Origin of the sequence: Gilliamella sp. wkB195 (assembly GCF_001690445.1) — a bacterium.
GTDB lineage: Bacteria > Pseudomonadota > Gammaproteobacteria > Enterobacterales > Orbaceae > Gilliamella > Gilliamella apicola_E.
Genome location: NZ_LZGP01000023.1, coordinates 1 through 43,693, shown reverse-complemented (window position 1 = coordinate 43,693; position 43,693 = coordinate 1). Strand labels below are relative to the sequence as shown.

At 33.2% G+C, this 43,693-nt stretch carries 32 protein-coding genes and 1 tRNA gene; 18 read left to right on the top strand and 15 right to left on the bottom strand.

The genetic code is table 11. From position 1 onward, the window contains the following. Positions 1-229: 229 nt before the first annotated feature. Complete coding sequence (locus A9G08_RS06150; RefSeq protein ID WP_081299517.1) at positions 230-1,129, top strand: endonuclease/exonuclease/phosphatase family protein; 900 nt, start codon at positions 230-232, stop codon at positions 1,127-1,129. 75 nt (positions 1,130-1,204) lie between these two features. Here A9G08_RS06150 and cmoB read toward each other — a convergent pair whose 3' ends face one another. Together cmoB and cmoA are read right to left on the bottom strand one after the other, a co-directional pair. After that, positions 1,205-2,173, bottom strand: a complete 969-nt coding sequence (cmoB, locus tag A9G08_RS06145) for a tRNA 5-methoxyuridine(34)/uridine 5-oxyacetic acid(34) synthase CmoB (RefSeq protein ID WP_065562852.1) — start codon at positions 2,171-2,173, stop codon at positions 1,205-1,207. A 34-nt stretch (positions 2,174-2,207) separates the two neighbouring features. Next, the gene (cmoA, locus tag A9G08_RS06140; protein ID WP_065562851.1) at positions 2,208-2,978 is read right to left on the bottom strand and encodes a carboxy-S-adenosyl-L-methionine synthase CmoA; all 771 of its coding nucleotides are present in this window, start codon (positions 2,976-2,978) and stop codon (positions 2,208-2,210) included. Positions 2,979-3,010: 32 nt separating this feature from the next. On the opposite strand from cmoA, the gene A9G08_RS06135 reads away from it, so the two are divergent. Both A9G08_RS06135 and rnd read left to right on the top strand, forming a co-directional pair. Further along, entirely contained in the window at positions 3,011-4,162 is a 1,152-nt protein-coding gene (locus A9G08_RS06135; RefSeq protein ID WP_065562850.1) for a metallophosphoesterase, read from the top strand. Between the two features lie 14 nt (positions 4,163-4,176). After that, a complete protein-coding gene (gene rnd / locus A9G08_RS06130) occupies positions 4,177-5,265 on the top strand; it encodes a ribonuclease D (RefSeq protein WP_065562849.1) in 1,089 nt (362 codons plus the stop codon). A 40-nt stretch (positions 5,266-5,305) separates the two neighbouring features. Here rnd and A9G08_RS06125 read toward each other — a convergent pair whose 3' ends face one another. Next, entirely contained in the window at positions 5,306-5,998 is a 693-nt protein-coding gene (locus tag A9G08_RS06125) for a 5'-methylthioadenosine/adenosylhomocysteine nucleosidase (protein WP_065562848.1), read from the bottom strand. A gap of 102 nt (positions 5,999-6,100) precedes the next feature. Here A9G08_RS06125 and A9G08_RS06120 point away from each other — a divergent pair, with 102 nt between their 5' ends. Both A9G08_RS06120 and A9G08_RS06115 read left to right on the top strand, forming a co-directional pair. Continuing rightward, positions 6,101-6,871, top strand: a complete 771-nt coding sequence (locus A9G08_RS06120) for an SDR family oxidoreductase (RefSeq protein ID WP_065562847.1) — start codon at positions 6,101-6,103, stop codon at positions 6,869-6,871. Positions 6,872-6,898: 27 nt separating this feature from the next. Beyond that, positions 6,899-7,768 (top strand): co-chaperone YbbN, encoded by an 870-nt coding sequence (locus A9G08_RS06115; RefSeq protein WP_065562846.1) that lies wholly within the window; start codon positions 6,899-6,901, stop codon positions 7,766-7,768. A 169-nt stretch (positions 7,769-7,937) separates the two neighbouring features. Here the strand turns inward: A9G08_RS06115 and map are convergent, their stop codons facing one another. Further along, a complete protein-coding gene (map, locus tag A9G08_RS06110; RefSeq protein ID WP_065562845.1) occupies positions 7,938-8,726 on the bottom strand; it encodes a type I methionyl aminopeptidase in 789 nt (262 codons plus the stop codon). A 208-nt stretch (positions 8,727-8,934) separates the two neighbouring features. Between map and rlmC the strand changes: the two genes are divergently transcribed. The 6 genes from rlmC (at position 8,935) to A9G08_RS06080 (ending at position 17,419) form a co-directional block, all read left to right on the top strand. Beyond that, positions 8,935-10,077 carry a 23S rRNA (uracil(747)-C(5))-methyltransferase RlmC gene (gene rlmC, locus A9G08_RS06105; RefSeq protein WP_081299515.1) on the top strand — a complete coding sequence of 381 codons (1,143 nt, stop codon included), beginning with the start codon at positions 8,935-8,937 and terminating at the stop codon, positions 10,075-10,077. A 281-nt stretch (positions 10,078-10,358) separates the two neighbouring features. Then, a complete protein-coding gene (locus A9G08_RS06100) occupies positions 10,359-12,554 on the top strand; it encodes a TonB-dependent hemoglobin/transferrin/lactoferrin family receptor (RefSeq protein ID WP_065562844.1) in 2,196 nt (731 codons plus the stop codon). Positions 12,555-12,643: 89 nt separating this feature from the next. Continuing rightward, the gene (locus A9G08_RS06095; RefSeq protein ID WP_141673938.1) at positions 12,644-14,302 is read left to right on the top strand and encodes an ABC transporter ATP-binding protein/permease; all 1,659 of its coding nucleotides are present in this window, start codon (positions 12,644-12,646) and stop codon (positions 14,300-14,302) included. Positions 14,303-14,347: 45 nt separating this feature from the next. Next, positions 14,348-14,875, top strand: coding sequence for a HugZ family pyridoxamine 5'-phosphate oxidase (locus tag A9G08_RS06090; protein WP_065562842.1), 528 nt, complete (start codon positions 14,348-14,350; stop codon positions 14,873-14,875). A 200-nt stretch (positions 14,876-15,075) separates the two neighbouring features. Next, positions 15,076-16,638, top strand: a complete 1,563-nt coding sequence (gene gshA / locus A9G08_RS06085; protein WP_065562841.1) for a glutamate--cysteine ligase — start codon at positions 15,076-15,078, stop codon at positions 16,636-16,638. A gap of 1 nt (position 16,639) precedes the next feature. Then, positions 16,640-17,419, top strand: a complete 780-nt coding sequence (locus tag A9G08_RS06080) for an endonuclease/exonuclease/phosphatase family protein (protein ID WP_065562840.1) — start codon at positions 16,640-16,642, stop codon at positions 17,417-17,419. On the opposite strand, the gene A9G08_RS06075 is transcribed toward A9G08_RS06080, so the two are convergent. Genes A9G08_RS06075 through rnhA form a run of 3 tightly spaced genes read right to left on the bottom strand, consistent with a single transcriptional unit; the run spans position 17,400 to position 19,935 of the window. Further along, a complete protein-coding gene (locus A9G08_RS06075) occupies positions 17,400-18,650 on the bottom strand; it encodes a transglycosylase SLT domain-containing protein (protein WP_081299514.1) in 1,251 nt (416 codons plus the stop codon). The two genes, A9G08_RS06080 and A9G08_RS06075, sit on opposite strands and share 20 nt — an antisense overlap. Before the next feature lie 42 nt (positions 18,651-18,692). Further along, on the bottom strand, positions 18,693-19,421 hold the full coding sequence (gene gloB / locus A9G08_RS06070) for a hydroxyacylglutathione hydrolase (protein ID WP_065562838.1): 729 nt from the start codon (positions 19,419-19,421) through the stop codon (positions 18,693-18,695). 40 nt (positions 19,422-19,461) lie between these two features. After that, positions 19,462-19,935: a ribonuclease HI gene (gene rnhA / locus A9G08_RS06065; protein WP_065562837.1), complete on the bottom strand. Its 474-nt coding sequence runs from the start codon at positions 19,933-19,935 to the stop codon at positions 19,462-19,464. A 158-nt stretch (positions 19,936-20,093) separates the two neighbouring features. On the opposite strand from rnhA, the gene dnaQ reads away from it, so the two are divergent. The 3 genes from dnaQ to A9G08_RS06050 all read left to right on the top strand — a co-directional run bounded on the left by dnaQ (position 20,094) and on the right by A9G08_RS06050 (position 21,484). Continuing rightward, positions 20,094-20,825, top strand: a complete 732-nt coding sequence (gene dnaQ, locus A9G08_RS06060) for a DNA polymerase III subunit epsilon (protein ID WP_065562836.1) — start codon at positions 20,094-20,096, stop codon at positions 20,823-20,825. 133 nt (positions 20,826-20,958) lie between these two features. Then, a tRNA-Asp gene (locus A9G08_RS06055) sits at positions 20,959-21,035 on the top strand. Positions 21,036-21,121: 86 nt separating this feature from the next. Next, positions 21,122-21,484: a YbaN family protein gene (locus A9G08_RS06050; RefSeq protein WP_065562835.1), complete on the top strand. Its 363-nt coding sequence runs from the start codon at positions 21,122-21,124 to the stop codon at positions 21,482-21,484. Positions 21,485-21,579: 95 nt separating this feature from the next. Here A9G08_RS06050 and A9G08_RS06045 read toward each other — a convergent pair whose 3' ends face one another. Beyond that, positions 21,580-22,632 carry a dihydroorotate oxidase gene (locus A9G08_RS06045; RefSeq protein ID WP_065562834.1) on the bottom strand — a complete coding sequence of 351 codons (1,053 nt, stop codon included), beginning with the start codon at positions 22,630-22,632 and terminating at the stop codon, positions 21,580-21,582. Positions 22,633-23,146: 514 nt separating this feature from the next. On the opposite strand from A9G08_RS06045, the gene A9G08_RS06040 reads away from it, so the two are divergent. The 3 genes from A9G08_RS06040 (at position 23,147) to A9G08_RS06030 (ending at position 28,458) form a co-directional block, all read left to right on the top strand. Beyond that, positions 23,147-25,918, top strand: coding sequence for a flavocytochrome c (locus A9G08_RS06040; RefSeq protein ID WP_065562833.1), 2,772 nt, complete (start codon positions 23,147-23,149; stop codon positions 25,916-25,918). 29 nt (positions 25,919-25,947) lie between these two features. After that, positions 25,948-26,907: an FAD:protein FMN transferase gene (locus A9G08_RS06035; RefSeq protein WP_065562832.1), complete on the top strand. Its 960-nt coding sequence runs from the start codon at positions 25,948-25,950 to the stop codon at positions 26,905-26,907. A gap of 90 nt (positions 26,908-26,997) precedes the next feature. Then, complete coding sequence (locus A9G08_RS06030; RefSeq protein ID WP_065562831.1) at positions 26,998-28,458, top strand: DASS family sodium-coupled anion symporter; 1,461 nt, start codon at positions 26,998-27,000, stop codon at positions 28,456-28,458. A 47-nt stretch (positions 28,459-28,505) separates the two neighbouring features. Here the strand turns inward: A9G08_RS06030 and A9G08_RS06025 are convergent, their stop codons facing one another. From A9G08_RS06025 to A9G08_RS06010, 4 genes are all read right to left on the bottom strand, one after another. Further along, positions 28,506-30,029 (bottom strand): Ppx/GppA phosphatase family protein, encoded by a 1,524-nt coding sequence (locus A9G08_RS06025; RefSeq protein ID WP_218058426.1) that lies wholly within the window; start codon positions 30,027-30,029, stop codon positions 28,506-28,508. 10 nt (positions 30,030-30,039) lie between these two features. Continuing rightward, positions 30,040-32,097 (bottom strand): polyphosphate kinase 1, encoded by a 2,058-nt coding sequence (gene ppk1, locus A9G08_RS06020; protein ID WP_065562829.1) that lies wholly within the window; start codon positions 32,095-32,097, stop codon positions 30,040-30,042. Positions 32,098-32,209: 112 nt separating this feature from the next. Continuing rightward, on the bottom strand, positions 32,210-33,622 hold the full coding sequence (pykF, locus tag A9G08_RS06015; protein ID WP_065562828.1) for a pyruvate kinase PykF: 1,413 nt from the start codon (positions 33,620-33,622) through the stop codon (positions 32,210-32,212). Between the two features lie 331 nt (positions 33,623-33,953). After that, complete coding sequence (locus A9G08_RS06010) at positions 33,954-34,373, bottom strand: META domain-containing protein (RefSeq protein WP_065562827.1); 420 nt, start codon at positions 34,371-34,373, stop codon at positions 33,954-33,956. A 73-nt stretch (positions 34,374-34,446) separates the two neighbouring features. Here A9G08_RS06010 and hrpA point away from each other — a divergent pair, with 73 nt between their 5' ends. Continuing rightward, complete coding sequence (gene hrpA, locus A9G08_RS06005; RefSeq protein WP_081299513.1) at positions 34,447-38,316, top strand: ATP-dependent RNA helicase HrpA; 3,870 nt, start codon at positions 34,447-34,449, stop codon at positions 38,314-38,316. Positions 38,317-38,365: 49 nt separating this feature from the next. On the opposite strand, the gene A9G08_RS06000 is transcribed toward hrpA, so the two are convergent. The 3 genes from A9G08_RS06000 to A9G08_RS05985 form a co-directional block, all read right to left on the bottom strand. Then, positions 38,366-39,409: a YdgH/BhsA/McbA-like domain containing protein gene (locus A9G08_RS06000; protein ID WP_065562826.1), complete on the bottom strand. Its 1,044-nt coding sequence runs from the start codon at positions 39,407-39,409 to the stop codon at positions 38,366-38,368. 47 nt (positions 39,410-39,456) lie between these two features. Then, on the bottom strand, positions 39,457-40,170 hold the full coding sequence (locus A9G08_RS05995) for a helix-turn-helix domain-containing protein (RefSeq protein ID WP_065562825.1): 714 nt from the start codon (positions 40,168-40,170) through the stop codon (positions 39,457-39,459). A 1,449-nt stretch (positions 40,171-41,619) separates the two neighbouring features. Further along, a complete protein-coding gene (locus tag A9G08_RS05985) occupies positions 41,620-43,560 on the bottom strand; it encodes a peptidase U32 family protein (RefSeq protein ID WP_065562823.1) in 1,941 nt (646 codons plus the stop codon). Positions 43,561-43,693 lie beyond the last annotated feature (133 nt).

Genomic DNA, 43,693 nt, shown 5'->3' with positions numbered 1-43,693 from the left:
TTGTATTTATATTATAAAAAAAGTTGAGGAGCGGGGTTTTTGAAGTTTCAAAATCGCAATTATCCAATCTTTATATTCACAGATCATGATCCTTTCTTGAATAAAATTAGAATCGCACGAATTGTTGATAATAATATTGACCTAAATCACATAAATCATAAAAAGAATTTTGATTAAAATCGAATCAATATAATATTTATAGTGAGTTAATAAAATAAAGGAATATCTTATGAGTAAAACTAGATTGAAAATTGCAGCATTAATTGGTGGTATTATTTTTAGTGCTTCAAGTGCTTACGCATCAATTGATGATGTTAAGCAACTTAAAATCATCAGTTATAATGTTTATAACGGGATGAAGTTAGATGAGAGCGAAGGCAAGCAGAAATATATTGATTGGGCAAAAGCGCAAGATGCCGATATCATTGCCTGGCAAGAGATGAATTTCTTTACTCGAGAAAAACTTGAAAAATTTGCAGCCAGTTATGGTCACAAATACGCTGTTCTGTTAAAAGAGTCACCAGATGATCCTGCTTTTTTCCCAGTTGCCATTACCTCAAAATATCCTATCGTAAATGTGAATAAAGTGGTCGATAATTTATGGCATGGAGCGCTGTTTGCAGATGTTGGTAATTATCATTTTGTGATAACCCATATGAACCCGTTTTGGACGGCTAAGCGTATCGATGAAATTAATTTGATTATAGATTCAATTAAATACAGTCGTGATCCTAATGGTAAATGGATAATCGCGGGGGATTTGAATTCATTCTCTCCAGCAGATAAACCTGATTATGATAAAAGCACGCTTTTAGAAGATATAAAAGAAAAACAGAAGAAAAGACCAATTCTTGATAATCTGGTAAATGGCCAATTAAGCTATACCGTTCAACAAAATCTACTTGATGCGGGTTATATTGATGCATTAAAGATAAAACACAAAGAATTTATCTCAACCGCACCAACTAAAGTCTTTTATGATCAAGCATCAGTACCATTACGTTATGATTATATCTATGTCTCACCACCACTTAAAGAAAACGTGATTGATGTTAAGGTACTCAAAGATGATTTTACTGATAAGTATTCAGATCACTACCCAGTTCAAATGATTATAAAGAATAATTAATATCATCTATAGAATTAAGAACAAAACGGGCATAAGCCCGTTTTTTATGTTAATTGATTCGATAAGATCAACGCACTATTTTCGGGCAACAAATACCGCTCGTATTGGAGCAGGGTAACCTTCAATCGTTTTGCTCAAATCGTTCGGATCAAGAAACTCAGCTAATGAGTCAGATTCCATCCAGTCTGTTTTGCGCTGTTCATCTAAACTGGTTTTCGATATATCAACCATTTTTATCTCTTTAAAACCACATTTATGTAGCCAATTTATCATGGTGGGGACAGATGGGATGAAATAGACATTTCGCATTTGAGCATAACGTTCACCTGGCATTAATGCTTGGTGTTCGACTCCCTCAATAACCAGGGTTTCAAGCACTAATTGTCCACTATCAACTAATTGATCTTTCAATTGGTAAAGATGATCAAGTGGCGAACGGCGATGATATAATACGCCCATTGAAAAAACCGTATCAAATGCATTTAATTTTGGCAGTTCCTCAATTCCTAAGGGTAGTAAGTGAGCTCGTTGATCATTACCTAATAGTTTTCTTACTGCTTCAAATTGGCATAAATAAAGCGCCATTGGATCAATACCAACGGCAAGTTTAGCTCCTGCGCCAACCATTCGCCACAAGTGATAACCACTATTACAACCAACATCGAGAACTGTTTTGCCCTCTAAATTTTCAATGTGATTAATTAGTCGCTCCCATTTCCAATCAGAACGCCATTCTGTATCAATATCCACACCATAAAGATGAAAAGGGCCTTTACGCCACGGCATCATAGTTTTCAATAATTGGGTGATTCTTTGCTGTTCCCCTGAAGATAACGGTTGCTCAGTTTTAGCCGTTACGCTGTGTAAGAAGTCGATTTGAAAAGGGGTAATAGCTGGCAAGTGTTTAATGCTATTTAACCATTGGCTAAAACGGTTATCTAAATTTTGCCTTTGCCAATTAGCTAGTTGTGCTGGTAATACTTCAAGCCAATTTTTAAGCTTATTTTTTGCGATAATTTGGTAAAAATCACCAAAATCAATCATTCGTTATTCCTTTGTAATTGGGTTAAATCTGATGTTATTTTATAGCAATGATGGAACCGAAATTAAAACATTGAAACCAGGTATCGACATGTTTAAATCCTGCTTTAGCAAGACGCTGTTTATGGGTTTCAATAGTATCGGTAAGCATAACGTTTTCAAGCATATTCCGTTTTTGGCTAATCTCTAGTTCACTGTAACCATTCGCTCGTTTGAAGTCATGGTGCATGTTAAATAATAATTCATCAACACACTTATCATTAAAACTAAATTTTTCAGATAGCACTAATATGCCATTAGGGATTAATGCTTGGTAGATATTATTTAAAACACGTTGACGATTGTCTGGCGTTAGAAATTGCAAGGTAAAATTTAGGACAACCATTGAAGCATTTTGCATATTAATATTGCAAATATCTTCACATATAACATCAACAGGTGTAGTTGATTTATAGGCATCAAGGTGTTTTTTACATCGTTCTACCATTGGTAATGAATTATCAACGGCAATGATATGGCAATTTTCTTGTTTGATATTCCGACGAATTGCAAGTGATGCAGCGCCTAGCGAGCATCCCAAATCATATATCATTGAATTGGGTTGAACAAATCTTTCAGCCAACATGCCTATCATTGAGATTATATTCGAATAACCAGGAACAGAGCGTTGCACCATATCGGGAAAGACTTCGGCAACTTTTTCATCAAAAGTCCAATCGCCTAATTTATCAATTGGTGTTGAAAATAACTGATCTTTTTTGCTATTCATAAAAGTTATTGGTGCTATAGGATCTAATTCTGTTATCATACCATTTTTTGCTTTCGATTGTTCGGATAATTATGACATTTGTTGATTTTATAGCCATTTTTGCAACGATTGTTATTAGTGTGTTTGTTACATTCTATTTTGGCAAACGTTGGCAGTTTTGGTTTAATTTGAATTTAACAGGTTACTTTCGAATTATTTATTGGGGCACTGTCTGTTTTGCCGGATTATCATTAATTTTTGCCAGATTATTAGATGGTTTTATACCTTCATATATACATCTTTCTTTAATCTCCATTTCTGGATTAATGATTTGTAGCGTTTTTATAGCTACTATTTTTGATATCACCTATTGGTTTAGTAAAAAAAGATTAAAACCCAATCTATGGCTTAAGGTTAGCTTTATTATTGCTGTTGTAGCGCTGTTTTGTTTTGGGCATGAAATGGCGATAAATCCTCAAATTGTCCATTATAAAGTTGAAATTAATAAATCGGCTCATGTTGAGCATTTAAGAATTGTTCAACTTTCAGATATTCATATCAATGAACATACGTCTACCAAAATGATTCAAGAAATGGTCGAAAAGGTAAACGCTTTGGAACCTGATTTTATTGTGATAACGGGGGATACACTGGATAAGAGTTTAAAGCCTTTTTTAGAATATGGCTTTGATAAGCAGTTTCAACAATTAAAACCAAAATATGGTAGCTATATTATTTTTGGTAATCATGAATATTTAGGAATTAATGACGCTAATAATCGTGAAGATGATATTATTAATGCCTTCAAAAAAGCAAATTTGAAAGTCTTAAAAGATGACATAGTCTATCTTGATGAAGTTGGTATAACATTGATAGGGCGGGATGATTTTTCTTCATCTCGGTATGATATTAAGCGCGCTTCATTATCCGATTTAATCCTGTTTACTGATACCGAGAAACCTATAATATTGTTAGATCATCAACCAAGAAATCTTGATGAAGCCGCTGAACAAAATGTAGATTTGATGCTATCTGGACATACACATGGTGGGCAAATTTTCCCTGTTAATATTTTAGTCGCCATGATGTATAAAAATGCTAAGGGAATTTATCAAGATACTAATCATCATTTTACCAGTATCGTGAGTAGTGGTTATGGGTTTGGCGGGCCGCCAATACGATTAATGACCTGTTCTGAAATTGTTGTAATAGATGTATCATTTGCAAAAAAATCGACCTCTTAAATAGGATTCATATTTTGATTTATCAATATATTACTACGGATGAAGAATTATCTAGTTATTGTTTAAAAATTGCGAACAGCAATGCAATCGCATTAGATACGGAATTTGTTCGCACGCGAACATTTTATCCTCAATTAGGACTTATTCAGGTTTTTGATGGTAAACATGCAGCATTAATTGATCCGGTTAATATCAACAATTGGCAGGATTTTTTAGCTATTTTAGCCAATCCAACAATTGAAAAATATTTTCACTCTTGTAGTGAGGATATTGATGTGTTTCTTTCTACATTTAACTGTGTACCCACTCCAATTATAGATAGCCAAATTTTGGCATCATTCCTAGATAATCCTGTTAGCAGTGGCTATGCTAGTTTAGTTAACAAATACCTTGGCATTGAATTAGATAAAAGCGAAACTCGAACAGATTGGTTAAAACGTCCTTTGACTGAAAAACAATGTGAATATGCGATTAATGATGTGTTATATCTCTTCCAATTAATGGAAATTCTAAAAGTTAAGCTCACAACTAATCATTATTTAGATGCAGCTTATCAAGAATGTCAAAGTGCGATTGCCCGTAAATGCAAGCCGTTTGATCCTAAAGATGCTTACCTAAATATCGGAAATAGCTGGCAATTAAAAGGTGACAGCTTAGGACAATTGGCTAAGTTAGCATTATGGCGATACCAATTAGCCAAATCTGAAAATATTGCATTAAATTTTGTTATACATGAAGCTGTTTTATTTAAGATTGCCCGTTTCCAACCTTCGTCGTTAGCTGAACTTGATAAATTAGGAATGAAAGGGAAAGAAGTTCGGCTATATGGTCCAACCATTTTGGAAATATTGCAGGAACCTATACCGAATATTCCACCAATTAAACGAATGAATAGTTATCCAAATTACAAAGAAACTTCTGATTTATTAAAGCAAATCACTGAAAATATTTCATCACAGACTGGACTTAGCCGTGAATTAATTATATCAAAACGGTTAATCAATCAATATATAAAATGGAAAATAGATAAAAACGAAAGTATGCCTGAAATATTATCTGGGTGGAGAAAACCACTATTTGAACAATATGGCTTATTAAATTGATCAATATCTAGGGTGTCAAATGAAATTGACACCACGTTATTTAAGCAAGTTCACTTAGCATCGATTCAACAATTTTAGATGATTGAGCTGCGGCTAACTTTAAAAAGGATTGAAAATCAATTGCTGATTCATTATCTCCATTGTCTGAAATCGCTCTAACCACTACAAAAGGAACTTTAAATAACCAACAAACATGGCCGATCGCAGCAGCTTCCATTTCAACGGCAATTGCTTCAGGATAAGTTTGCTTAATTCGTTCTAGATTACTTTTTCCATTAATAAAAGCATCTCCACTACCGATTGAACCAGCCACGGCATTGACACCATGTTTTTTGATACAAGCTTCGGCTAATGATCGATAGTTTTCATCAGCAGGAAACGAAACAGGGCAACCAGACATTTGGCCCGGCTTATATCCAAAAGCAGTTAGATCCACATCATGATAAAAAACATCTTTTGATACAATAATATCACCGATACTGAGCTTAGTTGAAAGCCCACCAGCTGAGCCAGTGTTAATTACCGCATCAACTTGGTAATTATTTAAAAGCAGGGTAGTTCCGGATGCCGCAGCTACTTTACCGATACCTGATTGTAATAATACGATGTCGCAATTAGCAATTTTGCCAATGTGAAAATCACATCCTAAATGATGTTCTAATTGATAATCAGTAATTTGACTTTTTAGTATTGCAACTTCTTCTTCCATTGCTGCGATAATAGCAATTTTCATAAGGACCTCTAGGTGTTTATTAGCCGTATATTTGTTTTAAATGTGCTATCATAATTGCCATAAGTGAACTTGACAATAAATGAATCATAACGGAGATAAAATTTGCGTACAATTTTTATAACAGGTTGCTCAAGCGGTATTGGCTTGATTTCAGCAATAGCATTAAAAAAGCGAGGTTATCGTGTTATTGCTTCTTGCCGTAAAGTTGAAGACCAAAAAAAATTAGTCGAGCAAGGTTTTGAAACCGTTCTTTTAGATTTGGATGATCCAGACTCTGTTACTCAAGCTGCACAGGAAGTTTTAACTTTAAGTGAAGGTAAATTATATGCTTTATTTAATAATGCCGGATTTGGGGTATATGGTCGATTAAACACCATCAGTCGAGCGCAGTTAGAGTCACAGTTTTCAACAAATTTTTTTGGTGTACATCAATTAACTCAATTATTGTTACCGGCAATGCTAGAGCAAAATGAAGGAAGAATTATTCAAACAAGCTCTATTGTTGGAATTGTTGCAACCCCAGGGAGAGGAGCTTATTCAGCCAGTAAATACGCCTTAGAAGCATGGTCTGATGTATTAAGGTTAGAATTAGCTAAAACGAATATAAAGGTTTGTTTAATCGAACCTGGTCCATTAAAAACCTATTTTTCAAATAATGTGAATCAAACCGAAAAAGAGAATATTGTAAAAAATCCACCAATTGCTAGACGTTTTACCTTAGCTCCCGAAGCTGTTTTACCCTATCTTTATCATGCATTGGAGCACGATAAGCCAAAAATACGTTACAGGGTAACTAAAGTAACGAAGTTAGCAGCGATAGCTAAACGTTTGCTTCCCGACAGATTAATGGATAAAATTTTAGAAAATAAGTAATAAATTAAATTATTCATAGGATAAATTATGTCAAATCAATTTATTTTTGATGTTAACGAACAGAATATTCAAGAAATTGTCGAAAAATCGACAAATACTCCCGTGTTATTCTACTTTTGGTCACCAAGAAGTCCAAATCATCAAGAGATGACAAACACGCTAACAAAATTAGCGACAGAGCATCAAGGACAATTTATTTTAGCCAGCGTAAATTGTGATGAGCAACAAATGCTTGCAGCACAATTTGGTTTAAGAGCGATTCCAACAGTTTATATGTTCCAAAATGGGCAGCCAGTTGATGGTTTTCAAGGTCCACAAAGTGAAGATCAATTTAAAGCATTTTTAGCCAAAATCTTACCTAATGAAGATGAATTAAAACTTGTTGAAGCTCAAAAATTATTTAATGAAGGGTTATATGACCAAGCTTTACCTTTATTAAAACAAGCATGGACGACGCTAACTGATCACTTAGGCAAACCAAGATCAGATATCGCATTAATGTTAGCTAAAGCGCAAATTGAACAAAAGCAACTTAACGATGCTAAAGAAGTTTTAGCAACAATTCCGCTACAAGACCAAGATTCGGCTTTTCATGGATTACAAGCTGAGATTGAGTTACTTGAACAAGCGGCAAATTCACCAGAATTACAGCAGTTGCAAGCTGAATTGGCCAAACAACCTGACAATATTGAATTAATGATCCAACTTTCATCACAATTGATGCAAGTAGGGCGACACGAAGAGGCTTTAGAGCTACTATTCAAACCGTTAACAAAAGATCTAAATGCGGGAGATGGTCAAGTTAAGAAAACATTACTTGATCTGTTAGCTGCATTGGGTACTAATAACGCTTTAGCTAGTAGTTATCGTCGTAAGCTTTATACGCTATTATATTAAGAAATATTTAATTGATTTCTGGCGATGGTAATAGCTTGGCATTAATTCATAAAAAATTTTATGAGCCTCTATTGAAACTTTGGAAAGTTAAAAGATATCAAAAGAAAGTTGATAGATTGGAAGGATGAAATGAAGAGATTCAACAGTTTTGTTGAATCTCTTTTTTTATTTAATGTTCGATAATACGAGGAAAGTTTTCGTTACTACGAAGGGTTAAAACCTCAACCCCGTTATCGGTTACTAAAATAGTGTGCTCATATTGAGCTGAAAGTCCATGGTCTTTAGTTTTAACGGTCCAACCATCTTTCATTGTACGTGTACGCCAATCGCCAGTATTCACCATTGGTTCAATCGTAAAAGTCATACCTGGTTTTAAAATTACGCCACCATCATCAGCATCATAATGTAATACTTGAGGCTCATCATGATATACCTCACCAATACCATGACCACAATATTCACGAACTGAAGAAAATCCAAATTTATCAACATATTTTTGAATAGCTTTACCGATTTCTCTCAATCGAATTCCTGGTTTTATGATTTTAATCGCTTCGTATAAGCTCTCTTGTGTAACTTGGCAAAGTTTTTCGCCAGCGACAGTGGGTTTACCTGCAATGTACATTTTTGAAGTATCCCCATGATAACCATATTTGATCACAGTTACATCTATATTAAGAATATCACCATCTTTTAATTTTTTATCAAAACTTGGAATACCATGACACACCACGTCGTTAATGGATATACAACTTGTATGTTTAAATCCATGATAACCAATATTGGCAGGAATAGCTTTTTGTACATTTACAATATGTTCATAACAAATTTTATCGAGTTCACCAGTAGTAATTCCTGGTTTAACATACGGCTCGATCATCTCTAAAACTTCAGCAGCTAATTTGCCTGCAATACGCATTTTTTCAATTTCGGCGGGAGTTTTTAACTTAATAGACATTAACGTGTTCCTGTAATTTTAATGGTAATATCCTATCATATACCGTTGTTTCTTTAAAGCATAGCGGTGGATAATTCCTCTTGATTAAAAGTTTAAATTTTACGAAAAAAAAGTTGAGGAACGGGGTTTTTGTGTATAAAAAATGAAAACTAATACAGCTTGAAACCGTTTAATTATATAATAAAACATTATAAAAAAAGGTTTCAATATGATGCAATGTAGCTATTATCAAGAAAAAAAATGTTTGTCTTGTCATAAAATTAATCAACCATATCATTCTCAATTAACTGAGAAACAAAGTCATTTGTTGGAGATATTAGCTGATTTTAATCCTAAACAAGTTAACGATCCGTATGTGAGTCCTGAATCAGGGTTTCGTAATAAAGCTAAAATGGCAGTGCTGGGTACGGTTGAAAAACCAATTTTAGGCATCCAAAACGGTAATGATGCGATTGATTTGTGCGATTGCCCGCTTTATAGCTCGAACATGCAAAATATTCTAAAATTGGTTCGTACTTATATTCGTAAGCAGGGATTAGTTCCCTATAATATCAACAAGCGAAAAGGGGAGTTAAAATTCGTTATCATCACAGAAAGCATTATTGATAATAACAGCCATTTTATGCTGCGATTTGTATTGAAATCACATAAATTTGTAGAAAAAATTAAAAATAGTTACCACAACTTGCAAATAAATAACTTAGAAGTTGTTACTATCAACATCCAACCTAACCATGCAGCGATATTAGAGGGGGAAGAAGAACTGATTTTAACCGATAATCCTTTTTTAGCGTTCCAATTCAATCAGATACCTTTATATATTAAATCTAAAAGTTTCTTTCAAACAAATAGTTACATTGCAGAAAAACTTTATCAAACGGCTAGTGATTGGGTGGCAAACTTAAATGTTAACTCAATATGGGATCTATTTTGTGGAGTAGGTGGTTTTGGTTTGCATTGTATCGGTCATTCTAATAATGAAAAGATCCAATTGACTGGCATTGAAATTAGTTCTGATGCCATTGAGTGCGCAACAAAATCCGCTGAAAAACTTGGTTATGATAAACTCGATTTTAAATCGTTAGATGCCACTAAATATGTAAACAATGAACAAGGTATCCCTGATTTAGTCTTACTTAATCCTCCAAGGCGCGGGGCTGGTAAATCACTCATTCAATACTTAGATAATATAAAACCGAAATATATATTATATTCAAGTTGTAACTTAGCATCTATGGTAGAAGATTTGCAGCTTTTAAGCGATTATCAAATGATTAAAGCCCAATTGTTCGACATGTTTCCGCACACTTCACACATGGAAGTTTTGGTTTTGTTAGAAAAATACAAATAGTTATTTACTGATTTAGGCTATTAATGACTAATATTTATATTAGTTATTAATAACTATTGGTCTAGATTTGCTTTTCTATTCAACCTCATTGATATTAATCGCTCATTTTAATATTTTAGTCCCTTGCCTCAAAGCTAATGATAATCATTATCTAATATAAATGATAATTATTCTCATTGATCATATTTTTTATTTTTGCTAGATTAATTAGTAAAAAATGATAATTATCAAATATTGGGAATTAATTTGAGCAGTTTATTAATATAACTTTGTGGTGAAAAATGAAAATAAATAAAATCTTTTTAACCGTTTTGACTGCTTCAATCTCCTTTTCAGTATTTGCTGCTGATGATGAATTGGAAACTATGACGGTAACGGCTAGTAGACAAAAAAGAGCCAAATTAGCTATTCCAGAAACTGTTGATGTCATCTCTAGAAAGAATATAGATGATCATCAAATGTCAACAATGGAAGATTTAGTTAGATATTTACCGGGAATATCAGTTAATCGGCAAACTTCAGGGACCGACCCTTTTGGTAATTTAGGCAGTATTAGAATACGTGGTATGGCGGGTAACCGTATTCAAATGCAAGTTGACGGTTCAAGAGTGATTGAAAGTATCCAAGACGGCAATAGAAATTTTATTGATTTAGCAAATATAAAAGCTGTTGAAGTCATTCGTGGACCTGGCTCGGTATTATGGGGGGCAGATGCTGTTGGTGGGGTAGTTGCGTTTAAAACCATAGATCCTAGTGATTTACTTAAAGGTAAGTCTTATGCTGTTCGAGTAAGTGGCGGTTATGATAGTTTAAATAAACAAAATACCAAAACGAGTATGTTAGCGCTTGAATTGATGCCTAACTTAGAAGGATTGATCAGTTTTAGTCGAAGAGATTACCAAGAAACCAAGTTAACTAAAGCTAAAGCAAATGGCGGTATTTGGGGCTGTCCACGTGGCGCAGATGCTATTAAATGTAATAAATTAAATCCGTTGGATGCTAAAGCTGAAAATATGTTAACCAAATTGGTTTATCATAATGATACTCGAGAAACAAAGTTAGCATTTGAGAATTTCCGTTCTAATTCGTATGTAAAACAAATGTATGATTATGGATTACAAACCAATGGAACATTCAACGGGGATTATCGAAGAACACAAATTCAAACTCGTAAAAGGTTTGCGATTGATGATAGTTGGACTCCCGAAATAAGCTTTATCGATCAAATCAAGACGATGTTCTCTTACTCGCCGCAAGAACGTTATTTAAAATCGCATCGTCAACAAAAAGATCGAAGACAAACACCGATTTATACTTATACCACGAATGATTATAAAGAAAAGTTTTGGCAGTTGGATCTTCAGTTAAATTCAAACGTTGATTTTTTCAATACAACGCATGATTTAATTTATGGTTTTCAAGGGGATGTTACCCGTAGCAATTATCGTAATGAGAACACAAAAAATGGCGTAAAAACCATAGGTGGCGGATTTAATTTTGCTAACGCTAAAACGCAGCGTGCAGATATTTATCTTCAAGATGAATTTCACTTTATATCAGAAAATTTAAAAATTAAACCGGGTTTACGATATGCAACGTATAAAATTAAACCCAATACGGATAGCCATTATGCGGTGGTTAAAGGCAAAGAACCTCGTGATTTGAGTTCACATCGCCTCATTCCGCAGTTAGGCATATTATATAACATCACTGATCAATACTCTGCTTATGCCCGTTATGCTGAAGGATTCAAAATGCCAACGGCTCAACAGCTTTATACCTCATTGCCGTCGGTAACGATGAATCTGATTCCTAACCCTAAACTAAAACCAGAAAAAGTGAAATCTTATGAGACCGGAATCAGAGGCGATTTTTCAGAAGGTTGGTTTAGTGTAGGCTTATTCAAAGCTGATTATAGCAACTATATCAAGAATTTTATTCGGGTTGGACCGAAGGATTATACCTACAAAAATTTATCCAATGTTAATCTATGGGGCATTGAAACATCGGGCGAGTGGCATTTTGCGCCAAATTGGACTTTGAATGCTTCAAGCTCATATCAATATGGAAAAAAACAAGATTCCCCCGGTGATAAAAGAACTTATTTTAATGAAGCCATGCCTCTGCAAGGTAATATCGGTTTGAAATGGAATGTTCCCGATTTTAATTTTGATACTGAAGTCGTCGGCACTTTTTCCAAAGCGGTATCTCACGTTTCTAGGGATAAATCCTCATCAGATGAAATATTTAAGCCAAGTGGTTATGCAGTCTATGATGCCTATTTAAATTGGCACCCTAGCAAAAATATTACTATTCGGGGATCGGTGTTAAATATATTTGACCGCCGATATTTTAAATGGCCGATGTTTAGTAGTTATTATAAAAATCCACAAAATAATGTAAAAGTGACGAATCCTATCGAGCTTCAAACCGCACCGGGAAGAACTTTTGCCGTTAGTGCGGTTATTAATTTTTAATCATTAAAGTTAAATACTTCTGTCAAATTGATAATTGGCAGGAGTTGATTTAGAAAAAGGCAGTTTTGAGAGTATAAGTTGTGCAAACATTGAAAAATATAATCTTGCTTATGAAGCTTTGCTTCAAAACAAGACAAGGTAAATATGGTTACTGTTATGCTTTAATTATTATTTGTTTAAATATTGTTTTAATTAAAATTAGTCTTGAAATGATTAATTGGAATAAAAACTTTTTTAATGCATTAGAAAAATATGACATGCAAGGCGTTATTACCCAATTAATCGTTTTTGTGTTATTAACTATTTCGGGGGCAATAACTTACTTAATAATTGAATTTTTAAGAAAAACCTTAGTGATTACATGGCGCAAGGTTTTAAATGATTCGATACTTGATAAATGGCTGAATAACAAGGCATATTGGTATTTAAATCAAGACCAAATTGATAATCCTGATCAGCGTATTTCCGAAGACTGTCTGCTATTTATTGAGCGATTAACAAATGAAGGCTTTTCGCTGATTACTCAATGTATAGGCCTGTTTTCCTATTTTATGCTTCTATGGAAAATTACCGATAATTTTGTTTTAAATTTTAGTCTATTCAATATTGATATAAGTATTTCTCATTATTTAATTTGGCTAGCACCTATCTATGTATTATTCACTTCTTGTATTGCCCACATGCTGGGGCGCCCCTTAAAAAACGTGTTAATTGAACAACAACACTTAGAGGCAAATTATCGCTTTGTCTTAACTCGATTTCGTGAATCGAAAGAGCCTATCGCGTTAGCGAATGGTGAAAAAGTGGAGAAACAACAATTTGAACAGCATTTCAATCATATTATCAAAAATTGGTATTTATTAATCAAACGTCAACTTATTTTAGGCTGTTTTACACGGCCTTATTATTTAACGGTGTTAAGTGTGCCTATTTTCTTTTCTTTGCCTATCTATTTAATTGGTAAAGTTAGCTTAGGTTCTTTAATGCAAATTAGTAAATCATTTAGTAATGTTGTGACTAACTTGTCTTGGTTTATTTTCAATTATACTAAACTTGCCGAACTTATTGCATGTAGTTATCGTTTAACCCAGTTTTTTGAAAAAGCTAATCAAGCTGCTCATCAATATCAATCAGCTAGCCAATTAGAGATTAATCAAGATGCATTTTCGATTGAAGATTTAACTATAAAAAAACCGGATGGCACTGTTTTATTAACACTACCCAATCTTTATCTTAATAAAGGCGATTCGGTTGTTATATCCGGTGCATCGGGTATAGGTAAATCAACATTTTTCAAAGTAATTTCTGGCCTTTATCCCAATTTTGAGGGGATGATTAAAGTGCCAAAATTAAAGACATTATTTTTATCGCAAAATGCCTATTTTCCGGTTGGGGGATTAGCTCATGCAATAAGCTATCCGCAACCTTTGTTTGAAAAAGATTTAAGTTTGATTAAGCAACTTCTATTAAAAGTTGGTTTTTCTACAGAATTTATCGATAGAAATTTACTCAGTGATAATTTAAAAACACTTTCCGGTGGTGAAAAGCAACGACTAATGATTGCAAGAATTTTAATGCATAAACCTGATTGGATTTTTATGGATGAAACAACCAATGCGTTAGATAAGCAGTCAGAAAAACAATTGCTGAAATTGTTAAAGACAAACCTACCGACAAGTAGTTTTATTATAATTTCTCATACTGATATTTCGAACTATTTTGATAAATGCATCCAATTGAATTTATAACAATGAAGTTAATAAGTTAACTGAATAGACAAACAAGGAGTAATTATGGCTGAGTCCAAAAATGATGTTGTTGAAAGTACAATAGAAAATTTACATGAAACAATTCGCACAATTATATTATCAACAATGACTAAAAATGGTGAAGTAGATACGAGTTATTCACCTTATTTTTTTGATGGAAAAGATTATTACGTTTTAATATCAGATCTCGCCCCTCATAGTCAAAATATGAAAGATAATGCAAATCTCTCTTTTTTAATTATTGATGATGAATGCAATACCAAGAATATCTATGCTCGTAGACGACTATCGTTCCGTGCAACAACAAGCATTGTTGAAAGAGAATCTGAGCTTTTTGATAACATCATTGACCAACTTGCTAAAAGGGTAAGTAAAATGGTGTATATGTTAGCGGAAATGAAAGATTTCAATTTGTTTAAAATCACACCAACAGTCGGTAGATTAGTTTTAGGTTTTGGAAAAACCTATATTGTTGATCATCAGAATAATCTTATCACACCGGTCGATGAGGATTATGTCGCTAATCAAAAAATTGAACAAGCCAATAAATAAGCTGATTCATTAGCAAAGTTACTAACCATTATCTATCTAGTAGATAATGGTTTCTTATTTGTGACATTCTATTAGTTTATATTATTTTGTATATTGATAGATTTCTATTTTCTTTTTAATAGTCACAAAACAGCCTATATAAACCATTAAACTATGCTAAAATTAAGCCAATTTAAACTGAATTTAGGAAATATAAAATTATGATTCCTGATGTTTCTAAAGCACTCAATTGGTTGGAAAAACACTATACAATTTTACAAGGCATTCAACGGGGTGTTGAACGTGAAACGCTCAGAATTTTACCAGACGGCTCTTTAGCAAAAACACCTTTTCCTAATAAAATTGGTTCAGCATTAACTCATCCTTGGATAACAACCGATTTTGCTGAGTCGATGCTTGAATTTATCACGCCGGTTAATACGAATATTGATTATATGCTCACGTTTTTGCGTGATTTACATCGTTATGCTAGTGTCAGTATCGGCGATGAGATGATGTGGCCATTAAGTATGCCTTGTTTTGTGGCAAATGAAGACGATATTATTTTGGCGCAATATGGCTCCTCAAATGAAGGGCGTTTTAAAACGGTTTATCGAGAAGGATTGAAGAATCGTTATGGCGCAATGATGCAAACCATATCCGGCGTGCATTATAACTTCTCTTTGCCTATGGCATTTTGGCAAGCCCGATTTGGGGTGAAAAACGCCGAAGAAGGAAAAGCGGTTATTTCTGAAGGTTATTTTACTTTAATACGTAATTATTATCGATTTGGTTGGGTGATTCCTTACCTGTTTGGCGCATCACCTTCTATGTGCTCTTCATTTATTCAAGATAAGCAAAAAGCTAAAGCATTTATAGAACAAACCAATGGTAACTGCTTTTTGCCTTATGCAACTTCATTAAGATTAAGCGATATTGGTTACACCAACAATGCCCAGAAACAATTAGGTATTACCTTTAATCATCTAGATACTTATGTTGAAGGATTAAAACGTGCTACCCATGTCAAATCAGATGAGTTCAGTAAATTAGGCATTAAAGTTAATGGTCATTATCGACAACTAAATGATAATGTTTTACAAATTGAAAATGAATTTTATGCACCAATTCGTCCTAAACGAGTTCCTAGGGCAGGGGAGTTACCTTCAGATGCCTTATTACGTGGTGGAATAGAGTATATTGAAGTACGTGCGCTTGATGTTAATCCATTTTCACCAATAGGTATTACTGAGGAACAGATCCGCTTTATTGATCTATTTTTGATATGGTGTGCGTTAGCGCCAGCGCCTGAAATGAGTAGTGCCGAACTTGAGTGTACAAAATTAAATTGGAATCGGGTTATTATGGAAGGGCGTAAACCTGGTCTTGAAATTGGTATCGGCTGTGATAGTTATCGTGAGCCATTATCGAAAGTCGGCCACGAATTATTTAAAGATTTGCTCCGTGTTGCTGATGTATTGGATCATCAAGATGATAAACAACATTATCGTAAAGTTTGCGAACGGCTTGATCTGATGTTTGATCAGCCTGAATTAACACTTTCAGCAAGAACGCTTGAGGCTATCAGTGATTTAGGTACTGCTAAATTTGGCTTAGTTTTAGCAACTCAATATAAAAATCAGCTTAGTTCAGAACCTTTGCAATTATTGACTGATAGTGATTTTGTTCAGCAAAGAACTATGTCAATTGAAAAGCAACAAAAGAAAGAACAGAATGATACTTTGTCATTTGATGATTATTTAAAAGAAAAAATGAACGGTTAAAATGTTTAAGCATCGAGACTATACACTACGATATCAAGGAAATAGTAGTGTTGAACTGATATTACCAAACCATAAGATAGTCAATGATGAACCACTAATTGATCAATCATCATTCTCGGTTTTAGTTTGGAATATTTTTAAACAAAAACGGGCTGATTGTATTAAAATTCTTGAACAATATGCGAGCCAATCAAAGTTAATGCTATTACAAGAAGCCCAAACAACACCACAATTATTGAATTTTATATCTGCGAATAACAAAGTTGCCGATCACGTACCAGCTTACTGCTTTAATGATATTTTTGCTGGAGTTATGACTATAACTGATTCAGCACCGACTAAAATATTATCGTTTAGAGAAAAAGAGCCATTTATTCGGGTACCCAAATCAGCTCTAATTACTGTTTATCCAATTAAAAATTCTACTAAACAGCTGTTAGTTGCCAATATTCATGCCATCAATTTTAGTATTGGCGTAAAGATATATCGTCAACAGATGTATATGTTATTAAATTATATTAAGCAACATGATGGACCAGTGATTTTGGCAGGTGATTTTAATGCATGGAGTCGGCAACGACTGAATTTACTCTATCATTTGACTCGATCAATAAATCTTAAACCGGTTAATTTTGCTATTGATATTCGAAAAACGTTTTTAGGTAGGCCATTGGATTTTATTTTTTATCGAGGTTTGAAGCTTGATGCGGCTAAGATAATTAGTACAGCCGCATCGGATCATAATCCATTATTAGTCAATTTTAAAATGAATTCGAATTGACTAAATTAATTGTTAATACATCACCTTCTTTTACTCGTCCATTTTTTAATTTATTCCATTGTAAAAGATCGGTGATTTTCACTCGGTAATTCCTCGCAATGGAATAAAGATTATCACCAGCTTTAACTTGGTAAGTAATCTGTTTTTTGCCATTACTTAAAATAGATTTAGCATCTTTAGCATTTATTGTACTGTATTGAATTGTCGTTGATTTAATTTCAAACGGCATATTGTTATGTGGCACATCTTCTAAAAGCTCAGTTACTTGACTAGTAACTAAATTCTCATTTTTCAACTTTTTGAATAGTTTATTTGCATGAGAATAAGGAACTAATAGATGAAAAGGGCCATTTACAGTTTGTTGCACATAACCGGCATTGTATGTCATTAAGTCATTTAGTGATAATCCAGTATATTGCGCTATTTTAGACAATGAAATGTTTTTAGACATATCAATTCTAACTAAAGAGTTTTGATAATTACAATCCGGTAGTTTAATTCCATAACGTTTATTGTTTTTAACAATGTCGATGATAGCTAATATTTTTGGCACATAATGCATTGTTTCTTGTGGTAAATCTAAAGACCAATAGTCAATAGGTAGTCCTTTAGCTTTATTTTTATCAATCGCTCGTTGAATTCGACCTTCACCTGCATTATATGCAGCTAATGTTAATAACCAGTCGCCATTAAAGCGGTTATTAAGATTTTGTAAAAGAGATATAGCTGAGCTTGTTGAAGCAATTAGATCTCGACGTCCATCAAAACTACTGCTACGTTTTAAACCATATTCTTTAGCTGTAATTGGCACAAATTGCCATAAACCAGCCGCTTGAGCAGGCGAGGTAGCTAAAGGGTCATAAGCACTCTCAATTAATGGAATTAAAGCAAGTTCAACCGGTAGCTTATTTTTTCGTAACTGATTAATGATGTAATATACATAAGGTTCAGATCGTAATGCAATATTTTCAAATCCCTGTGGATTACGCAGCAAACGTTCTCTTTCCGCGACAACTCGGCTGTTGTTCGGAACATTTACGTTAATTTGAGTTAGCATGTAATGCCAAGGATTTTGCGTGACTGAAGCGTAATTAACACCACCACTTTTAACGCTAGAATTAACTATTGATTTAGAATTGTATGGTTTTGAGCCAGAAGTGTATCGCGACCCTTGGTTTTGACACCCGACTAAAAAAGCACATAACACTGTAAATATTAATAATTTTTTCATTAGATTATAAGTTAGGACATTAATTTAAACGACTTATTATACCTAAAAAATGTCCTTTTGGCTCCTAAAAAAAGCAAACAGTTCTAACTCATTGTTACAATTGAATTTGTTTTGCAAAGATTTTTCTTTACACCGTAAAAATAAGTTAATCTGTTTTTCTTTGGTTAAAATAGAAGGCAAAGTAATTTTCTTTTTGCAAATATAATTATAATATTCATGAATAACTTTATCATGTGGAACCATCATTTGTGCAAAGTTCAAATTAGCTTTAGTATATTCGTGTCCTGCACAAATAAGCGTATCATCAGGTAGTCGCTTTAAATTATTAAGCGAGCTTAGCATTTGCTTATAATCACCCTCAAAAATTCTACCACAACCAGCAGACATTAAGGTATCACCACAAAATAGATATGGTCGGCAATAATAAGCTAAATGTCCTAATGTGTGTCCCGGTACTGAAATAATATCAAATTGAAAATCAGCAATTGATATTTTATCTATATTATCTTGATAGTTAATCTGCAAATTAATTTCACTAGGCCCATAAACTTCAATATCGGGATAAAATGCTTTTAGCTCTGTTACCCCGCAAGTGTGATCGATATGGTGGTGAGTTAGTAAAATTGCAAGGGGTGACAAGTGATGTTTTTTTAGATAACTAATTACAGGGGCAGCTTCACCTGGGTCGATAATAACAATTTGTTTATCGTTGTTTTCCAACAACCAAATATAATTATCTTTTAGGGCCGGGATAACATGTAATCGATACATAGTTATTATACCTTCTTAGTTATCTAACTGTTTTTTGTATTCAGTCCTTTAACGATGCTTCAAAAATAGTATCGTGTAAAGTTGGGGATTCGGCTTGATTTTTAGCAATAATATCACAACGCTCATTTTCGATATGACCAGCATGACCTTTAACCCAAATCCATTCAATAGTATGTGATTTAGCTATTTCATCTAAACGTTGCCACAAATCAACATTTTTAACAGGTTGTTTATTTGATGTTTTCCAGCCATTTTTTTTCCAGCCATGAATCCAATTCATAATGCCATTACGTAGATATTGGCTGTCAGAATACAGTTGAATTTGACACGGTTCTTTAAGAAGCTCTAAAGCAACAATTGCAGCTAATAATTCCATTCGATTATTGGTAGTTTTAAAATAACCTTGAGCTAATACTTTTTCTGTTTGTTTATATTTTAAAATTGCGGCATATCCACCGGGACCAGGGTTACCCAAACAAGAACCATCTGTGAAAATTTGAATTTTTTTTAACATACTAAATAAACTTTGCCTATTGAATAAAATTTAGAATTAAATAATGTGATGTTGTGTAATTAGTGGCGAAAACACTGTAGGTATCAACATCAGCGCATTTTGGTGTTAGACTATACCATTAATTATTAAATTTCCCAATTTTAGAAGAAGAGTATAACGTGATAACACATTCAACACGTCAAATTGTATTAGATACTGAAACAACAGGTATGAACCAAGACGGTAATAATCACTATGAAGGGCATAAGATTATTGAAATTGGTGCTGTTGAGGTATTAAATCGGCGACTAACTGGCAATCATTTCCATGTTTATATCAATCCAGAACGTTTAATTGATGAAGAAGCCTTTAGAGTTCACGGTATAAGTGATGAATTTGTTAAAGATAAACCAATATTTAAAAATATAGCACATGATTTTATAAAATTTATTGATGGTGCTGAATTAGTCATTCATAACGCATCGTTCGATGTCGGATTTATGGATTATGAATTTCGTCTTTGTGGTTTAAATTTTAAAACAGCTGAACATTGTATTGTTACTGATACACTAGCTATGGCTCGGCGGCTTTTCCCTGGTAAAAGAAATAATCTAGATGCACTATGTGAGCGTTATCAGATTGATAATTCACATCGTACACTGCATGGCGCTTTACTTGATGCTGAGATTCTAGCTGAAGTTTATTTAGCAATGACAGGGGGGCAAACGACGTTAGCATTCAGCGCTGAAGATAATCCATTATCAATGTCAAATAATACCGTCAAGAAAATTGAACGTAATGGAACTCCTTTAAAGATAATTAAAGCAAATGAATCTGAACTCTCTGCTCACGAGTCTATTTTAGAAAAGATTGATAAAAAAAGTGGCGGGGCATTATGGAAAGCACATTAAAGTACATTAAAGTACATTAATGATTGTTTTCTATTCAATTGAACTTTATTTTTAAAAATTTTATTGACGAAAATAAAAATAATCTTTAACATCACGCCTACTTTGATGTTCCACATTAAAGTATCTAAAAAGCGGAGCGGTAGTTCAGTTGGTTAGAATACCTGCCTGTCACGCAGGGGGTCGCGGGTTCGAGCCCCGTCCGTTCCGCCAATTCTTATTTTTCTTTATACTTTCCTTGTTTATTATAATTGTGCTATCTTCGATATCCTATGAATATTAATTAAATTGATTTAGACATGCTAAAAAAATCGATATTTGTTGTTCTAGGTGGAGTTTCTTTTGCTTTAGGAACTATTGGTATTTTTATTCCTTTGTTACCTACAGTACCTTTTTATTTACTTACTGCATATCTATGGTTAAATAGTTCAGAGCGCCTCTATAACTATTTTACACAAACTACTTACTATCAAACTTATATCCAAAAATTGCTAATTGAAAAGAAGGCAACCAGGTCAAGTTTATTTAAGATGTTGGCAATGGTGTTTGTTGTGCTACTTATTCCTTTTATTATTTTTAATTCTTTACATGTTAGAATAATCTTAGCCACTGTGTTTTTTGCTCATGTCATTTTTGTCTACTATTATTTTAATAAAAAATGATCAATATAAAGGTTGAAATTAAGAGAAAACAGGGTAAATAAGTTACCCTGTAACAAAAGTATTGGCTCTTTATTGCGATGTATTATTTTTTACTATTATTTCAAACTCTTTTTAATTTCAATAGCAAGTAACGGATTCCACATCGCACCTGTTGCACTCATTACAGCATCAGCACCATTTTTTATAAATTGATGATAATGTTCACTGTTACTAACTCCACCAACACCTATAATTGCAAATTTTAAATCCATTTGTTTACGATATTTATCGAGTCGACTAACCATATCTAACCCAGCCCAACGAATTGCATCGCCACAGATACCGCCTTCTTTTCGATTTTCACCTAAAGCTGGATGACCATTTGCGTCAACTGGTTTTGCTGACAACGTATTAATCGCGCTTAACCCATCAACTATATTTCCAATACGAGTTAATAATGAAACGATTCTTTCATCATCTGGGAAGTAAGCTAATTTCAGGATAAGAGGGCGGTCAGGTACAGCATTTTTAATTTCTTTAACAATTCTTTCAACTCTATCTACATCAAAGCAAAGTAATTTACTTGCACCTTCATTCGGGCAACTTAAATTAGCTTCTAAAATTGGTGCATTGGTTTCTCTTACTAATTTAGCAGCTAATGCATAATCTTGTTCTATCACTCCATTACCTTGAGTTCCTTGGAAGCTACCAATAACACATTGTCCTGGACCAGCAGCTTTAACAGCATCAGCCATATCTGGTTGCCATATATCAGGAGCAAATGATGGAACCCCAAATGAATTAGTGATTGAAAGAGGTTGGCTATAATTAGTATCAGCTAAAACTGTGTCTAAATTACACGTAAGTTTACCTTTGGGATGAACAGATAAAACATTAGGTAACGGATGGCATTTGTGTAATTTTGTTCTTACCGTTTTATATACACATAAATCGAATCCATAAGCAAATGCTGCTTTAATATAATTTGCATTTAATAAAGGTCCAGCGGGTTGGCCAAATGGTAAATTAACATCAACTTTTAAGAACTTGGTTGGTTTAGTTGAAACTTGTTCTGCTTTGTCTAATTCTGCAAAAAGTCCAAAAGGTCCTTTAGCATAATTATCTTCATAGCTAATACTTGGGTTATAAAAAGGGATCAAAGGTTTCATGGTATCTCCTGTTTATGGCTGTTCTGGAAGTGGTATTGTTTGGTAATTTGATATAAAATTGGAAGGTTGAATTTATAGATATAAAAAATCCTCCATAAAGGAGGATGAATATTCAAAATAAAAAGACAATTCAATTTTATTATTGGTTTATTTGTATGGACCACAAGCATAATCAAATTCTCTTTTCTAAAATTGGTAAGCATTTTAGTCGAATAAAAATAAAGTACAAGTGATAGAAGTTAAAAAAAATATAAGTAAATGAAATAGTTATAGTGTTTTTTTTTAGACAGGTTTATGCAGTATTGTACGCAAACACTTTCAAAATAACATAAAAAACAGACAATTCTTTTTGTTATATCCATAGATTGTTTTATAAATTATTAATAAATTTGAATAAATTTTTGTCGAAAAAATGATATTTTCCGACTAATGAAACTTATGTAAGTGGAGAAGAAAAATTTCGGATGTTATGATCCACGTTAACATTTAAATATTAATGATTAGGTAATGAAATATGAAAAACGAAGATATTTTTAAACCAGTAATCTTACCCAATGGTGTTTCCCTAAAAAATCGTATTATGATGGCACCAATGACTACTTGTTCAGGGTTTTACGAAGGTTCTGTTACGCATGATTTAATTGAATATTACCGAGCAAGAGCGGGTGAAATTGGCACTATTATTGTTGAATGTGGATTTGTTGACAATAAAGGGTTAGCGTTTCCCGGTGCGATTGGTTTAGATAATGATGATAAAATAGAAGGGTTAGCGAAGATCGCTAAAGCCATTAAAGAGAAAGGCTCCAAAGCGGTTATCCAAGTTTATCATGGTGGCCGTATGGTTGAGCCTAAACTTATTGGTGGACAATCCCCAGTTGGGCCAAGTGCGATAGCTGCACCACGCCCGGGCGCGGCGACCCCAATTGAATTAACGGCAGATGAAGTTGATGAAATGATTGATAAGTTTGGTCAAGCTGTTCGTCGAGCGATCCAAGCTGGATTTGACGGGGTCGAAATTCATGGCGCTAATACCTACTTAATTCAACAATTTTACTCACCTAACTCAAATCAACGAACTGATAAATGGGGTGGTAGCCGTGATAATCGAGCTCGATTCCCATTGGCTGTTCTAGATATTACTCATAATATGGTTAAAGAGTATGCCAATCCTGATTTTATTGTTGGTTATCGTTTTTCGCCGGAAGAATTAGAAGTACCTGGAATTCGTTTTGATGATTCGATGTACTTACTTGAAAAATTGGCTGAAAAGGGACTTGATTACGTTCACTTCTCTATGGGGACGATCTTAAGACCATCTATTGTTGAAACTAATGATCCAACGCCTTTAATTAATAAATATGTAGCAATGCGATCACAGACATTAGCTAAAATTCCGGTTGTTGGTGTCGGTAATGTGGTTAATATAAGTGATATCGAAGCAGCTATGGATAACGGCTTTGATCTGGTTGCAGTTGGTCGGGCATGTATTGCTTATCCCGATTGGCTTAGTCGAGTCGAAAAAGGGGAGAAACTTGAACTCTTCATCAATAGTGATAAACGTGAAGAACTCAATATACCTGAGCCACTATGGCACTTTTCATTGGTTGAAAGCTTGATTCGTGATGTGAATCTTAATGTAAAAAAATTCAAGCCGGGCAATTATCAAGAAAAGGTTAATGATGAGTCTTATGAATACTTAATTAATGTTGAATTAGGTAATGACTTTGTTAAAGACATGCAATTGCTCAATGCTAATGATTTTGATAGTGAAGTGGTCAACAACTTTTCTGAGATCAAACATCGTATTATTGACTCTAATAGCCCTCACGTCGATGCAATTTCTGGCGCGACATCACAATGTGAGGCGTTCAAAAAAGCCGTAACCAAAGCTATGGCGAAATCAAATAAAGAAGCTATCCTTGCTGAGGGTGGTGATCCTAATGATAAAGCTTATGATGTGGTGGTTGTTGGTAGTGGTGGCGCTGGACTAGCAGCCGCTATTCAAGCACATGATTTAGGAGCAAGTGTAGTTGTGGTTGAAAAAATGCCGGTTATTGGCGGCAATACAAATAAAGCTTCTGCCGGTATGAATGCAGCCGAAACCAAATTCCAAAAACTTAAAGGCATTGTGGACAGTAAAGATCTGTTCTATAAAGAAACGTTAACAGGTGGTAAAAACAAAAATAATCCTGAGTTACTTCGTTATTTTGTTGAAAATGCACCTGATGCCATTGACTGGTTAGATAATAATGGTATCGAACTTAGTGGTATCACAACAACGGGGGGCATGAGCATTGACCGTACGCATCGCCCGGCAAGTGGCGCTGCTGTTGGCGGATTTTTAATTAGTGGATTGCAAAAAAATATCAACCGACGTGGTATTGAAGTCATGCTTGATACCAATGTAACTGAAATATTAACTGAGAATCATAGAGTTGTCGGAGTTAAAGTCAATGAAGAAGACGGCTCCGTTCAAACGATTAAAGCCAAAGCGGTTATTATTGCTACTGGTGGATTTAGTGCAAATCGTGAAATGGTTGAAAAATATCGACCAGATCTGAAAGGATTTGTTACCACTAACCATAAAGGTGCTACTGGTTCCGGAATTATGATTCTAGAAAAACTGGGCGCAGGCACAGTGGATATGAAAGAAATTCAGATTCATCCAACTGTTGAGCAAACAACTTCGTATTTGATTTCCGAATCAATTCGTGGAGGAGGGGCGATACTGGTCTCCCAAAAAGGGCTACGCTTTGTCAATGAGTTAGATACTCGTGATAAAGTTTCAGCAGAAATTATTAAATTACCTGAGCATTATGCGTATATTCTATTTGATCAACAAGTACGTAATGAAAACAAAGCTGTTGAAGAATATGTATCACATGATTTAGTCGTTCAAGCTGATACGATTAAAGATCTTGCTGATAAACTCTCAATTGACAGCAATACTTTATCTCAAACTGTTGAGCGTTATAATCAGTTCGCTGAAACAAAACGTGACGAAGACTTTGGTCGAACAACTGGTATGCGACATCCTATTAACAAAGGACCATTTTATGCGATTAAGATTGCTCCGGGTGTGCATCATACTATGGGTGGGGTAACGATTAATACCGATACTCAAGTTTTAGATACGGATAAACATGTAATACAAGGCGTATTTGCTGCTGGCGAAGTGGTCGGTGGTGTTCATGGTGCCAATCGTATCGGTGGAAACGCTGTTGCTGATATCATTATATTTGGTATGCAGGCAGGTAGAAAAGCCACTGATTACATTAATCATTAATTGACTAATATGACTTAAGCTTGTTTAAAATGCTTAATTCAAGCCATGAATATACTCAAGTATTAATGGGTACCACGGTTTCATTAACGCTTTATGAGCCTAATGAAGCCGTAGCTCATAGGGTGTTTCACACCATAAAATTACTTGAAGATAAATTGACCGTTAACCGCAGTCATTCAGAAGTTATGTCGATTAACGCTGCTGCGGGTAAACATCCGGTTATCGTTAGCCGTGCTGTGTTTTCGCTTATTGAGCAAGCTTATAAAGTCAGTTTAATGCCCAATAGTTGTTTCAATTTTGCTATTGGTCCTTTAGTCAAATTATGGAAAATCGGTTTTCAAGGCCAGCAAGTTCCCTCCCCACAGCAAATTTATGATCAACTATTATTAACCGATCCTAGCGAAATTGAGCTTGATCCTAAAACTTGTGCAGTTTTTTTGAAAAAAAAGGGAATGGAAATTGATTTAGGTGCTATAGCCAAAGGCTACATAGCAGATGTAGTTAAAGTAGTCCTACAGCAAAATAACATACATCAAGCTATTATCAATTTAGGTGGTAACGTCTTAACTTTGGGCAAATCACCCTTAGATAGGAATGGCAATTGGCAAATAGGTTTGAAAGAGCCATTTTCACTCAACAATCAATTGGCCGGGATTATTCAAGTTAATAATAAATCTGTTGTTACATCAGGGATTTATGAGCGTTACTTTACCTTAAATAATCACCGTTATCATCACATATTCAACCCTTCAACCGGTTACCCGTTAGATAATGAATTAGAAAGTGTAACGGTAATTTCAGATACGTCGCTTGAAGGAGATATTTTTTCAACTATTCTCTATGGATTAGGGGTTAAAAAAGCTAGTAAATATTTGATTGAACATCCGAGTTTATCAGCCATATTTGTTTTAAAAAATAAAACAATCGAACTAGTTAATACTGATAATTTTGCTTTTCAGTTAATTAGCCAACATTATGTTTTACATTAACATTTTATTGGAAACGAAAAGATTATATCAAACTGAATTGTTTTTATTATGAATTAAATTAAGTCATTTTTAATTAAAAAGGAAAATACTATGAACACAGTGAAAAAACCACCTGTCAAATGGTTACCGCTCATAATTATTGCTGTTATTTCAGCAATATTATGGCAATTTGTTTCTCCGCCAGAAGGAATTAGTATTGAAGGTTGGCACACAAGTATCATCTTTGTTGCTACTATTGCCTGTATTGTCGCTGAAATTATGCCAATTGGTGCAATTGGATTATTAGCGATAACGGTTTTTGCGGTTCTAAGACCATCAGGGGCAGCAACAGCGACAGAGGCGATTAAAATTTCATTAAGCGAATTAAACAGTAGCCTTATTTGGCTTATCGTTATTGCTTTTATGATAGCACGTGGTTTTATCAAAACAGGGTTAAGTAAGCGTATAGCTTATTATCTAGTTAAACTTTTAGGTAGAAATACATTAGGTTTAGCCTATGGCCTGTCGGTAACGGATATGGCATTAGCTCCAGCTATTCCTAGTACGACAGCTCGTGCTGGCGGTGTGATTTATCCAATCGCTGAAGCATTAGCGATCAATTTTAATTCAAATCCAAAAGATGAATCAAGAAATCGTATTGGCACTTTCTTAATGTTAACCATTAGTCATGTAAATGATATTACATCGGCAATGTTTTTAACTGCCTTTACCGGCAACTTGTTGGCAGCCAAATTAGTAACAAGTCAACTTGGTATTACTTTAGGCTGGGGACAATGGTTTATGGCGGCTATCGTACCTTGTTTAGTCTCATTTATTGTTATTCCTTTAGTTATCTACTTTTTAACCAATCCTGAGCTTAAAAAGACACCAGAAGCGCCTAAATTAGCCACAGAAGAACTTAAAAAAATGGGGGCTCTGACCTTTAAAGAACTTATTATGGGTTCAACTGTTTTATTACTGTTAGGCTTGTGGATTTTTGGTAAAAACTTTGGTATTGATTCAACTACTACTGCATTTATCGGCTTAACAATTTTAATTTTAACCGGTGTACTTAGTTGGGATGATATCAAAGGTGAAAAGGCTGCTTGGGATACTTTAATTTGGTTTGCAGCATTACTGATGATGGCGGGACAAGTTAATAAACTTGGCGTAACTAAGTGGCTAGGCGATACAATTGGTAATGCGGTTAAAGGTCACTTAGGAGATAGTAGCTGGGTTTTAGTCATTGTTATTTTGTGTGTAGCCTATGTTTATCTCCATTACTTCTTTGCGAGTGGTAATGCGCATATTGCTGCTTTATTCCCAGTATTTTTAACGGTTGCTTTAGCGCTCGGCGTGCCGCAAATGATTGCCATTTTTGCATTAGTTATTTGTACTAACTATTTTGGTTCGATTACCCAATTTGCTAATGCTCGTAACCCGTTACTGTTTGCTGAAGGCTTTGTACCGGTTAAAACATGGTGGAAAGTCGGTTTCATTTGTAGCGTAGTAAATTTAATTATTGTTTTCACTATTGGTATTTTATGGTGGAAAATCATTGGATTAGGATAAAAGTTTAGCTATCACCGCCAGTTAAACTGGCGGTTTTTTTTGAGTGATTAAAACATTTCAATCGATAATTTCCAATCATTAACCGATTTCCAATATTTCTGCTCCTGCTCTAAATCAAGCAAGATTAACTTATTATTTTCAACAAACTTTTCGTTGAGTTCTATCGTCAGTTTACTCAATTTATCACTGTTTAATTTTAATCTAAATGCAGTGAGATCCAAATCGTTATTACGCTGGTTATTAAATAAAACGGCAAGCCGCAAAATCTGCAATAACGAGATGATATGTTTGTATTCGAATAAACTAAAGTACGGCAGTTCATCAATGTTAATTGACTTTCGGTGATAACGAACAAGGGTAGACAATAAAAGTTGTTGTTCTTCATTGAATCCGGGTAGGTTACTATTTAACAGAATATAACTCGAATGTTTGTGAATTGATGAAAAATTTATTTTCAGTCCCACTTCATGGAGCTGCGCTGCCCAATAGAGGATAGATTCTAAATGTTGCGGAATATTAGTCGAAGTTTGTGTTTTCCATTGTGAAAAAAGATACTTTGCCGTTTTCACCACTTGTTTAGCATGACGTTCATCTATGTTGTAATGCTGAGAGAGTGATTCGGCTGTTGTTTGTCTTATATCTCGATAATTTGGACCGTCGATCAGTTCATACAAAACTCCTTCACGTAATGCACATGGGCTAAATTGAAGCTCTTGTAAGCCTAATGCGTTAAAAACGCCACTAAATATTGCTAACCCGCTGACGAAAACGTTTTTTCTTTCTTCAGAAAGTGATGGATAGTCAATTTCATGAAAAGACTTGAATTCTAAGATATAACTGATTAAATCATCCAAGCGTTTAGGCGTAATGATACCGTCGCTGACACCTAAATCTAATAATATTTTGTAAATACTTTTGATTGTGCCGGAAGTACCAAATGCGACACTGATATTTTGTCTTTTTATTGTGGTAATAAGATTTTCAATTTGTTGTTCTGCTGCCAGTTTGGCTCTTAAAAAGGAATATCGGTCAATGGTCTTTTGTGGAAAAAATTGCTTAGTATAAGTGACACAGCCCATTGGTCGACTTGCCACAATAAATGGTTTGAGATCGTTTCCTCGACCAATGGCAATTTCAGTCGATCCACCACCAATATCAATAACAAATTTGGTATCATCTTCGGCGGTTGATTCGGCTGTCATGGTACCTAAATAGATTAAACGGGCTTCTTCTTGTCCGGAAATAATTTCAATTGGGTAGGGTAGAACCTTAGCCGCTTGGGCTAGAAATTTATGCCGATTAGTGGCGATACGTAACGTATAGGTTGCAACAATTCGAACATTTTCCGGGGGAAATCCATTCAGCCGTTCAGCAAAGAGTGCAAGGCATTCAATACCTCGTTTAATACTTGTCTCGCTTAGCTCATAGAATTCATTTAAACCGGTAGCTAAATGAATATTTTTTTTATTTTTGTAGATAATTTGTGTTGCACCATCAATACAACGTGCAATGACCATATGAAAACTATTCGAACCTAGATCAATAACTGCATATTCATCAAATTTATTCACGTTCAAATCCTTAACTTGCTGATTCTAATTGTTTTAGATAATCATAAATTGCACGTTGTGCTCTTACTTTCTTTTTATTACCTCTTTGGACGTAATTGTTCATATTATCTTTATCGATAATTCGAGCTTTGACATTATCATTACACTGAATATTGAAAATATTATGAATAGTGGATTTTAATGTCAGATCAAATATTTTTACGCCAACCTCAATACGGTTATCAAGATTTCTAGGCATCCAATCGGCAGATGATATGTAGGTATCTTTATTACCGTCATTTTCGAAAATATAAACTCGAGCATGTTCGAGATACTGGTCAACAATACTGGTTACATAGATATTTTCACTTAAATTAGGAATTTGAGGAACAAGTATACAGGTACCTCGCACAATCATGCGTATTTTTACGCCAGCACAAGAAGCTTTGTAGAGTTGATTTATCATCTCTTTATCAGTTATTGCATTGAGTTTAAGATAGATCCCTGAAGGTTTCCCAGCTTTGGCATTATTGATTTCTCGTTCAATGAATTCATGAAAGCGTAATCGTGTATTTTGTGGTGAAACTAATAAATGGTGAAAAGTTACCGGTTTAAATGGGTTTTCAATAAAGTTAAATACTTTGATAACTTCATCGGTAATCGCGGGGTCAGCCGTTAATAATGAAAAATCTGTATAAATACGTGCAGTTTTTTCATTAAAATTACCTGAACCAATATGAGCATAACGGACAATTCGATCGTCTTCTTTACGATCGATTAAGAATAATTTGGCATGAATTTTAAGTTTTGGTTGTGAATAGATAACTTTTATACCACTACGAATTAACCTTTTAGCCCATTTTATGTTTGCTTCTTCATCAAATCGAGCTTGCAGTTCTACTACTACTGTGACTTTTTTACCGTTGTTCGCTGCATTTATAGCAGCATGAATAAATCTGGAGTCTTTAGCTACTCGATAAATATTCATACGAATATGGGTAACAGCTGGATCAAATGACGCTTGTCGCATAATTTCAAGCACATGTCCAAATGAATAGTAAGGATAATAGAGCAATACATCTCGGTCTTTTATTGTTGCAAAAGCATTTCTGAATTTCTTGAATCGATTATAAGCAAGGCTTGGTAAGCGTTTATTAAGTAAGTTTTTGACACCAAGATCTGGAAAATTTGCTAAATCTTTGAAATTGGGATAACGTCCACCAGGCATTGCATCTTGTTCAGTTAATCTTAGTTTATTTATCAATAATTCAAATAATGCCTTTGGCATGTCTTTTTGATATGTAAAACGAACTGGCTGAGCAGTTAACCGCTGTTTCAAACCCTGAGACATTAACTCAAGTAAACTATCAAGTTCAGTATTTAATTCGTATTCAGCATCACGATTAATATTTATAGAATAAGCATTTAATTCTACCGCATCAAAGAAGACTTTAAAAATATCCGCTAAACAATAACGTAAAATGTTATCTAAAAAAATAATTGATTTATTTTTAGTTGAAACTTCTGAAGGTAATAAAACAAACCGAGGCGCATTATCTGTAGGAAGTTCAAGTAATGCATAGCTAATACTATCTTTACAGATAATTTCAACTGCTAAATAAGCATGATCATCTTTTAAAAATTGAATCAACTCAGTATGGCTATCTAACAAAATAGGGGTAATATACTGTCTTAAATTTTGCTTATAATAATTTTTTATCCAAGTTTCTTGATAAGTGGTAAGTTGCCTTTCATTTATTAGGAAAATCTGATTCCTTGCCATTTCTAATAATAGCTCGTTATAAAGCTGATCAAATTGTAATTCAAGTTGAATGACTTTTTGATTAACCTGACGCAATAAATGTTTAGCATTAGATGTTGCTTGAGCTTGTTCTTGCTCAATAAGGACATATTTTTTTAAATTTGCAAATTGGACTTTATAAAATTCATCAAGATTACTTGAGTAGATACCTAAAAAACGGATTCGTTCTATGAGAGGATTACTTTCATCAGCAGCCTCTTGTAATACCCGTTGGTTAAATGATAACCAACTTAGTTCTTTAGGTAAATATACTTTTTCTATTATCATTTTTTGTAATGCCCATTCCACTAATTTGATTTATTACAGAATAACGTAAGATAAAAAAAAAGCTAGCATATAGCTAGCTTTTTATCATTCATTTAAACAAAATTAAAGGTGATTAGATGCGGTGAACAGAAGTTGTGTTAGTTGTTCCGCTTGGAACTAATGCACCTGATACCATAACAATTGTATCACCTTGTTTTACATTACAAATTTTAACAGCCATTTCTTTACCTAAACGGTAGAAATCATCTGTTGAATTAATTGCATCAATTAAAATAGGTTCAACACCTTTAGATAAGGCAAGTTGATTGACAGTTTTTTGGCTTGAAGATAAAGCCAAAATACGAGCTGTCGGGAAGTAATGACGAAGTTCACGAGCTGATTTACCGCTACGAGTAGCAACAACAATTAATGGTACATTTAATCGTTCTGCGATTTCAACAGCACCACAACATACAGCAGCAGTAATACGTAATGTTTCTTCTTTTGTGGTTAGCTCTAATTTAGCTGGGATAGTACCATCAGTACGCTTACAAATAGTAGCCATCACATTAACTGCTTCAAATGGATATTTACCTTTAGCACTTTCGCCAGATAGCATAACAGCGTCTGTACCATCAATAATTGCATTAGCAACGTCACCAGCTTCAGCACGAGTAGGACGTGGGTTTTTGATCATTGAATCTAACATTTGAGTTGCAGTAATAACTGGTTTTGAAGCTTTATTACATTTTTTAATCATCATTTTTTGAGCAAAAATAACTTCTTCAACCGCAATTTCCACACCTAAATCACCACGAGCAACCATGATACCATCAGATGCTTCTAAAATTTCATCAAAGTTATCTAAACCTTCTTGATTTTCGATTTTAGAAATGATTTTGATTTCTTCACCGCCGTGAGCTTTAAGATGAGCACGAATATCTTCAACATCAGAACGTTTACGGATAAATGATGCTGCAATAAAATCTACACCTTGTTCACAACCGAAAATTAAGTCATTTTTATCTTTTTCAGCTAGTGCAGGTAATTTGATTGAAACACCAGGTAAGTTAATACCTTTATTTTCACCAAGGTCACCGTTATTTAAAACTTTACAAATAACTTCGTTACCTTTGATTTCTTGAACGTCCATAGCGATTAAACCATCATCAACTAATACACGGTTACCTGGTTTAAGATCTTGAGCAAATCCTTTATATGTAACGGCTACACGTTCTGAATTACCAACTACATTTTCATCAGTAGTAAAAGTGAAAGTTTGGCCTGCTACAAGTGATACATCGTTACCACCTTCAAGCTTAATAGTACGAATTTCTGGGCCTTTAGTATCTAACATGATGGCAGCTTTTAAGCCTGTTTCTTGCATTACTTCACGTAAATTTTTGATTCGATTACCATGCTCTTCATAATCACCATGAGAGAAGTTTAAACGCATTACATTCATGCCTGCATTTAATAATTTAGTTAGCATCTCTTTTGATTCTGATTTTGGACCTATGGTACAAACGATTTTTGTCTTTTTCATAATATTATCTACTAGTTGTTAAAGTTAATGTTCAAATTTAAATAAATGGTTTTAAATATAAATATTTAAACAAAAAAAACCAATGCCAGCGCATTGGTATAAAAAGGGAAGAGTAACTTTAAAAAGTTACTCTTATTAAAAGCAATATCTAAAGAATTTGGTAATCTCATCAATATAAACCATTCTTAAAAACTTTTTTTATTATAGTCTTAACGACATTTTAAATAAAGTTTTTTATCAAAAAACTAGACATCAATTGAGATAGAAAAAACTAAAACATCTTTTTTGGTTAAATTTTTAGCAAGTTTGTGATAAAAAATGCCTTTTAAAATTACATTAAATCTTTAAGTTGATAAATTAGTTCAATATCTTTATTTTTTAAAGTCAATTGTTCTTTGTCCAAACTGACTGATGCTCCGTCTTGAATTAATTGAGCGATGGTATCATCTAACTTACTCAATTGCTCATCATCACAAGCTATTTTTGCCATACTAACACCAGGGCCTTTGATCGTTTCGTTTTCCAATTCTACTTTTGCAACAAAGCGATTACACATTTTTCCATAAATATTCATGTTTTCACCAAATTCAAGCTCAGCGTTTTTATCTGCTGAAATATCTTGACCATTGGCTTTAATCAATACAAAGCGATGGTGCATTAAATCTTCAGCTTTAACATTCTTAGATTCTCCACAACCACTCATCACGAAAGTTCCAGTAAAAAGCATTATTAATAGTAAAGTCTTTTTCATCTTAACTCCTAATAGTTGGCTAAATTTGATATAATCACTTTAATTAAAATTTAATAATTACATTTTACTCTTTATGTTAATTCAACAGCAAATTAAATTTTTTCAATCAATGACTTTCTTAGATCAACATAAAATAAGAAAGCTTTCAAACAAAAATCAAAATTCAGATACCATCGAAGAAGCGATTACACAAGCTGTTGAACATTATAATGTTCGATTACAATCGCTACCTAAACATATCGATTTTCCAGATAATTTACCAGTAGTTGATAAAAAAGAGGCGATAGCTGAAGTAATTAAAAATAATCAAGTTGTAATTATTGCCGGTGAAACAGGTTCAGGAAAAACGACACAAATACCTAAAATATGTTTGGAACTAGGCTTAGGTGTTAAAGGTTTTATTGGCCATACCCAACCGAGAAGGTTAGCAGCTCGTTCAGTTGCCAATCGTATTGCTGAGGAATTAAAAACAGAAATAGGCAACTTAGTGGGCTATAAAGTCAGATTTTCTGATCATGTCAGCGAAACTACCTTGGTTAAATTAATGACTGATGGAATTTTACTGGCAGAGATTCAGCAAGATAAATTATTACTTCAATATGATACTATTATTATAGATGAGGCTCATGAACGTAGTTTAAATATCGATTTTATTTTGGGATATTTGAAACAATTATTACCTAAACGTCCTGACTTAAAAGTCATCATAACTTCAGCTACAATAGATGTTGAACGTTTTTCAAATCATTTTAATCATGCTCCAATCATTGAAGTTTCAGGTCGAACCTATCCTGTCGAAGTTAGATATCGTCCAACAATTCCTAATGATGATTATGGAAATGAGAAAAACAATGATTTTCAGCCTATTATAGATGCAATCGATGAATTATCTTTTGAAAGCAATGGGGATATTTTGATTTTTCTTACAGGTGAGCGTGAAATACGTGATCTTGCCGATACGCTAAGAAAAATTGAACTGAAACATACTGAGATTTTGCCCTTATATGCTAGATTATCTGCATCTGAACAAAACCGTATCTTTCAATTACACAGTGCTCGAAGAATTATCTTAGCTACAAATGTGGCTGAAACATCCTTGACCGTTCCTGGTATTAAATATGTTATCGATCCTGGCTTAGCAAGAATTAGTCGTTATAGTTATCGGACGAAAGTTCAACGATTACCAATTGAACCCATTTCTCAAGCATCAGCGAATCAACGAAAAGGGCGTTGTGGTAGAACTTCAGATGGTATTTGTATACGTTTATATGATGAACAAGATTTTTTATCCAGACCTGAATTTACTGAGCCTGAAATTCTTCGAACCAATTTAGCATCAGTTATATTACAAATGACTTCATTAGGATTAGGTGATATAGCGGCTTTTCCATTTGTTGAAGCACCTGATTCTAGATATATTCGTGATGGTATACGATTATTAGAAGAATTAGGTGCAATTTATACTAAACATCATCATTATCATTTGACTGAGATAGGACGAATTTTATCTCAATTACCTATTGATCCTAGATTAGCTAGAATGCTAGTTGAAGCTAGACGGTTAGGTTGTATAAAAGAAGTTATGATTATTGTCTCAGCACTATCTATACAAGATCCTCGAGAAAGGCCATTTGACAAACAGCAAGCTTCTGATGAGAAACACCGTAGGTTTGCTGATAAAGAATCTGATTTTATATCACTTATCAATTTATGGAATTATGTAACAAATCAACAAGCAGATTTGTCGGGTAATCAATTTAGACGGTTGTGTAAAAAAGAATATCTTAACTATCTTAGAATTCGAGAATGGCAAGATGTTTATACACAAATTAGACAAACCATTAAACAACTTGCTTTTCCGATTAATAGTCAATTAGCGGATTATCGTTCACTGCATACTGCGTTATTAAGCGGCTTATTGTCACATGTTGGTATGAAAGAAATTGAAAAACATGAATATATCGGTGCTCGTAATATTAAATTTGCTATATTCCCTAATTCAGCCATCTTTAAAAATCAACCAAAATGGTGTATAGCTAGTGAACTTGTTGAGACAAGCCGTCTATGGGGTAGAACGGCTGCTAAAATTGAAGCAGATTGGATTGAACCATTAGCAAAACATCTAGTTAAATATAGTTATAGTGAGCCTAGATGGTCTAAAAAGAATGGGACAACTCTAGCCAATGAAAAAGTAACTTTATTCGGTCTACCAATTGTTGCAAACCGCATAGTTAATTATAGTAAAATTGACCCAGTACTAAGTCGTTCCTTATTTATTCGGAATGCTTTGGTTGAAGGTGATTGGCAAACTAATCACCAGTTTTATAAACAAAATCAGAAATTAATCAATGAAGTTGAGGATCTTGAACATAAATCTCGTCGTCAGGATATTCTGATTGATGATGATGATCTTTATAATTTTTATGATGAACGAATAGACAAATCAGTTATTTCCGCAAAACACTTTGATACGTGGTGGAAAAACAAACAAAAAATAGACCCTGATTTTTTAAATATTGAAAAAAATATGCTGATTAAACAATCAGCTCAGCCTGTAAAAATAAATGATTATCCAGATTTTTGGTATCAGAATAACTTGAAATTACCTTTAACTTATCAATTTGATCTAGGTAATGCACGTGACGGTGTAACAATTTCTATTCCGCTTAATATATTAAATCAAATAAAAGATACAGGATTTGATTGGCAAGTACCTGGATTTCGTTATGATTTAGTTATTGCTTTAATAAAATCCTTACCAAAATCTTTACGCAAAAGCTTAGTTCCTGCACCTAACTATGCTGAGGCTTTTCTAAGTAGAGTCAATTCAACTGAACATACATTACTTGAAACGTTAGAAAATGAATTTAGGAAAATGACAGGTATAAAAATTCAGTCAACCGATTGGCAATTAGAACAAGTGCCAGATTACTTAAAAATGAATTTTAGTATCATTGATAAGGGACGAGAAATAGCTTTTGGCAAAGATCTAATGATGATTAAAGAACATCTTAAAACAGAAGTTCAAGAAGCATTATCATCGTTGACTCAAAAAAAATCTGTCAAAATAGAGAAAGATAATATTATCGATTGGAATTTTGGTTACTTACCAAGTGTTTATGAAGAAAAGCAAAATAATTATACAGTTAAAGCCTATCCAGCCATCATCGATAATAAAAATTCGGTAAGTATTAAACTGGTTGATTCACTTGAAGAGCAAAAAAGATTAACCAAGCTGGGTATTAGACGATTGTTGATTTTAAATATTCCATCTCCAATTAAATATTTGCACGAAAAGTTACCAAATAAATCTAAACTAAGCTTATATTTTAATACATTCGGTACAGTTCTAAACCTTATTGATGACTGCATTGCCTGTGGAATAGACTACTTGATTATGAAGTACAATCAGAAAGTTGACAATCAAGAACAATATCAAAAACTGTTAGGTCATACCAAAGAACATATCAATGAAACTGTAGTTGATATAGCTAAACAAGTGGAATCAATTTTAACACTCCATTTTAATATTAATAAAAAACTTAAAGGCCGTATCGATTTGTCTTTAGCATATGCGTTATCTGATATCAAAGAACAGATAAATGAGCTAGTTTATAAAGGTTTTGTGGCAAAAACTGGTTATAACAAACTCCATGATATATATCGCTATTTATCTGCTATAGAAAAACGGATAGAGAAGCTAGGAACTAATGTGGCTAAAGATAGACAATCGATGAATATAATAGAAGAAGTGAAAAATGAATATCAAAGTTGGTTTAATAGTTTGTCAGAAAATCAAAAATCATTGAATGATGTTACGAATATTAAATGGATGATAGAAGAACTTAGAGTTAACTTATTCGCTCAACAACTCGGCACACCGTATCCAATTTCTGCAAAAAGGATAAAACAACAAATAGAAACTGTATCTTCTGAATTATAGAATATAATTATAAGGATAAAAAAGAAGGGCGCTTATGCGCCCATTTTGATTATTTGTAAAGATCTACAAATACAGTGATGTTTGGCCCTTTAGAATCATGAGCAACTCGAGCAATATGATAATATTTAGCCCCAGCGTCTATTGCTCTTTTTCCTGCTTGATATGAAATTTCCTGATCAGTAACGTAGTAACCTCTAAATTTCAGTGTATCAAAGGCAACCATTTTAGCCGCAGTTGCATCGTTAAGTTCCTGAATTTTTCGCCCATCAGGAAGAGTGACAGTGTAACGAGTTACTCTTTGAGGTTCAGTGGCAACGGTACTTATTGTTTCTGTATTTGATGTTGTTGTAACTTTATTAGTTGCAGCAGAATTTGTTGTAGTTTTATCAATTACTTTATTATTAAATTTATCTGCATAATATTTCTCGTTAAATGCAGAAGGGGAGTAATAACCAGGTTTTTCAACCTGCATTGCAGCTTCTCCACCTTTAGCTAATGCTAATTGACCTGCTTCAGAATCGTAAGGAATAGCATTTTCAGGTTGTAATTTACGTTCAGGAGCGTCTTTTTTAAATAAATAAGCAGCTACTTGAATATTACTGCCTAATTCTGAACGTGAATCTATATAAAAGCCATATGCACCTTGCGCTGATGCTTCTTTAGCAATAGCTTGATTTACATCATAATCTGTCGGAAAGTATCCACGAATACGCACAATATTAAATGGTTCTAAGCGAATTGCTTTAGATTTTGGATATTCGTAAACACCTTCAAATTTACGTAAAGTTTCTGGTTGTTCTAAAGCTTTAGGTGCGTCTGCTTTGTATAATTTTGCATAAACGATACGCAAAGTATCATTAGAAGGGCTGATATTTGTTGTTGTTATGTAAAAAGAAGCAGCTCCTTCATTGTCTGCAGCCTTTGACATAGCCATAACATAATCGCTATCAGTATAAAAAGCACCTCGAATCGTAATGCTTTTAAAAGATTGCATGCTGTTTGCTTGTTCTTCAGTTAATTGCTGAGCAGCAAAAGAACAAAATGGAATAAGCGCAACAGTTGTAGCGATAATTGTTTTCTTGAAACTTAACATATAAAAAACCTTACAATGAATTTTTAGTTATTTTAGCATAAATAAATTTAATTTCCTAAATCTATTAAAGCTTCCAAATTATTGATATAAATATATTTACCTTTAGCTATTAAAATATTTTGCTCCTGTAATTTTGATAAATTACGACTTACAGTTTCAATCGTTAATCCTAAATAATTAGCTATTTCAGCACGGCTCATTGCTAGTTTTATATTTAAAGAAGAATGTCCTCTTTGCTGATATCGAAGATAAAGAGAATAAATAAAGGTGGCAAGGCGTTCATCGGATTTTTTCTGAGAATAGCAAAGAACCAATTTTTGATAATTATAAATGTCAGCACTTAATAATCTAAAGATTAAATCTCTAACATTCTTATTAGTATCAATTAATGTCATTAATTCATCATAATGCAGTTCACAGATTAGTGTGTTACTTAATGCCTGAATGTTATTGTTATAAACTTTTGTTGAAATGGCGTCTAAACCGACAATATCTCCAGGTAGATAAAATCCATTGATTTGTTCATTATTTTCAGAAGTCGTGACAAATGTTTTAAGTGCACCGGAATGAACGATGAAGAATTTTTTAAATGGCGTTTTTGCTTTAACTATTATTTCGCCTTTTGAATAAGATCTTTTGCGTTCTAAAACACTACTTAATGTATTATTGAGTAACATCGGAATACAGAGCCCACCGAGACTGCATAATTCGCACGGAACAGAATAACTATTGGAACGTAATGTCTTATAAATACTATGCATAATATCCTAAATACAAGGGCTGTTGATTTGAAGTGATAAGGTTACCATATTTTGTCATAAAACAAAAATTGACCAATTTTTTTGTATTTCTATTCAATAAAAAGAAAAGAAATAGAAAATCACTATTAAATTTTTAAATAACTACACTAAGTAATTAATCTAAACAATATAAATGAATTCTTGATAAAAAAATAGTCTTATAAAGATTTAGAATTGTTAATAGAGGGTGAGTGGCGAATAAATGAACTTAATTGATTTAATATACGTTATTTAACATAATATACATTATGCGCACCAATATAGATTCATAAGAAAAAAGCTAAATCATGCCACTAATTTAAAAATTTGTGGCATTTGATGCCAATCAGGAATCGGACAATCTGAAACTTCAATTTTTCTATATTGGCTTTTAATTATTCAAAATACCTTTTAAGCAATATCTATTTTTTACTTATACTGGTAAAAAATCTATTTAAAAATTGATATAAATGTTACATTAAACTCTATCAATGCCCCTGGATGTAGATAAACATTTCAGACAAATATTTTGGGAACCTAAAATTTCATATTAATATCAGCAAGGAAAATAGTTATGAATTATTATAAGGAGGCTTTCTTCTAAGTACTTAAACTAATTAGGAGAAAGTATGTTAAAGTTAAAAAAACAATATATAAACTCAGCTACAATTGGATACTTCAAACATGGTAAACCAATTATATATTATCCATGTATTCGAAGTTATATGAATAAATGTTTTAGCACTAAACAAGAAAAAAGTGCTTATTATATTCATATGATTGAATATAAACATTTCAATTTGAAAATTAGAGCTTGTAGAGGAAGAAATATAGCAAATCCTAGGGATGATTACACTTCCTACGTATATAAGATGTCAAAAAGTTGGAAATATAAATCGAAAAGAAAAAGACAATATCATAACTGATATTAGTTATTTTAAAAATGTTATGTGCAATTCTAGATTGTAAGCCGTTATCTACTATAATTTAGAATTAAACATAACATATTTTGCATTAGTTGAATGATAATTAATCATTTTTCGCAATAAACAAGGTCTGTAATAAATATCCTTACTGCATAAAGTTGATACTTTTTGTTATAACATAATAAACCATTTTAACTCTTATTATCTGAAACTATATAAACATAAACTATTTAATAGAAAGTTAAGTTATATAGATTGATTGGAATTTTATTTTCGTGTTTTCTTTAAAAAAACGTTTATCTATCCCCTATTTTCTATTATTACGCACCAAACCTAATAAATGCAATTAAATCAACGAATTAAAATTCAAATAATGTATATTATGTTAAATAATAGTATTATTACGAACTGAAATAACCCCCGTTACATTCACTATTATCGCTAAAATTTTTATATTAAAGATATAAATTAACGGGAAAAAAATAATTTAATAATTATCAACATGTTAATCGTTACTTGTCAGTAAAATAACTTCACTACCAGGTAATGTAATTTTTAAGATATGTTTTTTGATTTTGCCCCAAACCTGCATTTCACAAGCTTTACAGTTGAATTTTAAAACTAATTCTTCATTATTATTTTGAATTAGTTTCATTGGTGTTACTTTAGTTTTAACTCCTTGAATTCCTTTAGCTTGTTTTGGACATAAATTAAATGCAAACCTTAGACAATGCTTTGTGGTCATTAAAGGAACGTCATTTTTAACTTCGTGAGCTTCAAATGCACTCTCGATTAGTTTTACACCATGCTGAGCATAAAATTCACGAGCTTTATGATTATAAACATTAGCTAAAAAACTTAATTGCTGTTCAGGATATATCGGTGTTGGATGTACTTGAGGTTTACGAATATTTCTTCGATAATTATTTAATCGCTCTAGAGTTAATTTATCAATAATATCTCGTCTTAACTGATTTAATTGACTGTTGGGAACAAAATAAGCTTGGTTAAAATCTATATTTAACTCCGCTAAATAATAGGTTGTCTGACCTAACTTAGATAAACTATCTCTTATATTATTGAGAGCTTTATCCTGTTGCTTAGCTAGCTCAAATGGGCCTTTCAATTCAATTTTAACGCAACTCCCCTCTTCACTTGATGCAATTAACTCCAAACCGTTTGTTATATTTTTAAGCCTAAATGTTACACCGATACGACGACAACTAGATTCTTTTAATAAAATTTGTTGCCAATTATGATCTAAATTGCGATTAATTTGATAAGGTAATTTTATAGAATATAATGCTTTAGGTATTTCATTAGGAAATACTTGATAATAATTATTATCAATTTTTTCTACTTTATCAGCTCTAAAACCTATAATTTCCCTTTTGATTAAAACATTTAATCCATCACCATTAGTTAACGCTTGTTCTGATTTTATTACGATAGATTGTTTAGTAATTTTTATCATTTCACCAATTGTTAAGCCAATAAATTTGGGTGAATCAAATGCACCAATGTTGGCTTGTCTACCTCGAACAAAATAATCGGTAGATCCTCTGTGGAATGTTCTATTTGGATCTGGGGTAAAAAAGTGTTCAGTTTTGCCACTCGATGCAGCAACAAAATCTGTATTTTTTTCTAAAATATTATCTAATTTTTTACGATAAAATGCGGTTATATTTTTAACATAACTCAAATCTTTGTATCTGCCTTCAATCTTGAAAGATCTCACTCCGGCTTGTATTAACTCTATTAAATTATCAGACTGATTATTATCCTTCATCGATAAAAGATGTTTTTCATAAGCGACGATGCGACCTTGTTCGTCTTTTAATGTAAATGGCAATCGACAAGCTTGAGAACAGTCGCCTCGATTAGCGCTTCGACCCGTTTGTGCATGAGAAATATAACATTGACCAGAAAATGCAACACATAATGCGCCATGAATAAAGAATTCAATATTTGCATCAATTTGTTGATGTATGTTTGCTATTTCGGTTAAATTTAATTCTCGCGCTAAAACTATTTGAGAGAAACCTACATCAGAAAGAAATTTAGCTTTTTCTGGGGTTCTAATATCCATTTGGGTACTAGCATGTAAATCGATTGGTGGAATATCCATGGCTAATATTCCCATATCTTGAACGATTAAAGCATCCACACCTGCATTATATAATTGCCAAATTAACTGTCTTGCAGCTTCAAGCTCATTGTCATGAAGAATTGTGTTTAAAGTTACAAAAACCTTAGCGTAAAAATGATGAGCAAACTCTACTAGTTTAGCAATATCACTTACTGAATTACCAGCATTATGACGAGCACCAAATTGAGGACCGCCAATATAAATAGCATCAGCTCCATGTAAGATAGCTTCTTTTGCAATTTCTATATTTTTTGCGGGGCTAAGTAATTCTAATTTAGTAGTTTGTTGCCTATACATGAGAGATTCTCTGAAAAATATTAGAATGGTATATTAAATTTTAATTAAAAAATGGCAAATATGATTAATATTTGCCATTGGAGTTTTTAAATACTATTTATTAAATAATATTAGATTGATTACGTAATGCTTC

Coding starts and splice junctions, on each gene's coding strand:
- A9G08_RS06150 (WP_081299517.1), top strand. CDS start 230: ATGAGTAAAACTAGATTGAAAATTGCAGCATTAATTGGTGGTATTATT.
- cmoB (WP_065562852.1), bottom strand. CDS start 2,173: ATGATTGATTTTGGTGATTTTTACCAAATTATCGCAAAAAATAAGCTT.
- cmoA (WP_065562851.1), bottom strand. CDS start 2,978: ATGATAACAGAATTAGATCCTATAGCACCAATAACTTTTATGAATAGC.
- A9G08_RS06135 (WP_065562850.1), top strand. CDS start 3,011: ATGACATTTGTTGATTTTATAGCCATTTTTGCAACGATTGTTATTAGT.
- A9G08_RS06125 (WP_065562848.1), bottom strand. CDS start 5,998: ATGAAAATTGCTATTATCGCAGCAATGGAAGAAGAAGTTGCAATACTA.
- A9G08_RS06115 (WP_065562846.1), top strand. CDS start 6,899: ATGTCAAATCAATTTATTTTTGATGTTAACGAACAGAATATTCAAGAA.
- map (WP_065562845.1), bottom strand. CDS start 8,726: ATGTCTATTAAGTTAAAAACTCCCGCCGAAATTGAAAAAATGCGTATT.
- rlmC (WP_081299515.1), top strand. CDS start 8,935: ATGATGCAATGTAGCTATTATCAAGAAAAAAAATGTTTGTCTTGTCAT.
- A9G08_RS06100 (WP_065562844.1), top strand. CDS start 10,359: ATGAAAATAAATAAAATCTTTTTAACCGTTTTGACTGCTTCAATCTCC.
- A9G08_RS06090 (WP_065562842.1), top strand. CDS start 14,348: ATGGCTGAGTCCAAAAATGATGTTGTTGAAAGTACAATAGAAAATTTA.
- gshA (WP_065562841.1), top strand. CDS start 15,076: ATGATTCCTGATGTTTCTAAAGCACTCAATTGGTTGGAAAAACACTAT.
- A9G08_RS06080 (WP_065562840.1), top strand. CDS start 16,640: ATGTTTAAGCATCGAGACTATACACTACGATATCAAGGAAATAGTAGT.
- A9G08_RS06075 (WP_081299514.1), bottom strand. CDS start 18,650: ATGAAAAAATTATTAATATTTACAGTGTTATGTGCTTTTTTAGTCGGG.
- gloB (WP_065562838.1), bottom strand. CDS start 19,421: ATGTATCGATTACATGTTATCCCGGCCCTAAAAGATAATTATATTTGG.
- rnhA (WP_065562837.1), bottom strand. CDS start 19,935: ATGTTAAAAAAAATTCAAATTTTCACAGATGGTTCTTGTTTGGGTAAC.
- A9G08_RS06050 (WP_065562835.1), top strand. CDS start 21,122: ATGCTAAAAAAATCGATATTTGTTGTTCTAGGTGGAGTTTCTTTTGCT.
- A9G08_RS06045 (WP_065562834.1), bottom strand. CDS start 22,632: ATGAAACCTTTGATCCCTTTTTATAACCCAAGTATTAGCTATGAAGAT.
- A9G08_RS06040 (WP_065562833.1), top strand. CDS start 23,147: ATGAAAAACGAAGATATTTTTAAACCAGTAATCTTACCCAATGGTGTT.
- A9G08_RS06035 (WP_065562832.1), top strand. CDS start 25,948: ATGCTTAATTCAAGCCATGAATATACTCAAGTATTAATGGGTACCACG.
- A9G08_RS06030 (WP_065562831.1), top strand. CDS start 26,998: ATGAACACAGTGAAAAAACCACCTGTCAAATGGTTACCGCTCATAATT.
- ppk1 (WP_065562829.1), bottom strand. CDS start 32,097: ATGATAATAGAAAAAGTATATTTACCTAAAGAACTAAGTTGGTTATCA.
- pykF (WP_065562828.1), bottom strand. CDS start 33,622: ATGAAAAAGACAAAAATCGTTTGTACCATAGGTCCAAAATCAGAATCA.
- A9G08_RS06010 (WP_065562827.1), bottom strand. CDS start 34,373: ATGAAAAAGACTTTACTATTAATAATGCTTTTTACTGGAACTTTCGTG.
- hrpA (WP_081299513.1), top strand. CDS start 34,447: ATGTTAATTCAACAGCAAATTAAATTTTTTCAATCAATGACTTTCTTA.
- A9G08_RS06000 (WP_065562826.1), bottom strand. CDS start 39,409: ATGTTAAGTTTCAAGAAAACAATTATCGCTACAACTGTTGCGCTTATT.
- A9G08_RS05995 (WP_065562825.1), bottom strand. CDS start 40,170: ATGCATAGTATTTATAAGACATTACGTTCCAATAGTTATTCTGTTCCG.
- A9G08_RS05985 (WP_065562823.1), bottom strand. CDS start 43,560: ATGTATAGGCAACAAACTACTAAATTAGAATTACTTAGCCCCGCAAAA.